Genomic DNA, 42,311 nt, shown 5'->3' with positions numbered 1-42,311 from the left:
TAAAGTCCTGCTGCTTAACGACGATTACACCCCGATGGAATTTGTCGTCCATGTGCTGAAAGCGTTTTTTCAGATGGACACCGATCAGGCGACCCGAGTGATGTTGCACGTCCACCAAAAGGGTGTCGGCGTTTGCGGCATTTTCACGTACGAGGTTGCCGAAACCAAGGTCACTCAGGTGATCGACTTCGCCCGCGAGAACCAGCATCCGCTGCAGGCGACGCTGGAAAAGGCCTAGTCTTAATTCCTCCCCGGAACGGGGAGGGGGACCAGCGTAGCTGGTGGAGGGGTTGCGCGGAGGCTTGAGCAGCCCCTCCGTCAGCCTGAGGCTGCCACCTCCCCGTGCCGGGGAGGAACACCGCTTCTTGTAACGCACCCGTCACGCGCTAAAGCGCGGCGATGGACAGCATCTGGATCCAGGGCGGCAAGCGCCTCGAGGGCAAGATCCCGATCTCGGGTGCCAAGAACGCCGCGCTGACTTTGCTGCCGTGCGCGCTGCTGACCGCCGACAAGCTCACTCTGTCCAACCTGCCGCGCCTGGCCGATGTCGACAGCTTCGGACACCTTCTCAACGGGCTCGGCGTCTCAACCAGCGTCGCGGGGGTCAAAAAGGGCGAATTCGGGCGCCGGATGACGCTCCAGGCGAGCGAAATCGCCTCGACCGTCGCGCCCTACGACATGGTCCGCAAGATGCGCGCCTCGATCCTCGTGCTCGGCCCGATGCTCGCGCGGGCGGGCGAATCGACGGTTTCGCTGCCCGGCGGCTGCGCCATCGGCGACCGACCGATCGATCTCCACCTGCGCGCGCTGGAAGCGATCGGCGCCGACATCGAGCTCGCCGCGGGCTATGTCAAAGCCACCGCGCCCAACGGCCGGCTGCCGGGCGGCGATTACACCTTTCCAGTGGTCTCGGTCGGCGCCACCGAGAACGCGCTGATGGCGGCGGTGCTGGCCACCGGCCGCAGCCAATTGTTCAACGCCGCGCGTGAGCCCGAGATCGCCGATCTGTGCAACCTGCTGGTGGCGATGGGCGGCAAGATCGACGGAATCGGCTCGTCGCACCTGATCATCGACGGCGTCGAGGGCCTCCACGGCGCCGATTATGCGGTGATGCCCGACCGCATCGAGGCTGGCAGCTATGCCTGCGCGGCGGGGATCACCGGCGGCTCGATCGAGCTGGTCGGCGCGCGCGCGGAAGACATGCTGGCGATCACCAACGCGCTCGCCCAGGCCGGTTTGATCGTCGAGTTCTGCGATGCCGGGATCAAGGTCAGCGCCGACGGCAAGTTGAGGCCGCTGGCGCTGTCGACCGCGCCGTTCCCGGGCTTCCCGACCGACATGCAGGCGCAATTCATGGCGATGCTGGCGATGGCCGACGGCGAGAGCTTTCTCGAGGAGACGATCTTCGAGAACCGCTACATGCACGTTCCCGAATTGCGCCGCATGGGCGCCAACATCGAGGTCCGCGGGCGCTCCGCGCTGGTCCACGGCGTCGAGGGAATGACCGGCGCGCAGGTCATGGCGACCGACCTGAGGGCGTCGATGAGCCTGGTCCTCGCCGGGCTGTGCGCGGAGGGCGAAACCGAAGTGCTCCGCGTCTACCACCTCGACCGCGGCTACGAGCGGCTGGAGGAGAAACTGTCCGCCGTCGGCGCAACCATCGAGCGACGCTCGACCGGCTAGATCGCGTCGAGTGCGTGAAGCACGACTCCTACCAGCCCGCCGACCAAAGTACCGTTGATGCGGATGTACTGGAGGTCGCGGCCAACCGCGCTTTCGAGCCGCGCGGTGATGGTGCGGGCGTCCCACCCGCGCACCGTCTCGCTGACCAATTTGACGATCGAGCCGCCGTAACTGGCCGCCATGCCGGCCACCGCTCGCCGCGCGAACTGGTTGATCGCGCCTCGGATGCGCGGGTCGCTCTCGAGCGTGGTGCCGGCCGAGCGCAGCACTTCGCCCAATTTGCCGGCCATCGCCGCGTCGGGGTTGCGGGCAGCGCGGATGATCGCCTCGCGCCCTTTCTGCCACAAGGTGTCGAGCCATAGCCCGACCGATCTGTTGGCTAGCAGCTCATCCTTCATCGCCTCGACCCGCGCCCGTGTCTCGGGCTTGGTCTGGAGGTCGTTGGCGAGTTGGGCGAGCGCCTGTTCCATCTTCTGGCGGACCGGATGGGCCGGATCGGTGCCCATCTCGACGGTCAGCTTGCGCAGGCCTTCGACGATCGCGTCGCTCAGTTTCGTGTCGAGGCCGGCCAGCTTGAGAACCCAGTTCGCGCGTTTTTTGACCATGTCGCGGATCAGGCTCTCGTTGGCGTCCAAGGCGCGCGCCATCCAGCGGATCGCCGCCTCGAGCATCGGCACGTGGCGCTCGTCGTTAATCGCCGAGGCCAGCGCGTGGCCGAGCAGAGGCGACACTTCCATCGACTTCAGGCGGCCGGAAATTGCGCCCTTGACGATCCCGCCGAGCCGTTCGTCGTCGAGCCCCTCGAAGATGTCGGCGATCAGCCGCGACGCGCCGTGGCGGATGCGCGTGCCTTCGCCCTCGGGCGCGCGGAGGAAGCGCCCGGCGGCAGCGGCGAGGTCGATGTGGCGCATGCGCCGCGCGACCACCGAGGCGATGAGGAAATTCTCCTTGAGGAATGAGGCCAGCGCCTCGCCGATGCGGTCCTTGTTGCGCGGGATGATCGCGGTGTGCGGGATCGGCAGGCCGAGCGGGTGGCGGAACAAGGCGGTCACCGCGAACCAGTCGGCCAGCCCGCCGACCATCGCCGCCTCCGCGAACGCCTTGACCCAGCCGAGCCACGGATAGGCCGGTTCGAACGCGCGGGTGGTTAGGAACAGCGCGGCCATCGCCACCAGCAGGCCGGTGGCGGCGGCCTTCATCCCCGCCGCGCCGGGCTGGACCGGATTGAAGCGGGACACGACGGGGGCGGCGCTCATCGCCTCACTCTAGCTAGCCGGCCTGCGATGTCACTCCGCCGGGAGCGGCTCGGTCATCGGCTGGTGCGGCTCGCCATTGTCGATCAATTTGCCGAACTTGCGCCCGACCCAGGTCTCGATGTCGACCGCGATGCTGAAGCTGGCGGGGACGATCAGCAGCGTCAGCACGGTGGAGAAGATCAGCCCGCCGATCACGGTCACCCCCATCGGCCCGCGGAACGAGCTGTCCCCGGTCAGCGACAGAGCGACCGGCAGCATGCCGGCGACCATCGCCACCGTGGTCATCACGATCGGCTGGGCGCGCTTGTGCCCGGCCTCGGTGATCGCGGTGTCCTTGTCGACCCCGCGGTCCATCTCCTCGATCGCGAAGTCGACCAGCAGGATGCTGTTCTTGGCGACGATCCCGAGCAGCATCAGCAGCCCGATGAACACCGGCAGCGAAATCGGGTTGCCGGTGACGAACAAGGCAAACGCCGCGCCGAGCGGGGCGAGCAACAGCGAGCCCAGGTTCACAAACGGGACCAGCACGCGCTTGTACAGCAGCACCAGCACCGCGAACACCATCAGCACTCCGGCGATCACCGCGATCACGAAGTTGATCATCAACTCGGTCTGCCACTTGGTGTCGCCGAGCTGGAGCTCGTTGACGCCCTGCGGCAGGTTCTTCATCGTCGGCAGCTCGCGGATCTTCTTCCATGCGTCGCCCGACACCAGCCCCGGCGCGAGGTCGGCGCCGACCGCGATGCGGCGCACCTGGTTGGTGCGCTGGACGGTGGTCGGCCCGGCCCCGAAGCTGATCTCGGCCACTGATTTGAGCGGCACCGAGCCGCCGGTCTGGGTCGGCACCGGCAGATTCTCGAGCGTTGCAAGGTCGCGCCGCGACGATTCGGCGATCGCCACGCGAATCGGCACCTGGCGGTCGGACAGCGAGAACTTCGCGCTGTTCTGGTCGATGTCGCCGAGCGTCGCGAGGCGGATCGTCTGCCCCAGCGCCATGGTCGTCACGCCGAGGTCGGCGGCGAGGTCGAGCCGCGGGCGGATGACGATCTCGGGCCGCACCAGATCGCCCTGCACGCGCGCCGCGCGCAACTCGGGCAGGCCCTGCATCTCGGTCGCGATCTTGTTGGCGGTGGCGAACAGCAATTTGGGATCGTCGCCGCCGAGATGGAGCGTGATGTCGCGCCCGCCGCCGCCGCCGCTCTCGGGCCCGCCGCCCGACTGCGACTGGAAATTGACCCGCGCGTCGGCGATCTGCGCCAGCTTGGGCGCCAGGCTGCGCTCGATCTCGACCGAGGTCCGCTCGCGCTTGTCGGTCCACGTGATGTTGAGGTTGGCGCTGCCGACATTGACCCGCTCGACCACCTGGACGACCTCGGGCGCGGTCTCGACGATCCGCCGCGCTTCGGTCGCGACCGCCTCGGCCTGGGCGCGGGTCGAGCCCGGCGGCAGGAACATCCGCACCTGGCTAAAGTCGCGGTTCTGCGGCGGGAAGAAGGTGAACGACAATTGGCTGAACAGCAGCACCGTCAGGACCAGCGAGGCGATGCCCCCCGCGACCGACGACCAGCGGTTGCGCAACGTCCATTGCAGCGCCTTCAGATACCAGCGCATCGCCGCGCTTTCGCCATGCGGCGCGGGGCCGTGGCCCTTCAGCAGATAGGCCGCCATCAACGGCGTGATCAGTCGCGCGACGAACAGGCTGATCAGCACCGCGACCACCACGGTGAACCCGAAATTCTTGAAGAACTGGCCGGAAATGCCCGGCATCAGCCCGACCGGCAGGAACACCGCGACGATCGCCATGGTCGTTGCCAGCACGGCGAGACCGATCTCGTCGGCGGCGTCGATCGACGCCTGATAGGCGGATTTGCCCATCCGCATGTGGCGGACGATATTCTCGATCTCGACGATCGCGTCATCGACCAGCACCCCCGCCACCAGGCTCAGCGCGAGCAGGCTGAGGAAGTTCAAGGTGAACCCCATCAGGTCGAGGAACCAGAAGGTGGGGATCGCCGACAATGGGATGGCGACCGCGGAGATCAGCGTCGCGCGCAGGTCGCGGAGGAACAGGAACACCACGATGACCGCGAGGATGGCGCCTTCCCACAGCATCTCGATCGACGATTCATACTGCAGGATGGTGGCGTCGACCTCGGTATAGATGCGGTTGAACTTGACCCGCCCGTTCATGTTCTTTTCGATCTCGCGGAGGGTCTTCTCGGCCTCCTCGTAGGTCGTCACGTCCGAAGCGCCCTTGGCGCGGTAGACGCCGAAGCTCAGGATCTGGCGTCCGTTCAATTTGCTGATCGAACGCTGCTCGCTGTTGCTGTCGATGACGTCGGCGATGTCGCTGAGCTTGGCCACGCGCCCGCCCGGCAAAGCGATCTGGGTCGCGCCGAGCTCGGCCGCGGTGCCGGCGTTGCCGAGCACGCGCACCGATTGCTCCGAGCCGGCGATCTCGGCCCGGCCGCCGGCCGAATCGAGGTTGATCTGGCGCAGCTGCTGGTTGACCTGGGCGGCGGTGATCCCCTGTGCCTGGATCGCCGCCGGGTCGAGCACCACGCGGATCTCGCGGTTGACCCCGCCGTAGCGCTCGACGCTGGCCATGCCGGGGATGGCGAGCAGCCGCTTCGACACATTATTGTCGACGTACCAGCTCAATTGCTCGAGCGTCATGTCGGTCGTCTCGACCGCGAAAATGGCCAGCTGGCTGCCGTTTTCGGCGCGCACCACCTGCGGCTCGAGAATGCCTTCGGGCAGGTCGCCGCGGATTTGCGAGATGGCGTCGCGGACGTCGTTGGTGGCGCGATCGACCGGGGTGCCGATGGCGAACTGGACGAAAGTGTTGCTGACGCCTTCGCGCACCGAGCTGTTGATCTCCTCCACCCCGTTGACGCCGCGGATGGCGGCCTCGACGCGCTGGGTGACCTGGGTCTCGAGCTCGGTCGGCGCCGCACCCGGCTGGGCGATGGTCACCTCGACGAACGGGAATTCGACGTCCGGCGAATCGTTGACGTCCATCCGCATGAACGACACCAGCCCGGCGACCAGTAGCGCGACGAACAGCACGATCGGCGGCACCGGGTTGCGGATCGCCCACGACGAGATGTTGCGGAAGTTCATTGGCTAACGCTTCCCATAAGGCTCATCGCGCGGCCTGGCGCTTGGGCGCGACCTTCTGGCCGGGGTTGAGGAACGGCCCGGCCGACAGCACCACGCGCTCCTGCCCGCTCAGCCCTTCGATCACCGACACGCCGGAATCGTCGACCGAGCCGATCCGCACGTCGCGCCGCTCGACCTGGTTGCGGCCGTTGATGATGTAGACGTAATTGCCGCGCTGGTCGCTGAGCACCGCGCTCTGCGGCAGCAGCGGCGCGTTGGTGCCGCCGGCGCCGATCCGCGCCTCGGCGAACCCGCCGGGGCGGATCGCGGCGTCATAGGGGATGGCGATGCGCACTTCGCCCTGGCGCGACTGCGGGTCGATCACCGGCGAGACCTGCCACACCGAGCCGGCGATGGTGCGCTCGGTGCCGACCGGGGTGACGCTGGCCGGCATGCCGGTGCGAATCCGGGTGAGGTCCTCCTGCGCCATCTGCGCGCGCATCTCCATCGCGCCGCCGGCGGCGAGCCGGAACAAAGCGCCGGAGCCGCCGCCGACAACCTGCCCAACCTCGACATTGCGGGCGAGGATCAGCCCGCCTTCCGGGGCGCGGATGTCGAGCCGGCCGACGCGGGCGCGGCTGGCGGCGTAATTGGCCTGGGCGACGCGGACCCGCGCCGAGGCGGCGTCGCGCGCTGCACGACGGCGGTCGACATCGGCCTTGGACACGAACCCGCGCGCGACCAATGCCTGGGCGCGGTCGAGCTCATTCTGGGCCAGCACGGCGTCGGCGCGCGCGACCTGGATCTGGGCCGACAATTGGGCCGATTCCTGGCTTTGCACCGAGCGGTCGATGCTCGCCAGCACCTGGCCGCGGCCAACCCATGCGCCGGCATCGACCAAGACGCGGGTGACCATCCCGCCTTCACCGGCGACCCCGACCGGCTGGTCGCGGCGCGCGGCGAGCGCGCCGCTGGCCGTCAGCGTTCGCGCCACTTCGCTGCGCCCGGGAACGACCACGGTGACAGTCGGGACCTGCCCGCCGCCCGGTCCGCCTCGCGCCGGTGCGGCCTCGTCGCCACCGCCGGTGAACATCATCACCGCAATGGCAATCGCGGCCAGCGCCACCACCGCCGCGGCGATGATTGCCCAGCGTTTGCGCCGGGAGCGGTCGACCACCACCAGGGTGTCGGACGAGTGGAGGGTCGTTTCCCGGTTCATGTGCAACTTCCTGTCGCCTTTCGACGCGAATCCATCGGCGGCATCGCCGCAACTGTATTAGCCAAATAACTCACCCGCCGCAACACAGGCTTGCGCATTTCTCATTTCCAGTCATTTTCGACCAACAGCGGCACTTGCGCCGCGAAACGGCGTTGGCGCCGACGTGAAGCGCCGGTCGCCGCGGCCGCGCCAGGGAAACATGGGGACGGGCTACATGGAAAACTATGGCATTCTCGGCTGGGTCGTAATCGGGTTGCTCGCCGGCGGGCTGGCAAAGTTGCTGATGCCCGGCAAAGACCCGGGCGGTTGCATCGTCACCATCCTGCTTGGCATCGCGGGGGCGCTGCTCGCCGGCTGGCTGGGCCATGCGATCGGCTGGTACGACACCGGCGAAGGGGCCGGCTTCATCGCTGCGGTGATCGGGGCCTTCATCATCCTGTTCATCTATCGCCTGGTGCTGCGCCGCCGCTAGCCCGCGCGGACTTGCCGTTCATCGAGCAGCCATTGGCGGCGGACGACAGTCGCCGCCAATGGTGATTTTCGGCAAGGGATGAACGTTATGAACAAGCTAATACTTGCACTGGCGCTGAGCACGGCATCGCTCGCGAGCGGTGCCGCGGCGCAGACCCCGGTCGCTTCGGTGCAGACGATTTCGGGCACGCGGCTCGATATCAGCGCGATCGGCGAGGTCAGCCGGGTACCCGACATCGCGATCATCTCGGCCGGGGTGGTGACCCGTTCGACCAGCGCGACCGGCGCGATCCAGCAGAACGCCGACCGCATGGAGCGGGTACGCGCGGCCTTGAAGCGCGCGGGCATCGAAGACCGCGACATCCAGACCAGCTCGATCAGCCTCAACCCCGAATACCGCTATGCCGAGAACCAGCCGCCGGCGCTGGTCGGCTATACCGCGTCGAATTCGGTCAACGTGCGCTTTCGCGACATCCGCAACTCGGGGCGCATCCTCGACGCTTTGGTCGCCGAGGGCGCGAACCAGATCAACGGGCCGACCCTGACCATCGACAAGCCCGAGGCCGCGCTCGACGAGGCGCGGACCAAGGCGCTGGCGGTCGGGCGCGCCCGCGCCGACCTCTATGCCCGTTCGCTCGGGATGCGCGTGGTGCGGTTGCTGTCGGTCAGCGAGAACGCCTCGTACGGCGGTCCCCAGCCGGTCATCATGATGGCCCAGGCGCGTGCCGAGCGCGGCTCCGCCGACAGCAAGATCGATCCCGGCGAGCAGCAGTTGCAGGTCACGCTGTCAATGAGCTTCGAGCTGCAATAAGCGGCCGCCGACCGGGCGCCTTAAAAACACAAAAAAAGCCCGCGCGGGGCGAACCCTCGCGCGGCCTTCCTTCTGCCAGTCGCGTCGCGTGGGTTCTAGCGAACCGACCCGCGGCGGACGAGATTGACGATAGCGAGCAGGATGATTGCGCCGAGCAGCGACCACAGAATGTTGGTCAGGTCGAGCGGATCCGAATTGTTGATGTTGCCGCCGCCGAGCACGAGGCCGGCGATGACCGCGCCGACGATGCCGACAACGATGTTCAAGATAATGCCCTGTTGCGCGTCGGTGCGCATGATGATGCTGGCAAGCCAGCCCACAATGCCGCCGACGATCAGCCAAACGATGAAGCCCATGAGCGTTCCCTCCTGTTCGTGGCCACCAGTAGCGACGCGGCGGCCTTCCGGCATCAAGACGCGTGATGCGCGCCTGTTGTTCCGGATTTGGAAGAATCTGTCTAGCCCGTGGGGCCGATCGGCGAGGACTTATCCCCGGAAATCAGCGGATCGGTTAATCAATGTAACGAATTCTAGTAGCGTTGCTGGCGCTCGTAGACGTCGCGGTAGTGCTTGATGCGCGTGACGCGCAGGCCGGGCATGCCGCTGCGGTCGACCGCGCGCTGCCAGCTGGTGAATTCCTCGACGCTGAGCGTGTAGCGGGCGCACGCCTCGTCCACCGTCAGCAACCCGCCGGCGACCGCCGCGACCACTTCCGCCTTGCGCCGCACGACCCAGCGCGTGGTGTCCGCGGGCGGCAGCGAGTCAAGCGTCAGCGGTTCCCCGAGCGGGCCGATGACTTGCGCAGGCCGAATTTTTTGATTCTCGAGCATTCCCGTCCAACTCACCTGTGTTCTTGTGCTGTGGCAGTCCGTTTACGCGCTGGGCGTTGAAGATATTCTGAAGCGCGCTGGTTAATTAGATGCTTATTCCCCGCTCTCTCCCCCCGCCTGCGGCCCGTGCGGCTCTTCCGCGAATGCGCCGCCGAGCGAGAGTTTCGCGTCGCGCCAGTCCGCGCTTCCGGAGAGGTAGCGGGCGATCGCCTGGGTGCGGTCGCGGCGGCCGGCGCGCGCCTGTGAACGAAGCGCGGCAAGCAACTCGGCAGCATCGATCGGGGCATCTTCGGCGGCACTGATTTTCCCATCGAAACGCGACAATCCTCGGCCCCCGCCCGTTAACCCTTCCGCCCAACTAGCCCTGAGGAGTGAAATTCGGGTAAAGACCCGCGATGTCCGTCGACTTCGCCCTCACCCCCGCGCCAGATGGTGCTCGCATTGTGGTTGCCATGTCCGGCGGCGTCGACAGCTCGGTGGTCGCCGCGCTCGCGCAGCGCAGCGGCGCCGAGGTGATCGGGGTTACGCTCCAGCTGTATGATCATGGCGCGGCGGTGAAGCGCACCGGCTCGTGCTGCGCGGGGCAGGACATCTACGACGCCAAGGCCGTCGCAGACCGCCTCGGCATCGCGCATTACGTGCTCGATTACGAAAGCCGCTTCCGCACCGGCGTAATCGACAAATTCGCCGACGAATATGCCGCGGGGCGGACCCCGGTGCCGTGCTCGCTGTGCAACCAGGGGGTCAAGTTCGTCGATCTGATCGCCTTCGCGCGCGAGCTTGGCGCCGACTGCCTGGCGACCGGGCACTACGTCCGCCGCGTGATCGGCGACGGCGGCCGCGCCGAGCTCCACAAGGGCGCCGACCCCGCCCGCGACCAGAGCTATTTCCTGTACGGCACCACGCGCGATCAGCTCGACTTCCTGCGCTTCCCGCTGGGCGACCTGCCGAAGAGCGATGTGCGCAAGCTGGCCGAGGCGGAGGGACTTGCGGTCGCCGCCAAGCCCGACAGTCAGGACATCTGCTTCGTTCCCGACGGCGACTATGCGTCGCTGGTCAAGAAATTGCGCCCGGAGACCGCGGCGCCGGGGGACATCGTCGACCTCGCTGGCCGCGTCATCGGGGCGCACCAGGGCGTGGTCCATTTCACCGTCGGCCAGCGCCGCGGGATCGAGATCGGCGGTAGCCCGGATCCGCTCTACGTGGTGCGCATCGAGCCCGAGGCGCGGCAGCTTGTGGTCGGCCCGCGCCGCGCACTGGCCGTCGATGCGGTCAGCGTCGCCGACTGGAACTGGATTGGCGAGACTCAGCGCGAGGTCAGCGTCAAGGTGCGCTCGCTCGCCGCCCCGGTACCGGCGGCGGTGGACAGCCACCGTATCCTTTTCGAGCGCGCCGAATATGGCGTCGCGCCGGGCCAGGCGGCGGTCGTCTATGACGGGACGCGGCTGCTCGGCGGCGGCTCGATCGCCGCGACCGAAGCGGCGGTGCTGGAGGAAGCGGCGGCCGCCTGAGCAACGCCGCCGGTTCCCATTTTCCGCCGCCGCGCTAAGCAGGCGCCATGAAAACAGTTTTCTTCACCGCGCTCGCCCTGCTGCTCGCCGCCTGCGCGACCGTCCCGCCGCCGCCGCCGGCTCCGCCCGAAACCGTCGCCGGACCCGACTTCCTCACCCGCAACGCCGCGGCCAAAGGGGTGGTGACGACCGCCAGCGGGCTGCAATATTTTGTGGTGAAATCGGGACCGCCGACCGGCGTGCCGCCCACCGCCAACGATGTTGTCAATTTCGATTACGAGGGCCGGCTGACCACCGGCGAGAAATTCGATTCGAGCTTCGACCGCGGCACCCCGCTTTCGGGGCCTGCCAACGGCTTCGTGCCCGGCTTCACCGAAGCGCTGACCTTAATGCGCCCGGGCGACGAGTGGGTGGTGTGGATCCCGCCCGCGCTCGGCTACGGCGCCGAAGCTAGTGGCCCGATCCCGGCCAACAGCGTGCTGCGCTTCCGCCTCGCGCTGCACAGCGTCACGCCGACGGCTGCGAGGACGCCTTAGGCCTGCGCACCGCCAGCGCGTACAGGACAACCCCCACGGCGGCGAGCACGCCGAGTGTCCGCCATGACACCCATTCGGCCTGCGCCGCCGCCCACACGCACACCCCAATGCCGGCCACGCCGAGCGCGTAATAGAGCGGCGACGGCCTCGGTCCCGGCACGCGCGACAAGGCGGCGATCGTCACGCCATAGACGAACAACCGCGCCAGTGCGCTGATCACCGCCAGCCACACATAGCTGCCGATCAGGGCAAGGCCAGCGGCGACGATGGCGAGGAAGGCGATCGAATTGGCCGGCGTTTCGAACCGCGGGTGGACCCGCGCGAACCATCCCGGCAGATCGCCGCGCGCGGCCAGCGCGAAGGTGATGCGCGAGGTCGATGTCATGATCGAGTGGAGATTGCCGCCGAGCGAGGCGATCGCCGCCAATGTCAGCACCACCGCTCCAGTCGATCCCGCGAGCCAGCGCCCGAGGTCGATCAGCGGCGCCTTGTCGTCGCTCCCGCCCCCCGGCAGCGCGGTGATGAAAGCAAGCTGGACGAGGAAATAGAGCACAGTGGTGATTGCCAAAGTGCCGAAAATGGCGCGCGGCAAAGCGATCTCTGGGCGCTTGGTCTCGCCCGCCGGGACCACCGCGCTCTCGAAGCCGACAAAGGCGTAGAACACCAAAAGCACGCCTGCCTCGACTTCGCTCAACGCCGGCAGCGGACCCGGCGCGGGCGGCGGAAAGGCGATGACCAACGCGGAGATGGCGGCGACAAGCAGCGGCAGCGCTTTCAACAGGGTCAGCCCGCCGAGCAAAGCCAGCGCGCGCTTGACCCCGGCGATGTTGGCCGCCGCCAGCGCCGCGCACACCGCGACTAGGATGATAGCGCGGGCGACGCCCTGGTCGGCCCCGGTCCACCACCGCGCGAGGTAGGCGGTCAGCACGTTGGCGTTGGCGGCGAACGCCACGACGCGGGCGACGTAATAGATCCAGCCCAACTCGAACCCGATAAAGCGGCCGAACACCGCGCCGTAGACCGCCGGCCCGCCGCTTTCGGTGAACGCCGCAGCGCTGCGCGTGAACGGGATCACGATCAGCATCGCGCCCAGCGCGACGAGCGGGAACAGCCATGGCGAAAAGCTGCCGAAATCGGCGGCGAGCGTGGCGGGCAGCGCGAAGATCGAACCGCCGAGGACGCCGTTGAACGCCAGCAGGGTCGACCCGCCGAGCCCGATCCGGCGTTCGAGGCGCGGGGCGGCGGGGGCGTCTGCGGGCGCGGTCAAAGCTGGAAGTGTCCCTCGATCACCGTCACACAATGGCCGCCGAGGACGACACGGTCGCCGTCCAGCCGGCAGTGCAGCAGCCCGGTGCGCGGACTGGCCTGCAGCGCGGTGAAGCGCTCGCGCCCAAGCTTTTTCGCCCACAGCGGCACCAGCGCCGCGTGCGCCGCGCCGGTCACCGGATCCTCGGGAATGCCGTAACTGGCGGCGAACACCCGGCTGGCGACATCGTGCTCGTCGCCCGGCGCGGTGACGCTGACGAGGTGGTCGATGGCGGCGAGCCGGGCAAAGTCGGGGCGCACGGCGCGCACCGCCGCCTCGTCGGGAAGCACAACGATGGCGCTGTCGTTGCCGTGCCCAACGTAGGTTTCGCCGCTGACCCCAAGCGCCTCGAGCAACCCCGGCACTTCGTCCGGCTCGGTGGCAAAGGCGGGGACGTCGAGCTCGAGCAAGTCGCCGGCGCGGGTCACGGTTAGGATGCCCGACAGGCAGGAGAAACGCACCGCATTGGCGCCGTGGATCAGGATGTGTCCCGAGGCGAGCGAGGCGTGGCCGCACAGGACAACCTCGACCGTCGGGGTGAACCAGCGCAGATCATAGTCCGCATCGGGCTTGTCCGACGGAACCGTGAACGCGGTCTCGCTGAGATTATTCTCCGCCGCGATCTTCTGCAGCGTGGCATCGTCGAGCCAGCGGTCGAGCGGCATCACCGCCGCCGGGTTGCCGGTGAACGGGCCGGTGGCAAACGCATCGACCTGGAAGAAGGGAATCGTTTTCATGTCGCGTTTTCCGTCAGTTCGGAGGGCAGCATGGTCTCGCGGTCGGTGTGGCCCTCGGGGTCGAGATGGATGAGAATTTCGGTACCAGGAAAGCGGTCTTGCAGCGCCTCCTCGACACGGTCCATCCGCTCATGCGCCTCCGCGACCGTCCACTTGCCCGGCACCCACACGTGGAACTGGGCGAAATGGTGGGTGCCGCTGGTGCGGGTACGAAGGTCGTGGAGGCCGGCCAGCTCGGGGTAATCGGCGGCGGCGGCGAGGAAACGCTGGCGCTCCTCCTCGGGCCATTCGCGGTCCATCAATTGGTCGATCGCGCGGCTCGAGGATTTCCATGCCCCCCATGCCAGCCACGCCGCGATGAGCAGGCCGAACGTGGCGTCGGCCCCGGTCAGGCCGATAAACTGCTCGAGCACCAGCGCCGCGATCACCGAGGCGTTGAGCAATAGGTCGGACGCATAATGTAGCCGGTCGGTGGCGATGGCGATCGAGTTAGTGCGCTTGACCACCGAGCGCTGGTAGAAAATCAGCAGCAAAGTGACGGCGATCGCGGCGAGCGACACGCCGATGCCGAGCTCGGCCTGCTCGGTCCGCGCGCCCTCCATCATCCGCTGCACCGAGCGAAATCCGATGCCGATTGCGGAGATGGTGATCAGCACGACCTGGACCAGAGCGACCAGTGCCTCCGCCTTGCCGTGGCCGAAGCGGTGGTCGCGGTCGGCCGGCTGCGCCGCGATGCGCACCCCGGCCAGCGTGAACAGGCTGGCGACGAGGTCGAGCGCGGTGTCGGCAAGGCTGCCGAGCATCGCCATCGAATGGGTTTGCGCCGACGCCCACAGCTTGAGCCCGAGCAGGAACAGCGCGACGGCGACGCTGGCCAGCGCAGCACGGGTCGACAGCGACGATCGCTCGGCGTGGCTGTGGCCGTGATGGGTGTGCAGCCCGCTCACGGGTAGAGCAAACCTTCGCGCCAGCCGTCGCCACCCCTCGTGAACAGCCGCCGCTCGTGCAGGCGGTGCGGGCGGTCGCTCCAGAACTCCATCGTGCGCGGGATCACGCGGTAACCGGTCCACCGCGGCGGGCGCGGCACAATCCCGGCGGCGAAGCGCTCCGCCACTTCGGCCAGCCGCGCCTCGAACATCGCCCGGCTGTCGAGCGGCCGCGACTGGTCGGACGCCCATGCCCCCAATTGCGACTCCCGCCCGCGGCCGGCGAAGTAGGAGTCGGCCTCGGCATCGGGCACGGTGTCGACCGGCCCCTCGATGCGGACTTGGCGGCGCAGGGATTTCCAGTGAAACAGCAACGCCGCCTGGCGGTTGGCCGCCAACTCGACGCCCTTGCGGCTGTCGAGGTTGGTGAAAAAGGTGAAGCCGCCCGGGCCGTGGCCTTTGAGCAGCACCATGCGCAGCGACGGCTGGCCGGTTTCGTTGGCGGTCGCCAGCGCCATAGCCTCGGGATCGTTGGGCTCGCTCGCCTGCGCCTGCGCAAACCACTCGTCGAACAGCGCGAAAGGATCGTCGGCCATGCCAGTGCTTTGCCGCGCAGTGGCGCGCCTGTCGAGACTCAGCGCGCTATGGCGGTGAAGTAGAACATGTAGAACGCCACCCACAGAACGCCGAGCACGACGAGCCGCTGGCGCACGCTGAGCCAGCGCGACAGGCCGCGCGAGATTGCGCCCGCGAACACGGCGACGAGCAGGAAGCGCGGCAGGCGCAGTAGCGGTGCGAGCAGGAAGAAGGTCGCCGAGCCGTCCTTGGCCGCTTCGAGCGCGAACAGTTTGAACGGTATCCCGGCGAACGCCCCGGCGAGCACGGCGTGGAGGCCGTGGCGATAGCGGTCGGCCGCCTCGCCGATCAGCGCCTGGTCGATCCCCGGCAGCATGGCCATCGTCGCCGCGGCGCCGGCCGGATCGCGCGACGCCCACACCCACACCGCCAGCGCCCCGGCCAGCGACGCAACCGCCGCAACGAACGCCGCCAGGATCGCCGCGCGGGTTCCGCTGCGTACCGCGATCCAGCTGATCGGAATGTCGGCGACTAGGAAGAACAATGCCGCCTCGGCCGCCGACCAGCCGGCGACGATCGACAGCGGCAGCGTCAGTCCCAGCGCGCGGATGAAAAAGAGCAGTGCCGCGATGCTCATCGCGCGAAGTAATAATTGACCAGGTGAAAGAACAAAGGCGCGGCAAACGTCACCGAATCCATCCGGTCGAGCGCGCCGCCGTGGCCCTCGATCATCGTCCCCCAATCCTTGGCGCCGAGCGAGCGCTTGACCGCCGACAGCACCAACCCGCCGAGGAAGCCGGCGACGACGATCGCCCCCGCCATGCCGGCCGCCTCGAGCGGGTTGAACGGGGTGATCCAGTACAATCCGGCGCCTACCGCGGTCGCGGCGAGCCCGCCGCCGACCAGCCCTTCGACCGTCTTCGACGGGCTGACGTGCGGCGCGAGCTTGGTGCGGCCGAACAATTTGCCCGCGACATATTGGAGGACGTCGGAGAGCTGGACGATGGTGATGAGGAAGAACAGCAACTGGATCGGCGGAGTGCCGCCCACGTCGAGCATCAGCAGCGCCGGTGCGTGGCTGATGCAGAACACTGCGAGCATCATACCCCACTGGATTTTCGCGACCCGCGAGAGATAGTCGCCGGTCACGCCCTTGGTCACCGACAGCACCGGCAAAAGGAGGAACGCGTAGACCGGGATCAGGATAGTCAGCATGCTGAGCCAATCGATCCAGATCAGCCAATATTGCAGCGGCAGGAAGATGTAGAAGGCGGCGGCGATGGCGCGGTGGTCGCTCGGATGGGTCGGGGTCAGCGAGAGGAATTCGCGCAACGCATAGAAACTGACGAAGGCGAACAGCAGCAGGGTCACCGGCTTGCCGAACACGAAGGCGATGGCGAACACCGCGACCATCACCCACCACGCCTTTATGCGCGCATTCAAATTGCGCACGGTGTCGCGGCCGCCCTCGCTGGTGACGCGCCGCGACAGCACGAAGCCGATGATCGAGGCGACCAGCAGCAGCGCGACCACCCCGCCGATCAGCCAGCCCATGGTCGAGATCGCGATCATGCCAGCGCCACCACGGCATCGCGGGCGCGGGCGAGGAACGCCGGCTTGGTTTCGCTGGCCGCGAGGTGGATCGGCGCGCCGAACCGCGCGACGCAGCTCAGCGGCACCGGCAACAGGCTGCCCTTGGGCAAAGCGCGGCGGAGATTATCGAGGAACACGGGCACCAGTTCGACCTCCGGGAATGCCTTGGCGAGATGGTAGAGGCCGGGCTTGAACGCGCCCGGCAGCGGCTCTGCCGCGCGTGTGCCTTCGGGGAAGAAGATCAGCGAATCACCGCCCGCGAGCGCGGTCTTCAATGGTTCGAGCGGGTCGGTGCCGCGCGCCTGGCGCTCGATCAGCACCGCGTTGAGCACACCCAGCGCGATATGGCGCTGGAGCCGCCCCTTGCCCCAATAATCGGCGGCGGCGACCGGACGCGTGCGGCGGCGCAGATGCGGCGGCATCGCGGCCCACAGGATGACAGTGTCGAGGTGCGAGCTGTGATTGGCGAAATAGATCCGCTGGCGCTCGCTGGGAGCGGTGCCGACCCACACCCCTTGCCCGCCGACGAGGAAGCGCGTGGCGCCGATCAGCAACGGGCCGATCATCCGCGCAAGCCCCGCGACAGGCGAATGAGGCGTAATGCGATGGTCAGCGCGGTGCCGGCGGCGATCACAGCGAGCGCCGCGGGCAGGGCGGGGATCCAGACGATCGCGGCCAGCGCGCCCAGTGTCAGCGCCGCCATGCGGTGCGGCTTGGCCATCGGGCCGCCGAAGTCCTGCGCCCGGCCGAGCGTCCCGCCGAGCAACCGGACATACGCGCACACCGCCGCGAGCAAGGCCGCGAGCCAACCGAGCCACGGGTACGGCGTGGCGTAACCGGCGGCGACCAGCAGCACGCTGTCCTCGACCCGGTCGGGGAATTCGTTCCAGATCGCCCCGGTCGGCGAGCCGCGCGCGCCCTCGACCGCGACCAGCCCGTCGAGCATGTTGGCGAGCAGGCGCAGCTGAACCCCAGCGGCGGCGGCGAGCAACCACCATGGGTTGCGGTCGGCGAGGAGGAACGCGCCCGCACCGCCGAGAGCGACCAATATGCCGACGAACGACACGCCATTGGCCGAAATGCCGGTCGCCAGCACCGCGCGCGACGCCACTTTGGCCCAACCCGTCGTGCGCGATTTCAATGGCCGGCGATCGGCCTTGGTCTCCGTCATGATCCCCCGTGCGCCCCGCTGCCCCAACTTGCGCACCTTGGAATGGCGGCGCGCTTGCGGCAAGAGGCTCGCCCATGGACCTTTACCAACGGCTCGGGATCAAGCGCGGCGCGAGCGAGGCGGAGATCAAGAAGGCCTATCGCAGCCTCGCCAAGCAACTCCACCCCGACCGCAACAAGGAGAATCCCAAGGCCAACGAACGCTTCACCGCGATCACCAATGCCTATGATCTGCTGTCCGACAAGGACAAGCGCGCGCGTTACGACCGCGGTGAGATCGACGAGGACGGCAATCCCAAGATGCCGTTCGGCGGCGGTTTCGGCGGCGGCGGCTCCGGCGCCGGTCCCCGCCCGGGCGCGCAGGGCCACGGCATGCCCCCCGGCTTCGATCCCGGCGGCGCGGCCGACCTCAGCGACCTGTTCGAGGGGCTGTTCGGCGCTGCCGCGCAGGGGCGCCAGCAACCGGGCCGCGGCGGCTTCGGCGGCTTCCGCCAGCGCCGCGCCCCGCAAAAGGGTGCCGATGTCGCCTATCGCCTGAAGGTCCCGTTCGTCGACGCCGCGACGCTGGCCGACCAGCGCGTCACGTTGGCGGACGGCAAGGCGATCACGCTCAAACTGCCCAAGGGGGTCGAGGACGGCGCGCGCATCCGCCTCGCCGGCAAGGGCCAGCCGGGGCCGGGCGGGGCAGGGGATGCGATCGTCACCATCGCCGTCGCCCCGCACCCCTTTTACACCCGCGACGGAAGCACCATCCGCCTTACGCTGCCGGTCACGCTCAAGGAGGCGGTGCTCGGCGCCAAGGTCAAGGTGCCGACGCCCGACGGCCCGGTGATGCTGACCATTCCCAAGGGGACCAGCTCGGGCAAGGTGCTGCGCCTCGCCGGGCGTGGTTTCACCGACAAGGCGGGCAAGCGCGGCGACCAGCTGGTCACCGTCGCGGTCGATCTGCCGTCGGGCGACGCCGAACTGGAGCAGTTCGCCGCCAAATGGAGCGGCGGCGGCAACCCCCGTTCAGGTCTCGGGGTTTAGACCCGCTCAAGCATGAAAGACGCGTCCCCCCATTCCCCCGAAGCCCGCCGCAAGCGGCTCGCCAGCACCCACGCCAAGTTCGGCAAGGACGCCGCCGACCGGCTGCACACGGCTTCGGGGCCGTTCGAGGTGGTCAAGCGGGTCGCTGTCGGCGTCTATAACGACGGCTTCATCCACGCCGGCAACCTCGCCTACCTGGCGATGGTCGCGCTGTTCCCGTTCATCATCCTCGCCGCAGCCACCGCGCATCTGGTCGGGCGCAGCGAAGACGGCCGGATGACCGTCGCGACCATCCTGTCCCGCCTGCCGCCCGATGTCAGCAGCGTGCTGGCGGGGCCGATCGCCGAAGTCCTCCAGGCCCGCGCCGGAACGTTGCTATGGTTCGGCGCGATCATCGGGCTGTGGACCGCGGCGAGCTTCGTCGAGACCATCCGCGACATCCTGCGCCGGGCCTACGGGGTCAAATATTGCGCGCCGTTCTGGGAATACCGCCTGGGCTCGCTGGCGTTCATCGTCGCCGCGGTGGTGCTGCTGATGGCGGCGTTCGGGGCCACCGTATTGCTGACCTCGGTCCACCATGCCGTGGTTGCCTGGCTGCCCTTCTCGGATGGCCTGGCGTCGCGCCTTGGCCTCTATCGCATCGTCCCCGCGCTGACCCTGTTCGCCACCATCTACGCTTTGTTCTTCGTGCTCACCCCGTCGCGCTACCGCAAGCGCGAGTGCCGCAAATGGCCGGGCGCGCTGCTGATTACCGCGTGGTGGCTGATCACCGTCGAGCTGCTGCCCGACGCCATCGGCATGTTCGGCGGCTACGACAAAACCTACGGCAGCCTGGCCGGGGTGATGGTCGCCTTATTGTTCTTCTTCGTCATCGGGCTCGGCGTGGTGATGGGCGCCGAACTGAACGCCGCGCTGGCGGATTCGGGCGACAAGGCGCTAAGGGGTGAAATCTATTCGGGGCCGTTCAAGGACGAGCTCGAGGTCGAGGAGCCGCAGCCCGGCGAGGATGTGGTGCCTGAACTGGTCGAGGCGGAAGGGGCACAGCTGTGACCAAATTGATGGCGGGCAAACGAGGCCTGATCATGGGCCTTGCCAACGACCGCAGCCTGGCGTGGGGCATCGCCAGGGCGCTTGGCGACCACGGTGCCGAGCTGGCATTCTCCTACCAGGGCGACGCGCTCGAGAAACGCGTGCGGCCGCTCGCCGAGCAAGTCGGCTCGGACTTCCTGATCGATTGCGACGTCAGCGACATGGCCGCGCTTGACCGCACCTTTGCCGAACTGCAGGAGCGCTGGGGCGCGCTCGATTTCCTCGTCCATGCGATCGGCTTCTCGGACAAGAACGAGCTGCGCGGAAAATTCGTCGACACCAGCCTCGAAAACTTCCTCACCACCATGAACATCTCGGTCTACAGCTTCGTCGCCTGCGCCCAGCGCGCGGCGAGGATGATGCAGCCGGGCGGCTCGATCCTCACGCTCAGTTACTACGGCGCGCAAAAGGTCATCCCGCACTACAATGTGATGGGGGTGGCCAAGGCCGCGCTCGAGACTTCGGTCAAATATCTCGCGATGGACCTCGGTCCCGACGGGGTGCGCGTCAACGCCATCTCGGCCGGTCCGATCAAGACGTTGGCGGCAAGCGGCATCGGCGACTTCCGCTACATCATGAAGTGGAACGAATATAATTCGCCGCTGCGCCGCAACGTGACGATCGAGGATGTCGGCGGCGCCGGGCTCTATCTTTGCAGCGACCTCGCGTCGGGCGTCACCGGCGAAATCCACTACGTCGACGCCGGCTACAACGTGGTCGGCATGAAGGCCGAAGACGCCCCCGACATCGCGACGGTGTAGCGGGACCTGTTAACCTGACGCAGAGGTCGTTGCCGTAGGCGGGCACGTCAGGAGTCCAGCCGATGAAGTTCGTTCTGCTCAAGTCGCATGGCGGCAATTACCTCGTCGTCGCCCAAAACGTCGCCTGGCTGCGCGCCCACGAAAACGACCAGACCAAGGTCGGCATGATCGGCAGCGACGCGATCCTCGTCGCGGGAAGCATCGAGCAAACCGCCGCGACCATCCTCGCGGGCTGATTCAACAAGGGAGCGGAACGACGGCTGCGGTGCGGCTTGGCCGCGCTACGCGAGCGAGCCGGTGACCTTGCGGACCAGCCGCCACAGCATAATCCGCGGCATTCGCGGGACGACACGCAAGCTGGCGGACAGCACGTAACGCCAGTCGGCGTCGTAATCGGAAAAGCCCAACGCCCGTCGCCGGTGCAGGGCCTGCCGGCCAATTTCGTCCTGTCCGCTAGCGAACGCGAGGTGGGCGATGGTCAGGCAATAGCGCGCGCAGACCCGCACCCGGGTGTCGTCCGGCACCACGGCGGAGCGCAGCGCGAGGAACTTGTCCACGATCTGGAGCAGCGACCCGAAATTGTCGTTGCGTGTCGTGATCCTCGGCAGCGTCCGGTCATTGGTCCACACGCCGGCACCTTGATCCGACGTTACGAAGTTCGCGCCCTTCAGGATCGCCCGCAGCGCAATCTCGCCGTCCTGGTTGCGCGAGATGTCGCAATCCCACCCGCCGATGGCACGGACGAAGCGCGTCGACCACAGCACGCTGGCGCAGTTCACGTTGTTCCTTTTTCCGAGCCATTGCGAAAAGGCGTCGGCGTGGTCGCGATAGCGCGCGAGGCGGCGCGCCCCGTACCCCCGTTGCGGGTTCCAGGTGACGCTTGGCCCGAAACCGATGTCCGCATCGGCGACGTCCATTGCCCTGATGAGAGGGGCGAGGAAGTCTCCGTCGAAACGGTCGTCGGCGTCGAGGAACGAGACGAAGGGCGTGGTGACCAGGTCGAGCCCGCGATTGCGCGATGCGGGCGCGCCCAGGTTGCGTTGGTTGGTGAGAACCGTGATCCGCCGATCGCCAAGTTCGGCCCGGCTCGGCCTGGCCTCGCCACCGTCGTCGACGACGATGACGGAGACATTTCCGCCGTCCTGCTGGAGTGCGCTTGCGATGGCCCGGCCGATCGTGCCGGCATCGTTGTAGCACGGGGTGACCACGGTGACCCGCGGTCGACCGCCGGGCGCGATGCTAGATTGCACGCCCCGGCCCTCGCCCGGAGGAAGGATCAGTGAAGGCCTCGGCGTCGACAAAGCGCATCGCTAGTTCCCCCGGCCCCGTCGCGGGCGCTTATAGGGCTTGCCTGGCGAAGACAATTCGCCGGCGAAACTATCCCCCGAACGGGTCGCGCACCAGGATCGTGTCGTCGCGCTCCGGGCTGGTCGAGACCAGGGCCACCGGGCAGCGGATCAACTCCTCCACGCGGCGGATGTATTTGATCGCGCGGGCCGGGAGTTGCTTCCAGCTGCGCGCGCCGGCGGTCGACCCGGGCCAGCCCTCGATATCCTCGTAGATCGGCTCGACCCGCGCCTGGTCGCGGGCGTGCGGGGGGAGGTAGTCGAATGCCTCGCCATCGATCGTGTAGCCGGTGCAGATGCGCACCGTGTCGAAGCCGTCGAGCACGTCCAATTTGGTCAGCGCGACCCCGGTCACGCCCGACACCGCGACCGCCTGGCGGACCAGCACCGCGTCGAACCAGCCGCAGCGCCGCTTGCGCCCGGTGACGGTGCCAAACTCGCGCCCGCGCTCGCCCAGCCGCTGGCCGATCTCATCGTCGAGCTCGGTTGGGAACGGCCCCGACCCGACCCGCGTGGTGTAGGCCTTGACGATGCCGAGCACGAAGCCGGCTGCGTTGGGCCCCATCCCGCTGCCGGGGCCGGTGGTCCCGGCGACGGTGTTGGACGACGTGACGAACGGGTAGGTGCCGTGGTCGACGTCGAGCAGCACGCCCTGCGCGCCCTCGAACAGGATGCGCTTGCCGCCGCGCAGCGCGGCGTCGAGGTCGCGCCACACCGGCTTGGCGAACGGCAGCACGAAATCGGCGATTTCCGAAAGGTCGGCGCGCAGCCGCTCGCGGTCGACCGGGGGCTCGCCGAACCCGGCGCGGAGCGCATCGTGGTGAGCGCACAGGCGGTCGAGGATCGGCTCCAAGTCGCCGAGGTGGGCGAGGTCGCAGACGCGGATCGCGCGGCGCCCGACCTTGTCTTCGTAGGCGGGGCCGATGCCGCGGCGGGTGGTGCCGATCTTGCCCGCGCCCGAGGCGTCTTCGCGCAAGGCGTCGAGGTCGCGGTGGATCGGCAGGATCAGCGGGCATGTCTCGGCCACCCGCAGCACATCGGGGGTGATGGCGATGCCCTGCGCCGCAATCCGCTCGACCTCGGCCTTCAAGGCCCACGGGTCGAGCACCACGCCGTTGCCGATCACCGAGGGAGTGCCGCGCACGATGCCCGACGGGAGCAGCGACAATTTGAAAGTCTCGCCGTCGACCACAAGCGTGTGGCCGGCGTTGTGGCCACCCTGGAAGCGCACCACCATGTCGGCGCGGCTGGCCAGCCAGTCGACGATTTTCCCTTTGCCCTCGTCGCCCCACTGCGCGCCGATGACGGTCACGTTGCCCACGAATTTCCCCTTGCTTGCGCGGGCGCTCTAAAGGCGCGGCCGCGCAGCGTCTACCTCGGCGGCGCGGGGCAGGGGCGGCCGGCCGTTCGTTGCGCCGCCGACGCAATCCGGCGCTTTGTCATCGAAAACAGGCCTTTCGTGGAATAACGCTGCCCGCGATGAGCCGCGTGACGGTAGCCATACCGAATGCCGCCGGGCCTGGCCAGATCCGAGACGCGCTCCGTCGCCGACGGCGTCCACCAAGATCGCTCCGAACCGTGTTCCTGGGAATCGATTGTCGGCCATATCCGGGCGTTTGCCGACGACAGGCCGCCGAACGAAGCCGCCGACCTGCGCGCTTGGGCCGACCTGCTCGAAGCGCTCGATTTGCTCCGCGCCGATTAAGGCTGGCGGCCTAGAAACTCAGCCGCGCGGCGAGCACGGCCCTGCCGCGGTAGGCCTTGTCCAAATGGCTCCGCGCAGTGTCGTAATAACGTGCTTCCAGCGTCAGCCGCTTGGCGACGACCGTGCTCAGGCCGGCGTTGAACGAGGTGTAGTCGAAGCCGCCGATACGGTCGCGATGGCCGACGTTGGCGAAAATCCTGGTGGTCTTGCTGAGGTCGAGCGTCGGCCCGCCTTCGAAATAGACCGAGCGCCGAGCGCTGCCGAGGTCGTTGGGGCTGTAGATCACGCTGACCTTGGTGCCGAGCTTGCCGAACTTGCGGCCGACCGACCCGGAAAATTCGAACGAATCGCTGTCGGTCGGCCCGCGCACGGCGGTCTGGAATTTATAGGCGGCGCCAAGGCTCAGCTGGAACCCGCCCACCGTCCGGCTGGCGTTGGCGAACACCGCCGCTTCGCCGGCGGCGGTAGTGGAGGTGACGTTCTTCCATTGCCCGCCGATTTGCACGGCGCCGATCTGGAGAAAGCCCTTGGGGACGAATTGCACGCCCTCGGTCTGGGCGAGTCCCTTCGACATGCCGCGGCTGGCGACGACGATCTCGAAGTGCGGCTCGGGCGGCGGGAGGTCAAACATGGGACGAACTCCTGAACAGGAACGTGAGCCGGGTCAGGCGAGCGCGCGGTACACGCCGTACGCGCTGGTCAGGGTCAGCAGCACACCGACCAGGACGAGCAGGATCTTGGGCGCGGCGCGCTTGGCGATCCACGCGCCGAGCGGCGCCGCGGCGACCCCGCCGATCAGCAGGCCGAGCGTGGCAACGGTGAAGGCGGCCCAGCCGAGCGCGGCGATAAAGGTCACGGAAATGCTCACCGTGAGCACGAATTCCGCCGTGTTGACGGTGCCGATGGTGCGCCGCGGCTCGGCGCCCTGGACCAGCAGATTGCCGGTCACCACCGGGCCCCAGCCGCCACCGCCAGCGGCGTCGAGGAAACCGCCGGCGAGACCGAGCGGCTCGACCACGCGCGGCGCCTTGTGGGTCGGTGGGAAGTGGAACCCGCGCCAGATCAAATAGAGCCCGATCGCGCCAAGGTAAGCGAGGACGAACGGCTTGACCGTCGCGGCGTCGATCTGGGTTAGCACGTAGGCGCCGAGCACGCCGCCGATGACGCCGGGGATCGCCAGCCGCGCGAACAGGCGCCAGTCGACATTCTTGTGGAGGATATGGCTGGCCCCCGACACGCCGGTGGTGAAGGTCTCGACCGTGTGCACGCCGGCCGAGGCGGCCGCCGGCGGCACGCCGAGGCTGAGCAGCATGGTGGTCGAGATGACCCCGAAGGCCATGCCGAGCGCGCCGTCGATGAGCTGCGCGGCGAAGCCGACGACGATGAACGGCAGCAAGTCGAACAGGCTGAGGTTGGCAAGATCGAACATAGGGCCTCCCGCTGCGGACGAGACCGACTCGACCGACCGAGGCAGCATAACCCTAGTTCTCTACTAGACAATAGGGAAATTATCGAAGCGCGTTTATGCGGGTTGTTTGCCGGCCCCCGTCCGCTCCTCCCACTCCGCGCCTCGCGCGAGCGAAATCGAATCGAGCACCGCCGTGCTTTGGTCGCGCAGGATGAGGAAGGCGCGACGGATGGCGCAGGTCGCCTCGTCGTGGCAATCGCCGCACGGCGCGTAAAAATTGGCGCTCGCGCACGGCACCAGCGCGATCGGCCCTTCCAACGCGCGCACCACCTGCCCGAACGAAATGAGGTCTGCCGTCCGCGCCAGCGCATAACCGCCCCGCGGGCCGCGGCTGCTGCGCACGAAGCCCGCCTTCTTCAACTCCAGCATGATCAGCTCGAGATATTTCGGCGGCACGTTCTGGCTCGACGCGATGCGTGCCAATTGCACCGGCGCGCCGCCTGCTTCCTCGACCAGGAACAGCAAGGCGCGAAGCGCATAGCGGGTTTTTTGCGAGATCATCGCCGCACGATAGCTGGAATGAACCCGAGTCGATAGGTCGACTAAGGTCTCTCAAGCTTAGAAGCGCAGCGGCACGACCTTGCGCACGCCGTCGAGCGCACACAGCGTCTCGACCACCGCCGCGCTGACTTCGCCGTCGACCGCGACCAGCGCCGCGGCGTCACCGCGCGCCTTGCGCCGGCCCAAGTTGAAGGTGGCGATGTTGATCCCGGCTTCGCCCAGCGCGGTGCCAAGCTTGCCGATGAAGCCCGGTACGTCGGTGTTGACGATGTACAGCATCGAGCCCTCGAGCTCGGCCTCAACCTCGATCCCGAACATCTCGACCAGCCGCGGCGCGCGGTTGCCGAACAAGGTGCCGGCGACGCGGCGCGGGCCCTTGCCGGTCTCGACCTCGACCGCGACCAGCGTGTGGTAATCGCCTTCGCGGTCGCGGCGCACTTCCCTGACGTCGAGCCCGCGTTCCTTGGCCAGGAACGGCGCGTTGACCATGTTCACCGTGTCCGAATAGGTGCCCATCAGCCCGGCCAGCACGGCGCCGGTGATCGGCTTCTGGTTGAGCGCCGCGGCGGCGCCCTCGACCTCGACCGAGACCGAGCGGACATCCTCGCCGACGATTTGGCCGACCAGCTTCCCGAGCTTTTCGGCGAGCGCCATGTAGGGCCGCAGGCGCGGCGCTTCCTCGGCCGACAGCGACGGCATGTTGATGGCGTTAGTGACCCCGCCGAGCAGCAGGAAGTCGCTCATCTGCTCGGCGACCTGGATCGCGACATTGACCTGCGCTTCGCTGGTCGAGGCGCCGAGGTGCGGGGTGGAGATGAAATTGGGGGTGCCGAACAGCGGCGAATCCTTGGCGGGCTCATTCTCGAACACGTCGAGCGCAGCGCCGCCAATGTGGCCGGAATCCAGCCCCTCCTTCAGCGCCGCCTCGTCGATCAGCCCGCCGCGGGCGCAATTGACGATGCGCACGCCGGGCTTGGTTTTTGCCAGTGCATCGCGGCTGAGGATACCCCGGGTCTGGTCGGTCAGCGGGGTGTGCAAGGTGATGAAGTCGGCGCGCCTGAGCAGCTCGTCGAGCTCGACCTTCTCGATCCCCAGCTCGATCGCGCGCTCGGGGGTCAGGAACGGGTCGTAAGCGGCGACCTTCATCTTGAGGCCGAGCGCGCGCGCGGCGACGATCGAGCCGATGTTGCCGGCGCCGATCAGGCCGAGCGTCTTGCCGGTCACCTCGACCCCCATGAAGCGGTTCTTTTCCCACTTGCCGGCCTGGGTCGAGGCGTCGGCCTCGGGCAGTTGGCGGGCGAGCGCGAAGATCAGCGCGATGGCGTGCTCGGCGGTGGTGATCGAATTGCCGAACGGGGTGTTCATCACCACCACGCCGCGCGCGGTGGCGGCGGGAATATCGACATTGTCGACCCCGATCCCGGCGCGGCCGACCACCTTCAGTCGTGGAGCCGCGTCTAGGAGCTTGGCGGTGACCTTGGTCGAGGAGCGAATGGCGAGGCCGTCGTAGTTGCCGATGATCGCCGCCAATTCGTCGGGCGACTGGCCGGTGATCTCGTCGACATGGATGCCGCGCTCGCGGAAGATCGCCGCCGCCTTGGGGTCCATCTGGTCGGAGATGAGGACTTTTACCTGCTCGCTCACTTGGTCTGCTCCCATGCCCAGTCGAGCCATGGGCCCAAGGCGGTGATGTCGGCGGTATCGACCGTGGCGCCGCACCAAATGCGCAGGCCCGGCGGGGCGTCCCGGTAGGCGCCGATGTCGAACGCCGCGCCTTCGGCTTCGAGCAGCTTGACGATCGCTTTCTGGCGCGCCTGGTTGGCGGCCTCGTCGCTGCGGTCGGCGAATTGCAGGCACACCGACGTGTTGGAGCGCGTCGCCGGGTCACGCGCGAGATGCTCGATCCAGGCGGTGCGCTGGACCCAGCGGTCAAGCGCCGCGGCGTTGGCGTCGGCGCGGACAATCAACGCGTCGAGCCCGCCGGCCTGCTCTGCCCAGCCCAGCGCGTAGAGCCAATCCTCGACCGCCAGCATCGAGGGCGTATTGATCGTCTCGCCCTTGAAGATGCCGTCGATCAATTTGCCGCCTTTGGTCAGGCGGAAAATCTTGGGCAAGGGGCGCGGCACCGGGCCGGCTTCGAGCCGCTCGACCGCGCGCGGCGACAGCACCAGCATGCCGTGCCCGCCCTCGCCGCCGAGCGCTTTCTGCCAGGAGAAGGTGCCGACATCGATTTTCTGCCAGTCGATGCCTTGCGCGAACGCGGCCGAGGTGGCGTCGCAGATCGACAGGCCGGTGCGGTCGGCAGCGACCCAGTTCGCGTCAGGCACGCGAACGCCGCTGGTGGTGCCGTTCCAGGTGAACACGATGTCGTTGTCGGGGGCGATGCCCGAGAGATCGGCGATCTCGCCGTAATCGGCGGTGCGAACGTCGGCGTCGAGCTTGAGCTGCTTGACCACGTCGGTGACCCAGCCGGCGCCGAAGCTCTCCCATGCCAGCATCGTCACGGCACGCGGGCCGAGCAGCGACCACAAGGCCATTTCCATCGCCCCGGTGTCGGAGGCGGGGACGATGCCAAGGCGGTAGCCGTCGGGCAGGCGCAGCAGCGCCGCCGTGCGCTCGATCGCCTCGGCAAGCCGCGCCTTGCCGATCGCGGCGCGGTGCGAGCGGCCGAGCGATCGCGTGTCGAGCTGGTCGGGGCTCCAGCCGGGCGGCTTGGCGCACGGGCCGGACGAGAAATGCGGGCGCGCTGGCGGCGCGGCCGGTTTGTTTACCATCTTAACTCTCCTCACAGAGAGCGCGCGCCGCGTTGGGACGGCGTGGCCCGCCGCAGGCCGTAGCGGGCTTTCCCGCGATGGCAAGCAAGTTGCCGCCGCGCGGTGAAAGAATCGCATAAGCAGCCGTTTAAGCGATTAAATTCCCGGTAACCGCTTGATCTTCCGCAACCGGTCCAATCGACTCACCGCATGGAGCGGACGGTTCGTCCCGCAGGACGGAACTAGCGGTTGAATTTGTTAACCAGCCCGGGTCAGTCTCCCCTCAGCCGGCTCGCGATGGGCAAAATCGTGTCGCTGGCGGGGGCTGGGGAGCTCCTCACTAGAGAGATTTTTCAAGCGTGCGCTTTGCTGCGTGCCGCTGCGACTGGGAGCTTTGACTTCATGGCTAAAGCGTTGACCGCTTCATTCGCTTTGTTCCGCGATCGGGAGCTGTTCATCCATGACGGCTCGAAGCTGCGCCGGTTCCGCCTTTCCGCGCCGGTCCAGGCCGTGTTCTTCTTCGCGCTTCTGGCCCTGGTCGGCTGGTCCGGTTTTGCCGCCGCGCAGATGCTCACTGGCGGGGCGGCGATGCCGCGCGATGTCGCCGTCGTGGCGGCGGCCGCCGAACTCCGGGTGCGTCAGGTCGAGCAACGCCAGGAAATGCTCACCGCGATCCTGGCCGGTGAAGTGGTCGATCCCGCCGCGTTCGCCGACGCCGCGGATTCGGCGAATTTGCCCGACAGCGTTGCGGCACCCTTGGCCCGCGTCGAAGGCGCGCAGCTGGCCCAGGCCGCTCTCGCTGCCCGCGCGCTCGATGCCCGCTACCGTTCCGCCGCCGCTGAATTGAAGCGGCTTGGCCTGACCCCGGCGCGCCTCGAGCGCGGCATGGGCGGCCCGTTCGAAGCGGCCGGCAAGTCCGACCCGACCTTCAAGCAATTGTTCATGAGCTGGAAGAAGCTCGACAACCTCCAGAACGGCGCCATCGCCGTCCCCTCCGACAAGCCGGTCAAGACCGCCGCGTTCACCAGCGGCTACGGCGTCCGCTCCGACCCGTTCGCCGGGCGCGCCGCGATGCACGCCGGGATCGATTTGTCGGGCCCGGTCGGAACCCCGATCTACGCCACCGCCGACGGCACTGTCAGCGACGCCGGCTACAACAGCGGCGGCTACGGAAACCTGGTCAAGATCGACCATGGCCGCGGCATCGAAACCCGCTACGGCCACTTGTCCTCGATCGGCGTCAGCGCCGGCCAGCGCATCCGCCGCGGCGAACTGATCGGCCGCATGGGCTCGACCGGCCGCTCGACCGGCAGCCACCTCCACTACGAAGTCCGCATCGACGGCCGCGCGGTCAACCCGATCCCGTTCATGAAGTCGACCGACTATCTGGTCGCCATGCAGCGCAACGCCGGCAGCCATGCGATGGACCAGGTCGCGCTGGGCGGCCCGACCGGCGCCCGCAAGCGCTGATTGCCCAACTGACGATCGCCTTGCCGCTGAGGCGGCTCATCCCTATCTCGCTCGGGTGAGCGAACCCATTTCCCTGACGGCCAGCGCCGCCAAGCGCGTTGCCGCAATTGCCGCCAAGCAGTCCGTGCCGGCGATCCTGCGGCTGTCGGTCGACGGCGGCGGGTGCTCCGGCTTTACTTATCGCTTCGAGCTCGCCGAGGCCGCAGAGGCCGGCGACGCGACTGCCGAGACCGACGGCGTGAAACTCGTGGTCGACCCGGTCAGTCTCGACCTGGTCAAGGGCTCTGCCGTCGATTTCGTCGAGGACTTGGGCGGGTCCGCGTTCAAGGTCACCAATCCCAACGCCGCCTCGGGCTGCGGCTGCGGGTCCAGCTTCTCCGTCTAGTGAAAATCGCGACGTTCAATGTGAACGGCATTCGCGCGCGGCTGCCGCGCCTGCTCGAATGGCTGGCGCGCGAGCAACCCGACGCGGTGTGCCTGCAGGAACTGAAATGCGCCGACGATGCGCTGCCCGTCGCTGACATCGAGGCGGCCGGCTATGGCGCGGTGTGGCACGGGCAGAAGGGCTTCAACGGGGTTGCCATCCTCGCCCGCGGGGATGCGCCGGCGCTGCGCCGCGTCGGCCTGCCGGGCGATCCCGACGACAGCCACAGCCGTTATATCGAGGCCGAGGTCGCGGGGGTCATCGTCGGCTCGCTATACCTGCCCAACGGCAACCCGGTGGGCACCGAGAAATTCGAGTACAAGCTCAAGTGGATGGAGCGCATGCGCGCCCACGCCGCCGAGCTGCTCGCCGCCGAGCGTCCGGTGGTGTTGGCGGGCGACTGGAATGTCGTGCCGGAAGATCGCGACGTGTTCTCGGTCCGCGCCACCCAGCATGACGCCTTGCTCCAGCCCGAGACGCGCGCCGAGTGGCGCCGCATCGTCAATCAGGGCTGGACCGATGCATTGCGCGCGCTGCACCCCGCCGAGCCCAAGCTGTATACGTTCTGGGACTACACCGCGGGCTGTTGGCAGCGCGACGCGGGGTTCCGCATCGACCATTTGCTGTGCTCCCCCGAGGCCAACGACCGCCTGCGCGGCGCCGGGGTCGACCGCTGGGCGCGCGGCGAGGAGAAAGCCAGCGACCACGCGCCGACCTGGGTCGAGCTGGCGTGAGCTAGGCGAGCGCCTTTTCGTAGATGCGGTAGACGTGGTTGACCTGAGCGGCGGGCAGCTCGGCGATCGATACCATTCCCTTATTGTCCTCGAGGATCCAGCCGAACTCCCCGTGGGTGGCGCCGTAGTTGGTGACCGCGGCGCGGCGGATGGTCTCGATCAGCATGAACGCAAGTTGGGTCGCGAGCCGCGTGTTGTGGAGACGCTTGGCGACCCCCATCAGGGGCACGCGGACGCGGCGCACGCGTGGGCGCCGCAAGCGCCATAGCAATTTGGCCCAGCCGAACGGGAGCAGGCGGCCGTCGAGGTCGCGGATCAGCTCGTTGATGTCGGGTAGGGTGAGCATGAACGCAGCGGGCTCGCCATCGACCTCGGCGATCAGCACTAGGTCCTCGTAAATCACCGGCTTCAATTTTTTGCCGGCGTAGGCGATCTCGGCCGGGGTCAGCGGCACGAACCCCCAATTGTCCGACCAGGCGTCGTTGAGCAGGCCGAGGATCAGCGCGGCCTCGGCGTCGAACTTGCTCTTGTCGACGCTGCGCAGGCGGATGCGCGGGTTGCGCTGGCCGGCGGCGACGATGCGGTCGGCGAGCGGGTCGGACCAATTGGCGATGTCGACCGCGTAGGTCAGCAAATCCTTGGCCTTGGCGTAGCCGGCGGCTTCGATCCACGCCGCATATTCAGGGCGGTGGTGGCCCATCATCGCGGTCGGGGCTTCCGCGAAACCGGATATTTCGAGGCCGGGCTCATCCCAGATCGACAGGCTGACCGGGCCCAGCGCGCGGGTCATTCCCTCGCCGCGCAACCAATGCTCGGCGGTGGCGATCAGCGCCGCGGCGGCCTCGCCGTCGAGCGCCTCGAACATGCCCCACTGGCCGGTTCCGGCGCCCATCTGTTCGAGCACCAGCTGATCGACCTGGGCGCTGATGCGGCCGACCACTTTGCCGTGGCGCTCGGCGAGCCACAGCATCGCGCGGGCATGGCCGAACCACGGGTTCTTGTTGGGGTCGATGAGGGCGTGGACCTCGCTCTTGAGCGGTGGGACCCACGCCGGGTCGTCGCGGTAGACCGCCCATACCAGATCTACGAAGGCGCGGCGGTCGGCCTTGGATTGAACGGGCCGGATCGTCAGCAGGTCAGCAGCCTTCCGGGGCGCGGTCGATCAAGCCGCGTCGCGGCGGCGCGGGTGGCCGGTGGCGACGCCGCCCGACAGCTCGGCGACCTTGGGATAGATCCGCGCGACCTCGGGCGTGTAGCCCAAGTTGAACACCGTCGGGCTTTTCGCGGGGCGCTCGGGGCGGGCGTAGAAGGTGCCGAGCACGCGGTCCCAGAAGTAATTGGTGATCCCGAAATTGCCCGTTTCATCGTGGAAATGGTGCGCCATGTGGCGCTTCTTCATCTCGGTGATCAGCTTCAATTTGGGCTTGTAGGCGAGGTGCTGGATGCAGTGCACGAATTCATAGACGCAGGTCGTCACCAGCCCCGCCGCGAACGCCGCCGCGGCGCCGCCGGTGCCGCCGATGGCATAGCCCAGCGGCAGCGTGATCAAGGCGATGGTCGGCAGCGTGGTGTGCAGCGCGCCGAACAAGACCTCGAGATGGTTGGGGTCCTGGTGGTGGTCGTAGTGGATGCGCTTCCACGTCGCCGCCAGTGCCGGCACCTTGAACATCCAGCGCGAGTGAAGCACCCAGCGGTGGAGTGCGTACCATACCAATGGATAGGCCATCACGGTCAGGCCGGCGGCGAGGAAGGTCTGCAGCGCGGTCGCGGGAAATGCGAACCATACGCCGACCGCGGCGATGCTGAGCGCGATGTAGGCGATGATCGCGGGATATTGGAAATAGGCCACCCACAGCTCGCCGAGCGTCATCCGGTCGAGGTAATGCGACCGTTTCCAGATCTGCTTGGGCATGGCGTCGGAAGTCACGAATCGTCCTTGAAAAGCGGCAAAACCGGCGGCCCCGCACCGCCAACCGACCCCAAGTGGGGGCGCAATGCGGCACTTTTTAGACAGTTCGGGTGAATTTTGTAAGCGGCGGGGTCTCCTTGCCCGCCGATTTGCGCTCTGAATACGCGCGCATGGCGCGCTTAAAGCCCGCTAATGTCCCGTTCGCGGCGGTTGTCCGGGTCACCGGCACTGCGCGCATCGGCGAACCTTGCCTTGGCGGCCGCCGCGAAGGTTCGGCCGACGGGGACTTCGGTTTGGTTGGTCAGGCAGAGGGACAGCTTGTGCCCGTCGCTCCGCATGGCCGCGACGGCGGCCTCGGCGACCCACCAGCGACGGTGGACCTGCGCGCCGAGGCGGGGGTCGAGCAAAGCGACCGCGTCGGCCATCCGCATCAGGATAAGGGCGCTGCCTGCGGCGGCGTGGACGCGCAGATAATGATCCTCGGTTTCGAGCGCGAGGATGTCGCTGCCGATCGCCGGCGGTAGCCTTTTTAGCAATGTGGATGGGAAGGCGGCGGGGGACGTCTGTGCAACTCGCTCCGGGGGCAGCGGCGCGCGGCCCTGGTCCTCGGCGCCATCGGCTGTGCGCGCGGTGGCGGTTGCCGCGAAGGCGACCAGCAGCTGCACCGCCGCGACGCCCCAGAACAGGCCGAACAGTTGCGCGGGCGTGTAGAAGCGGCCGGGCTGGATCAGCGACATGGTCCACGCCACGACGAAGGTCATCGGCAGCGCGGAGAGCAGGGCGACAGCGGCGATGCGGAGCGCGCCGGGGCGCAGCCTTGATCGCGGCAGCACCGCGTCGGCGGCGAGCGCGGCGACCACGCCGGCCGCGGTCAGACCGAGCCAAAAGGCGTAGCGGGTCGCGGTGGGGAACGCCGGGTAGGAACCGAACGGGCCGGCGAAGCCGAGCAGCAGGCCGACCGCGATCGCGGCCAGCAACGGCCTCCATCTCGACTGCGAAAGCCGTTGGCGCTGCGTGAACTGCATACTTCCCGCATTGGCGAAAAAGCGCAGGCTATTGGCGAAAATCCGGCTTGTCGATGCGGCGCGCTCGGTGGATTTCGCCATTCCCGGCGCCACCCGCGCCCCACCGCCCTTTCAACCTGGAGACATCCCGATGAATCGCTTGCTGGCGCTTGCCCTGGCCACCGCTTTCGCTGCTACCACCTTCGCCGCCACCGCCTGCGTCGCCCCGGCGGCGGCGGCGGCACCGTCCGCCCAGTCGATCGCGCTCAACTGCAACACCGGCGCCGCGGCGGCGGGCGGCGAGGCGCCGAACCTGCACGGCCATTGGGATTTCCTGATGGTGCCGCGCGGGACGCCGAGCTTCGGGCTGATGTCGATCGGCTTCGTCGGCGCCGATTATGGCGGCTCGCTGGCGCCGGTCAGGACCGCGCCGGTGGTGGTGCGCCGCATCGCGGTGACCGGCAACCGCGTCGCCATGGTGGTCGCCTCACGCGAGGGCGATGTGCGGTTCGACGGGACGCTGTCGGCCAAGGGCGACGTGATGTGCGGTACGGTGACCTACCACGGCGGCGAAACCTTCCCGATGATCGCGCACAAGCGGCCTTCGGCTTACCAGTCGCCGTCGCAGGCCGAGCGGGCGCGGTGAGGGGGACTTTTCTGCGATCCGCGGTGGCCCCACCCCCGCTCGCCTGGCGGCGAGTCGCCCCTCCCCTCGAGGGGAGGGGATGGCTACTCCTCGCTCTGAATTAGCACCGTTTCGCCGATCAGCAGGAACAACAGGAAGGGGGCCCAGGCGGCGATGATCGGGGGGTAGGCGCCGACATTGCCCATCGCCAGGCTGAAATTGTCGGCGACGAAGTAGGCGAAGCCCAAGGCCATCCCGATGGTGGCGCGGAGCAGGACGTGGCCTGAACGCGCGAGGCCGAACGCGGCGACCGCGGCGAGTAGCGGCATCAGCAAGGTCGACAGCGGGCTCGAGATCTTGTGCCACAGCCCGGGCTCGGCCTCGGCGGTGGGGCGGCCGGCGCGCTCCATCTGGGCGATGCGCTCCCGCAAAGTGAAGAAGTCGACGAGGTCAGGGTCGGTGCGGGCGAGGGTGAACTGCTCGGGCTCGACCCCGGCCAAAGCGCGGATCTGCGGCTGGCGGCGGACGAGGTTCATCTCGGCGTCGTAGATGCGCACGTTGGAGAGCGTCCAGCCGGCGCCCTCGGGGACCGCGCGCTCGGCCTCGACGATGCGCGCGAGGATGCCGCCCTCGCGCTCGTAGATGGTCAGTTTCTCGGCGTGGAAGCGGGCTCCGGTGCCGCCGATGTAGCGGGCGCGGACGAGGTCGCCGCCGTGGCGCACCCAGACGTTGCTGCTGATCGCGCTGTCGGCCGGGACCGGGCCATAGTCGTTGTCGCTCCACGCGGTCACCGCGCGCGCCGAATTGACCACCACGGTCTCGTTGAAGACGAAGGTCAGGCCGGCGATGGCGAGGCTGGCGACGATCAGCGGGGCGAGGATCTGGTGGGCCGAGATGCCCGCCGCCTTCATCGCGATCACCTCGCTGTGCTGGTTTAATCCGGCGAACGCGATGAGCGTCCCGAGCAGCACCGAGAAGGGCAGGAAGCGCGCCGCGAGCAAAGGCAAACGGAGCATCACGTAGCGCCACAGCTCGGCGTCGCCATTGCCCTCGACCTTGAGGATTTTTCCGGATTCTCCGAGCAGGTCGAGGGTCATCAGGATCAGCACGAGGGCGACCAGCACCGCCAGGCTGCGGGTGACGAACAGCTTGACGGTGTAGAAGGCGATTTCCCGCGAGGGGAAGAATTGCAGGTTGATCATGCGCGGCTGGCCGCCGGCAGCAGGCGGCGCAGCGAACGGCCGACCTGGGCAAAGGCGCGCTCGAGCGCGGCGATCGGCTGGCCGCCGGGGCGGTGCGCGATGACGTGGTACATCCAGAAGATCAGCGCGACGAAGATCGCGAACGGCACCCACATCGCCACCACCGGGTCGAGGTCGCCGCGCCCGGCGGCCTGCTGACCCCATTGGTTGATCTTGTGATAGGCGACCACCATCACGATCCCGACGAAGATGCCGAGCGACGACGAGCTGCGCTTGGGCGGGACGGCGAGCGCGATGGCGAGCAAAGGCAGCATCAGCATCATCACCACCTCGACCAGGCGGAAGTGGAGGTTGGCCTGGGCCTGGCGGCGCTGGCGCGGCTCGCCGCCGTCGCCGTAGCCGACCTGGACCAGTTCGTGGAGGGTGAGCTCCTCATGCTCCTTGCCGCGGCCGCGGAAGGTGTCGACCGAGGGCAGGTCGAACGGCAGGTCGTAGCTGTCGAAGGCGAGCGTGCGCGGGGTCGCGAATTTCGGCGAATCCTGGACCAGGCGGCCTTTTTCAAGGCGGAACAGGATGGTGTCGGGGTCGTCGGTCGAGAGGAAGCGGCCGTGCTCGGCGGTGGCGGTGACCGAGGTGCCGCTTTTGTCGTCCAACGCGACGAAGATGCCGTGGAGCTGGGTGCCGTCATTCTCGCTGCGGTCGACGCGCAGGGTGATGCGCTTGCCTAGCCGGTTGAACTCGCCGACCTTGACCGAGGCGCCGAGCGCGCCCGAGCGGAGGTCGAAGCGCAGCCCTTCATAGCGGTAGCGCGAGTAGGGCTCGATGTAGCCGACGATGGCGATGTTGAGCAGCATCAGGACCACCGCGAAGATGTACGGCACGCGGAGCAGGCGGGTGTAGCCGAGCCCGACCCCGCGCATCGAGTCGAGCTCGGACGACAAGGCGAGCTTGCGGAACGCGAGGAGGATGCCGAGCAGCAGGCCGATGGGGATGCCGAGCGCGAGATATTCGGGGAGCAGATTGGCGAGCATCCGCCACACCACGCTGACCGGGCCGCCCGCCATCACCACGAAATCGAACAGCCGCAGCATCTTGTCGAGGACCAGCAGCATGGCGGCGAGAATCAGCGTGCCGAGCAAGGGGACCGCGATGGAGCGCGCCAGATAGCGGTCGATGAGCGACAGGCGGCGCAATTTTGGTCGTTCCAACACCATGATTTGGCCGCAAATTCGGCCGACAACAGCATATGGGCGGGCAAATGCTCTTGTCGAAAGGGCGCCCGCCCGTCTGCGTCTATAACGAACCGGTTGGTATAATCATGTCGAAATCGCACCTCCTGATCGGAGCCGCCCTGCTTGCCGCGGGCGCGACCGCGGCGCGGCCGGCGATCGTCGGCAAGGATGCCGCGGCGTGCACCTCGGGCAAGCCGGCGATGCTGGTCAGGGTCAGCGGGTTCAAGCGGCCGACCGGGATCCTCAAGGTCGGGGTCTACGAGGCCGACCGCTACCTCGTGCGCAAGGGAACGGTGCGCAAGGTCAAGCTGCCGATCCACTCGACCGGGCCGGTCGACGTGTGCCTCGCGGTGCCCGGGCCGGGGCGCTATGCGGTGGCGGTCCACCACGACCTCAACGCCAATGGCGAAAAGGATCGCCAGGACGGCGGCGGCTATTCGGGCAACCCGCGGCTGTCGATCACCAATTTGAAGCCGTCGTTCAGCCGCACCTCGGTCAGCGTCGGCGGCGCGCCGCGGCGCGTCGGGGTCGAGCTGCAATATTTCAAGGGCCTCGCGATCCGGCCGATCAACAGCTGATGGGGCGGCCGCGGATCGCCTTGCTGTCGAACCCCAAGTCGACGGGCAACATCGCGCAACTGTCGCGCATCCGCGCCTTGTGCGACCAGCATCCGGACATTTTCCACTACGAGGTCGAGCGCGCCGAGCAGATCGGCGATGCCTTGAAGACGATTGCCCGCGTACGGCCCAAGATGCTGGTCATCAACGGCGGCGACGGGACGGTCCAGGCCGCGCTGACCGAAATCCACAACGGCGGCCATTTCGGGGACGAGCCGCCGCCGGTGGCGGTGCTGCCCAACGGCAAGACCAATCTGATCGCGATGGACCTGGGCGCGCAGGGCGACCCGATCGTCGCCCTCGAGCGGTTGCTCGGCCTGGCCCAGGCCGACCTCGCGCCGCATATCGTCGCGCGCGAGCTGATCGCGCTGCGCTGCGACCCGCACGGGCACCCGGTGATCGGCATGTTCCTCGGCGGCGCCGGGCTCGCCGACACCATGCTCTATTGCCGCCACAAGATTTACCCGCTGGGCCTGCCCAACGGGCTCAGCCACGCGCTGACCGCGGTCGCCTTGCTGTTCCGCATGCTGTTCCGCCTGAAGGCCGATTTCCTCCCGCCCAACCCGTCGCATCTGCAGGTGTCGGTGGCGCGCGGGGGGCGGCTGTCGGGGCGCTTTTCGCTGCTCGCGGTGACCACGCTCGAGCGCATGCTGCTGTCGAGCGAACTGGGCGGGGTCGGGCACGGGCGGATGAAGCTGGTGGCGATCGAGGAGCGGCCGGGCTCGTTGCTGAAAGCGCTGTTCGCGGGGCTGCTGGGCAAGCTCGGCAAGGACAAAGTGACCGGGGTCCATTTCGAAGAGGCCGACGAGATCAGCATCGAGGGCGACCGCTCCAATTTGATCCTCGACGGCGAGATGTTCCAGGCGACCCTCGGCCAGCCGGTGGTGCTGCGCCGGGCGCGGCCGTTGTCGTTCGTGCGCCTCGCCGCGGTGTGACATGAGCGCGCTGCGCGAGCTGGTCGCGGCCGAGCTCGGCGCCGCGGTCGATCCCCAGGTTTCCAAGCTGGCCGAAGCGATCGCGCGGCGTCACGGCGACGCGTCCCGCGCGGTGCTGTTCTACGGCTCGTGCCTGCGCGAGAAGCAGCTCGATGGGCTGATGCTCGATTTCTATTTGATCGTGTCCGACTACCGCGCCGCCTACGACCGGCGCTGGCTGGCGCTGGCGAACAAACTGGTGCCGCCCAATGTGTTCTATCTTGAGAAGGATGGTTTGCGCGCGAAATATGCCGTGCTGAGCGAAGGCGATTTTCGCCGGGAAGTCGGTCGTTACGCGCGCAGCACCTCCGTTTGGGCCCGGTTCGCCCAACCTTCGCGGTTGGTGTGGACGGCGAACGCGGCCGCTGCAGAGCGCGTGCTCGAAGTGGTCCAAGACGCCGCGCCGACGCTCTTTCAATACACCATGCCGATGATGGCTCAGGATCGCGATCACAGCATTACAGACATCTGGAATTGCGGCTTCGAGTTGACCTACCGGGCGGAATTGCGGGCGGAGCGCGCCGGGAAGGCCGCGTCCATCGTAGACTCTGACCGGGGCCGCTTTGAGAGCTTCGGCCAGGCGTCGCTTTCTACCATAGCAAGATTGACCGGCGTGGGGCCGAATGGTGAGGTCGCGAACCTGATGGCTCCGGACCAAATGGCGCGATGGTGGCGCCGTACGCAGCTGAAAGGAAAAGCGTTGTCGGTGGTGCGGCTGGCCAAGGCCAGCGCGACGTTCGCCGGCGGGGTCGATTACATCGCGTGGAAGATCAACCGCCACGCCGGCACCGATATCCGCATCAAGCCGTGGCAGCGGCGCTGGCCTTTGCTCGCCGCGATCAGCCTTTTGCCGCGCTTGCTGAGGTCCGGAGCCGTGCGCTAGGCGGCCGCGACAGCGCCGCGGCGACCGCGCCGGCGAGCGCGCTGACGGTGAACGGCTTGCGCAGCAGCTCGTGGCCGACGAGGTCGTGGGTTTCGCCCTCGCCGACATAGCCGGTGACGAACAGCACCGCGAAATCGTCATGCGTCGCCTTCAGATTGCGGATCAGCTCGGGGCCGGTCATCTCGGGCATGATGACGTCGCTGATGACGAGGTCGAACTGCTGGCCGGCGAACAAGTCGATCGCCTCGGCGCCGCTCGAGCAGGCGACCGGCTCGTAGTCGAGGTCCTCGAGCGCCTCGACGGTCGACGAGCGCACGCGCGGGTCGTCCTCGACGAGCAGGATGCGCGCGCCGGGGACGGTGGTGTCGAGGTCGCTGCGCTGGGCCGCGGGGTGAAGCGGGACCGCGGTCGCCGCGGCGTCGGTGCGCGGCAAATAGATCGACACCGTGGTGCCGTGCCCGACCTTGCTCTCGATCCCGACCTCGCCGCCCGACTGGTGGGCGAAGCCGAAGATCTGGCTGAGCCCGAGCCCGGTGCCCTTGCCGACCGGCTTGGTGGTGAAGAACGGCTCGAACGCGCGCTCGCGCACCTCGTCGGTCATCCCGCAGCCGCTGTCGCTGACCGAGATGCGGACATAATCGCCGCCTTGGATGTCGCCGACCTGGTTGGCGGCGAGGGTGACGTTGGCGGTCGACACGCGCATCATGCCGGTGCCGTCCATCGCGTCGCGCGCGTTGACCGCGAGGTTGACGATGGCGTTCTCGAGCTGGTGGGAATCGACGTAGATCGGCCACGCGTCGGCGGCGATGTCGATCTCGACCTGGATCCGCTCGCCCAAGGTGCGGTCGAGCAGGTCGGACATGCCGGCGACCAGCTCCGAGCTGTCGACGCGCTCGGGCAACAGCGGCTCGGAGCGGGCGAACGACAGCAAGCGGCGGGTCAAGGCGGCGGCGCGGGTGGCGCCTTCCATCGCGTTGTGGAGGTGGTTGAGCACTTCGCGGCGGGGGCCGTTGAGACGGCGCCGGGCGAGGTCGATGCCGCCGACCACCACCGCCAGCATGTTGTTGAAGTCGTGCGCGATGCCGCCAGTCAGCTGGCCCACCGCTTCCATCTTCTGGACTTGCCTGAGCTGGGCCTCGGCCGCCTGGCGCTCGACCGCTTCGGCCTTGAGCGCCTCGTTGGCGGTGAGCAGTTCGCGGGTACGCTCGGCGACCGCCTGCTCGAGCCCCTCGGCACGCTCGAGCTGGCTCTCGGCGAGGCGGCGGGCGGCGGCGTTGAGGCGCAGCGCCTGCACCGCGACCACGCTGAGGAAGATCGCGGCGGCGCCGACGATCAGCCCGAGCCAGCTGAGGTAATCGGTCAGGCGGTCGGCTTCGGCCGAGAAGATCTGGGTTTGCGCCATCCGCTCGCGCAGCAAGGCCCGCTCGTTGTCGGCGATTTCGGACAGCTTGGCGCGAAGCGCCGGGCCGGTCGGTGACAGCGCGGCCGAGTAATAGAGGTTGATCGCCCCCGAGCCCTGCCTGCCGGCAGCCGCGCGCGCCGCCGTCGCCAATTCCACGCCCCGTTGCTGGTACAGCTGGCGCAGGTCGCCGACGCGCGTGCGCTGTTCGGCATCGCGCGCCACCAGCCGGTCGAGCTGGCGGATTTGGTAACCGGCGAGGCGCCACTGATTGTAATAGATGTTGCCGCTGGTCTCGACCTTCTCGTCGAGCACGAAGCGGCCGAGCGCCGCTTCCGACTGCGAAATCGAAGCGTCGACGGTGCGCACCAGCAGGGTCACGTCATAGGCATGGCGCTCGCCTTCCAGCGCGTCGTCGCGGGCGCGGTTGGAGAAAGCGACCAGGACGACCATCGCGAGCAGGATCAGCGTGGCGATCAGCGCGCCGGCCGCGGCCCCGCCCCGGCGCCAGTCGAAGCTGATCTCTTCCTGCGGCGTCATGAAGTCAGTCTAGTCGCTCATGGCGAGCGGTGGAAGGCCGCGCGCCGGTCAGGCGATGACGCCGGTGGCGCGCCCGGCGGCGGCGAACATCGCGAGGATGTCGCCGACCTGCTCCGTGCTATGCTCGGCGCACAACGAGCAGCGCAGCAGGGTCATCCCCCCGGGCGTCGCCGGCGGCCGCGCCAGATTGACGTACAACCCCTCGTCGAGCAGCGCCTGCCAGATCGCGATGCCCTGCTCGAGGTCGGGCAGGATGACCGCGATGATCGCCGATTGCGGGGTGTCGGTGCCGAGCGTGAAGCCGAGCTGCTTGAGGCCGGCGTGGAGGCGCTGCGAATTCTCCCACAAATGCGCGCGCTTGGCGGCGCTGTCCTTGAGCTTGCGGATCGAGGTCGCGGCGGTGGCCACCACCGACGGCGGCAGCGAGGCGGTGAACACGTAGGGGCGGCACACCAGCCGCAGGATCTCGAACTTCGGGTGGTTGGAAACGCAGAAGCCGCCGACCGTGCCGACCGACTTGGAGAAGGTGCCGATGATGAAGTCGCAATCGTCGATCACGCCCTGCGCCTCGGCGACGCCGCGGCCATGCTCGCCGATGAAGCCCATCGAGTGCGCCTCATCGACCAGCACCATCGCGCCATGGGCCTTGGCGATGGCGACCATCTCCTTCAATGGCGCGATGTCGCCGAGCATCGAATAGACGCCCTCGAGGATGACCAGCTTGCCGGCGCCTTCGGGGATGCGCTTCAAGCGCTTCTCCATCGCCTCGATGTCGTTGTGGCGGAACGGCACGATCTGCGCGTTGCCCAGCGCGCAGCCGTCATAGATGGAGGCATGGCTGTCGATGTCGAGGACGATATAATCGCCCTTGCCGGCGATGGTGGAGATGATGCCGAGGTTGGCCTGGTAGCCGGTCGAGA

Annotated in this window: 46 protein-coding genes; 18 read left to right on the top strand and 28 right to left on the bottom strand. The window is 68.0% G+C overall.

The genetic code is table 11. From position 1 onward, the window contains the following. The coding region (gene clpS / locus RMP08_RS10500; RefSeq protein WP_310468946.1) for an ATP-dependent Clp protease adapter ClpS at nucleotides 1-238 on the top strand (238 nt) is incomplete at its 5' end. A 161-nt stretch (nucleotides 239-399) separates the two neighbouring features. After that, the gene (murA, locus tag RMP08_RS10495; protein WP_310468945.1) at nucleotides 400-1,683 is read left to right on the top strand and encodes a UDP-N-acetylglucosamine 1-carboxyvinyltransferase; all 1,284 of its coding nucleotides are present in this window, start codon (nucleotides 400-402) and stop codon (nucleotides 1,681-1,683) included. Here murA and RMP08_RS10490 read toward each other — a convergent pair. From RMP08_RS10490 to RMP08_RS10480, 3 genes are read right to left on the bottom strand one after another with little or no spacing between them, the layout of a single operon-like run. Then, nucleotides 1,680-2,939: a DUF445 domain-containing protein gene (locus tag RMP08_RS10490; protein WP_310468944.1), complete on the bottom strand. Its 1,260-nt coding sequence runs from the start codon at nucleotides 2,937-2,939 to the stop codon at nucleotides 1,680-1,682. The genes murA and RMP08_RS10490 overlap by 4 nt on opposite strands. A gap of 30 nt (nucleotides 2,940-2,969) precedes the next feature. Beyond that, nucleotides 2,970-6,062 (bottom strand): efflux RND transporter permease subunit, encoded by a 3,093-nt coding sequence (locus RMP08_RS10485; protein ID WP_310468943.1) that lies wholly within the window; start codon nucleotides 6,060-6,062, stop codon nucleotides 2,970-2,972. Between the two features lie 22 nt (nucleotides 6,063-6,084). Next, the gene (locus RMP08_RS10480; protein ID WP_310468942.1) at nucleotides 6,085-7,260 is read right to left on the bottom strand and encodes an efflux RND transporter periplasmic adaptor subunit; all 1,176 of its coding nucleotides are present in this window, start codon (nucleotides 7,258-7,260) and stop codon (nucleotides 6,085-6,087) included. 214 nt (nucleotides 7,261-7,474) lie between these two features. Here RMP08_RS10480 and RMP08_RS10475 point away from each other — a divergent pair, with 214 nt between their 5' ends. Both RMP08_RS10475 and RMP08_RS10470 read left to right on the top strand, forming a co-directional pair. Then, entirely contained in the window at nucleotides 7,475-7,732 is a 258-nt protein-coding gene (locus tag RMP08_RS10475) for a GlsB/YeaQ/YmgE family stress response membrane protein (protein ID WP_310468950.1), read from the top strand. Nucleotides 7,733-7,819: 87 nt separating this feature from the next. Further along, the gene (locus RMP08_RS10470; protein WP_310468941.1) at nucleotides 7,820-8,542 is read left to right on the top strand and encodes an SIMPL domain-containing protein; all 723 of its coding nucleotides are present in this window, start codon (nucleotides 7,820-7,822) and stop codon (nucleotides 8,540-8,542) included. A 95-nt stretch (nucleotides 8,543-8,637) separates the two neighbouring features. On the opposite strand, the gene RMP08_RS10465 is transcribed toward RMP08_RS10470, so the two are convergent. The 3 genes from RMP08_RS10465 to RMP08_RS10455 form a co-directional block, all read right to left on the bottom strand. Beyond that, complete coding sequence (locus RMP08_RS10465) at nucleotides 8,638-8,898, bottom strand: GlsB/YeaQ/YmgE family stress response membrane protein (protein ID WP_310468949.1); 261 nt, start codon at nucleotides 8,896-8,898, stop codon at nucleotides 8,638-8,640. 173 nt (nucleotides 8,899-9,071) lie between these two features. Next, complete coding sequence (locus RMP08_RS10460) at nucleotides 9,072-9,371, bottom strand: DUF1153 domain-containing protein (protein ID WP_310468940.1); 300 nt, start codon at nucleotides 9,369-9,371, stop codon at nucleotides 9,072-9,074. A 93-nt stretch (nucleotides 9,372-9,464) separates the two neighbouring features. Continuing rightward, nucleotides 9,465-9,695: a hypothetical protein gene (locus tag RMP08_RS10455; protein WP_310468939.1), complete on the bottom strand. Its 231-nt coding sequence runs from the start codon at nucleotides 9,693-9,695 to the stop codon at nucleotides 9,465-9,467. A 71-nt stretch (nucleotides 9,696-9,766) separates the two neighbouring features. Between RMP08_RS10455 and mnmA the strand changes: the two genes are divergently transcribed. Both mnmA and RMP08_RS10445 read left to right on the top strand, forming a co-directional pair. Continuing rightward, nucleotides 9,767-10,882, top strand: a complete 1,116-nt coding sequence (gene mnmA, locus RMP08_RS10450; RefSeq protein ID WP_310468938.1) for a tRNA 2-thiouridine(34) synthase MnmA — start codon at nucleotides 9,767-9,769, stop codon at nucleotides 10,880-10,882. A gap of 47 nt (nucleotides 10,883-10,929) precedes the next feature. Then, nucleotides 10,930-11,418, top strand: a complete 489-nt coding sequence (locus RMP08_RS10445; protein ID WP_310468937.1) for an FKBP-type peptidyl-prolyl cis-trans isomerase — start codon at nucleotides 10,930-10,932, stop codon at nucleotides 11,416-11,418. Here the strand turns inward: RMP08_RS10445 and RMP08_RS10440 are convergent. Genes RMP08_RS10440 through RMP08_RS10405 form a run of 8 tightly spaced genes read right to left on the bottom strand, consistent with a single transcriptional unit; the run spans nucleotide 11,390 to nucleotide 17,727 of the window. Continuing rightward, on the bottom strand, nucleotides 11,390-12,685 hold the full coding sequence (locus RMP08_RS10440; RefSeq protein WP_310468936.1) for an APC family permease: 1,296 nt from the start codon (nucleotides 12,683-12,685) through the stop codon (nucleotides 11,390-11,392). The genes RMP08_RS10445 and RMP08_RS10440 overlap by 29 nt on opposite strands. Continuing rightward, nucleotides 12,682-13,461 (bottom strand): PhzF family phenazine biosynthesis protein, encoded by a 780-nt coding sequence (locus RMP08_RS10435; RefSeq protein ID WP_310468935.1) that lies wholly within the window; start codon nucleotides 13,459-13,461, stop codon nucleotides 12,682-12,684. Before RMP08_RS10435 ends, RMP08_RS10440 begins: the two co-directional genes overlap by 4 nt. Then, nucleotides 13,458-14,408, bottom strand: a complete 951-nt coding sequence (locus RMP08_RS10430; RefSeq protein ID WP_310468933.1) for a cation diffusion facilitator family transporter — start codon at nucleotides 14,406-14,408, stop codon at nucleotides 13,458-13,460. The genes RMP08_RS10435 and RMP08_RS10430 overlap by 4 nt, the downstream gene beginning before the upstream one ends. Beyond that, complete coding sequence (pdxH, locus tag RMP08_RS10425; protein WP_310468932.1) at nucleotides 14,405-14,983, bottom strand: pyridoxamine 5'-phosphate oxidase; 579 nt, start codon at nucleotides 14,981-14,983, stop codon at nucleotides 14,405-14,407. The genes RMP08_RS10430 and pdxH overlap by 4 nt, the downstream gene beginning before the upstream one ends. A 38-nt stretch (nucleotides 14,984-15,021) precedes the next feature. Further along, the gene (locus RMP08_RS10420) at nucleotides 15,022-15,600 is read right to left on the bottom strand and encodes a hypothetical protein (RefSeq protein ID WP_310468931.1); all 579 of its coding nucleotides are present in this window, start codon (nucleotides 15,598-15,600) and stop codon (nucleotides 15,022-15,024) included. Further along, the gene (locus tag RMP08_RS10415; protein ID WP_310468930.1) at nucleotides 15,597-16,535 is read right to left on the bottom strand and encodes a phosphatidate cytidylyltransferase; all 939 of its coding nucleotides are present in this window, start codon (nucleotides 16,533-16,535) and stop codon (nucleotides 15,597-15,599) included. Before RMP08_RS10415 ends, RMP08_RS10420 begins: the two co-directional genes overlap by 4 nt. After that, nucleotides 16,532-17,122: a lysophospholipid acyltransferase family protein gene (locus RMP08_RS10410; RefSeq protein ID WP_310468929.1), complete on the bottom strand. Its 591-nt coding sequence runs from the start codon at nucleotides 17,120-17,122 to the stop codon at nucleotides 16,532-16,534. Before RMP08_RS10410 ends, RMP08_RS10415 begins: the two co-directional genes overlap by 4 nt. Beyond that, nucleotides 17,119-17,727 (bottom strand): CDP-alcohol phosphatidyltransferase family protein, encoded by a 609-nt coding sequence (locus RMP08_RS10405; RefSeq protein WP_310468928.1) that lies wholly within the window; start codon nucleotides 17,725-17,727, stop codon nucleotides 17,119-17,121. Before RMP08_RS10405 ends, RMP08_RS10410 begins: the two co-directional genes overlap by 4 nt. Nucleotides 17,728-17,801: 74 nt before the next feature. Here RMP08_RS10405 and RMP08_RS10400 point away from each other — a divergent pair, with 74 nt between their 5' ends. The 4 genes from RMP08_RS10400 to RMP08_RS10385 all read left to right on the top strand — a co-directional run bounded on the left by RMP08_RS10400 (nucleotide 17,802) and on the right by RMP08_RS10385 (nucleotide 20,841). After that, the gene (locus RMP08_RS10400) at nucleotides 17,802-18,755 is read left to right on the top strand and encodes a DnaJ C-terminal domain-containing protein (RefSeq protein WP_310468927.1); all 954 of its coding nucleotides are present in this window, start codon (nucleotides 17,802-17,804) and stop codon (nucleotides 18,753-18,755) included. 12 nt (nucleotides 18,756-18,767) lie between these two features. Then, on the top strand, nucleotides 18,768-19,805 hold the full coding sequence (locus RMP08_RS10395; RefSeq protein WP_310468926.1) for a YihY/virulence factor BrkB family protein: 1,038 nt from the start codon (nucleotides 18,768-18,770) through the stop codon (nucleotides 19,803-19,805). Further along, entirely contained in the window at nucleotides 19,802-20,605 is an 804-nt protein-coding gene (gene fabI / locus RMP08_RS10390) for an enoyl-ACP reductase FabI (RefSeq protein WP_310468925.1), read from the top strand. The genes RMP08_RS10395 and fabI overlap by 4 nt, the downstream gene beginning before the upstream one ends. 62 nt (nucleotides 20,606-20,667) lie before the next feature. Beyond that, nucleotides 20,668-20,841: a hypothetical protein gene (locus RMP08_RS10385; protein ID WP_310468924.1), complete on the top strand. Its 174-nt coding sequence runs from the start codon at nucleotides 20,668-20,670 to the stop codon at nucleotides 20,839-20,841. Between the two features lie 45 nt (nucleotides 20,842-20,886). On the opposite strand, the gene RMP08_RS10380 is transcribed toward RMP08_RS10385, so the two are convergent. After that, nucleotides 20,887-21,855 carry a glycosyltransferase family 2 protein gene (locus RMP08_RS10380; protein WP_310468923.1) on the bottom strand — a complete coding sequence of 323 codons (969 nt, stop codon included), beginning with the start codon at nucleotides 21,853-21,855 and terminating at the stop codon, nucleotides 20,887-20,889. A gap of 127 nt (nucleotides 21,856-21,982) precedes the next feature. Further along, nucleotides 21,983-23,272, bottom strand: a complete 1,290-nt coding sequence (locus RMP08_RS10375; RefSeq protein WP_310468922.1) for an adenylosuccinate synthase — start codon at nucleotides 23,270-23,272, stop codon at nucleotides 21,983-21,985. Nucleotides 23,273-23,458: 186 nt separating this feature from the next. Here RMP08_RS10375 and RMP08_RS10370 point away from each other — a divergent pair, with 186 nt between their 5' ends. Then, a complete protein-coding gene (locus tag RMP08_RS10370; RefSeq protein WP_310468921.1) occupies nucleotides 23,459-23,656 on the top strand; it encodes a hypothetical protein in 198 nt (65 codons plus the stop codon). A gap of 10 nt (nucleotides 23,657-23,666) precedes the next feature. Here RMP08_RS10370 and RMP08_RS10365 read toward each other — a convergent pair whose 3' ends face one another. From RMP08_RS10365 to RMP08_RS10345, 5 genes are all read right to left on the bottom strand, one after another. Then, the gene (locus RMP08_RS10365; protein ID WP_310468920.1) at nucleotides 23,667-24,287 is read right to left on the bottom strand and encodes a TorF family putative porin; all 621 of its coding nucleotides are present in this window, start codon (nucleotides 24,285-24,287) and stop codon (nucleotides 23,667-23,669) included. Nucleotides 24,288-24,320: 33 nt separating this feature from the next. Next, nucleotides 24,321-25,085, bottom strand: coding sequence for a sulfite exporter TauE/SafE family protein (locus tag RMP08_RS10360; RefSeq protein WP_310468919.1), 765 nt, complete (start codon nucleotides 25,083-25,085; stop codon nucleotides 24,321-24,323). Between the two features lie 93 nt (nucleotides 25,086-25,178). Next, nucleotides 25,179-25,625 (bottom strand): Rrf2 family transcriptional regulator, encoded by a 447-nt coding sequence (locus tag RMP08_RS10355; RefSeq protein WP_310468918.1) that lies wholly within the window; start codon nucleotides 25,623-25,625, stop codon nucleotides 25,179-25,181. A 57-nt stretch (nucleotides 25,626-25,682) separates the two neighbouring features. Further along, entirely contained in the window at nucleotides 25,683-27,233 is a 1,551-nt protein-coding gene (gene serA, locus RMP08_RS10350) for a phosphoglycerate dehydrogenase (protein ID WP_409049789.1), read from the bottom strand. Between the two features lie 32 nt (nucleotides 27,234-27,265). Continuing rightward, entirely contained in the window at nucleotides 27,266-28,399 is a 1,134-nt protein-coding gene (locus tag RMP08_RS10345) for a phosphoserine transaminase (RefSeq protein WP_310468916.1), read from the bottom strand. 381 nt (nucleotides 28,400-28,780) lie between these two features. Here RMP08_RS10345 and RMP08_RS10340 point away from each other — a divergent pair, with 381 nt between their 5' ends. From RMP08_RS10340 to RMP08_RS10330, 3 genes are read left to right on the top strand one after another with little or no spacing between them, the layout of a single operon-like run. After that, nucleotides 28,781-29,848 (top strand): M23 family metallopeptidase, encoded by a 1,068-nt coding sequence (locus RMP08_RS10340; RefSeq protein WP_310468915.1) that lies wholly within the window; start codon nucleotides 28,781-28,783, stop codon nucleotides 29,846-29,848. A gap of 55 nt (nucleotides 29,849-29,903) precedes the next feature. Then, nucleotides 29,904-30,233: an iron-sulfur cluster insertion protein ErpA gene (gene erpA, locus RMP08_RS10335; protein WP_310468914.1), complete on the top strand. Its 330-nt coding sequence runs from the start codon at nucleotides 29,904-29,906 to the stop codon at nucleotides 30,231-30,233. Further along, a complete protein-coding gene (locus tag RMP08_RS10330; RefSeq protein ID WP_310468913.1) occupies nucleotides 30,233-31,006 on the top strand; it encodes an exodeoxyribonuclease III in 774 nt (257 codons plus the stop codon). Before erpA ends, RMP08_RS10330 begins: the two co-directional genes overlap by 1 nt. Nucleotide 31,007: 1 nt before the next feature. On the opposite strand, the gene RMP08_RS10325 is transcribed toward RMP08_RS10330, so the two are convergent. The 3 genes from RMP08_RS10325 to RMP08_RS10315 all read right to left on the bottom strand — a co-directional run bounded on the left by RMP08_RS10325 (nucleotide 31,008) and on the right by RMP08_RS10315 (nucleotide 33,892). Then, nucleotides 31,008-31,976 carry an N-acetyltransferase gene (locus RMP08_RS10325; protein ID WP_310468912.1) on the bottom strand — a complete coding sequence of 323 codons (969 nt, stop codon included), beginning with the start codon at nucleotides 31,974-31,976 and terminating at the stop codon, nucleotides 31,008-31,010. 192 nt (nucleotides 31,977-32,168) lie between these two features. After that, nucleotides 32,169-32,918 carry a sterol desaturase family protein gene (locus RMP08_RS10320; protein ID WP_310468948.1) on the bottom strand — a complete coding sequence of 250 codons (750 nt, stop codon included), beginning with the start codon at nucleotides 32,916-32,918 and terminating at the stop codon, nucleotides 32,169-32,171. A 176-nt stretch (nucleotides 32,919-33,094) separates the two neighbouring features. Further along, the gene (locus RMP08_RS10315; RefSeq protein WP_310468911.1) at nucleotides 33,095-33,892 is read right to left on the bottom strand and encodes a LytTR family DNA-binding domain-containing protein; all 798 of its coding nucleotides are present in this window, start codon (nucleotides 33,890-33,892) and stop codon (nucleotides 33,095-33,097) included. A 178-nt stretch (nucleotides 33,893-34,070) separates the two neighbouring features. Between RMP08_RS10315 and RMP08_RS10310 the strand changes: the two genes are divergently transcribed. Then, nucleotides 34,071-34,565, top strand: coding sequence for a hypothetical protein (locus RMP08_RS10310; protein WP_310468910.1), 495 nt, complete (start codon nucleotides 34,071-34,073; stop codon nucleotides 34,563-34,565). Between the two features lie 83 nt (nucleotides 34,566-34,648). Here RMP08_RS10310 and lptG read toward each other — a convergent pair whose 3' ends face one another. Together lptG and lptF are read right to left on the bottom strand one after the other, a co-directional pair. Beyond that, a complete protein-coding gene (gene lptG, locus RMP08_RS10305; protein ID WP_409049788.1) occupies nucleotides 34,649-35,746 on the bottom strand; it encodes an LPS export ABC transporter permease LptG in 1,098 nt (365 codons plus the stop codon). After that, complete coding sequence (lptF, locus tag RMP08_RS10300) at nucleotides 35,743-36,939, bottom strand: LPS export ABC transporter permease LptF (protein WP_310468909.1); 1,197 nt, start codon at nucleotides 36,937-36,939, stop codon at nucleotides 35,743-35,745. The genes lptG and lptF overlap by 4 nt, the downstream gene beginning before the upstream one ends. Before the next feature lie 125 nt (nucleotides 36,940-37,064). Between lptF and RMP08_RS10295 the strand changes: the two genes are divergently transcribed. The 3 genes from RMP08_RS10295 to RMP08_RS10285 are packed head-to-tail and all read left to right on the top strand — an operon-like array spanning nucleotide 37,065 to nucleotide 39,452. Beyond that, entirely contained in the window at nucleotides 37,065-37,556 is a 492-nt protein-coding gene (locus RMP08_RS10295; protein ID WP_310468908.1) for a DUF2141 domain-containing protein, read from the top strand. Then, the gene (locus tag RMP08_RS10290; RefSeq protein ID WP_310468907.1) at nucleotides 37,556-38,530 is read left to right on the top strand and encodes an acylglycerol kinase family protein; all 975 of its coding nucleotides are present in this window, start codon (nucleotides 37,556-37,558) and stop codon (nucleotides 38,528-38,530) included. Before RMP08_RS10295 ends, RMP08_RS10290 begins: the two co-directional genes overlap by 1 nt. A 1-nt stretch (nucleotide 38,531) precedes the next feature. Next, on the top strand, nucleotides 38,532-39,452 hold the full coding sequence (locus RMP08_RS10285) for a hypothetical protein (protein ID WP_310468906.1): 921 nt from the start codon (nucleotides 38,532-38,534) through the stop codon (nucleotides 39,450-39,452). Here the strand turns inward: RMP08_RS10285 and RMP08_RS10280 are convergent. Both RMP08_RS10280 and RMP08_RS10275 read right to left on the bottom strand, forming a co-directional pair. Next, nucleotides 39,409-41,391, bottom strand: coding sequence for an ATP-binding protein (locus RMP08_RS10280; protein ID WP_310468905.1), 1,983 nt, complete (start codon nucleotides 41,389-41,391; stop codon nucleotides 39,409-39,411). The two genes, RMP08_RS10285 and RMP08_RS10280, sit on opposite strands and share 44 nt — an antisense overlap. Before the next feature lie 48 nt (nucleotides 41,392-41,439). Then, nucleotides 41,440-42,311 (bottom strand): aminotransferase class I/II-fold pyridoxal phosphate-dependent enzyme (locus RMP08_RS10275; protein WP_310468904.1); only part of this gene is annotated, 872 nt, incomplete at its 5' end.

The organism is Sphingomonas sp. (genome assembly GCF_031426035.1).
Taxonomy (GTDB): Bacteria; Pseudomonadota; Alphaproteobacteria; order Sphingomonadales; family Sphingomonadaceae; genus Sphingomicrobium.
This window is presented reverse-complemented; position numbering and strand designations above follow the sequence as displayed.

Bases quoted from the DNA above. Each gene is read 5' to 3' on its own strand.
- pdxH (WP_310468932.1), bottom strand. From the start codon at position 14,983: ATGGCCGACGATCCTTTCGCGCTGTTCGACGAGTGGTTTGCGCAGGCG.
- RMP08_RS10485 (WP_310468943.1), bottom strand. From the start codon at position 6,062: ATGAACTTCCGCAACATCTCGTCGTGGGCGATCCGCAACCCGGTGCCG.
- lptG (WP_409049788.1), bottom strand. From the start codon at position 35,746: ATGATCAACCTGCAATTCTTCCCCTCGCGGGAAATCGCCTTCTACACC.
- serA (WP_409049789.1), bottom strand. From the start codon at position 27,233: ATGGACCCCAAGGCGGCGGCGATCTTCCGCGAGCGCGGCATCCATGTC.
- RMP08_RS10465 (WP_310468949.1), bottom strand. From the start codon at position 8,898: ATGGGCTTCATCGTTTGGCTGATCGTCGGCGGCATTGTGGGCTGGCTT.
- RMP08_RS10320 (WP_310468948.1), bottom strand. From the start codon at position 32,918: ATGCCCAAGCAGATCTGGAAACGGTCGCATTACCTCGACCGGATGACG.
- RMP08_RS10410 (WP_310468929.1), bottom strand. From the start codon at position 17,122: ATGATCGGCCCGTTGCTGATCGGCGCCACGCGCTTCCTCGTCGGCGGG.
- RMP08_RS10345 (WP_310468916.1), bottom strand. From the start codon at position 28,399: ATGGTAAACAAACCGGCCGCGCCGCCAGCGCGCCCGCATTTCTCGTCC.
- murA (WP_310468945.1), top strand. From the start codon at position 400: ATGGACAGCATCTGGATCCAGGGCGGCAAGCGCCTCGAGGGCAAGATC.
- RMP08_RS10355 (WP_310468918.1), bottom strand. From the start codon at position 25,625: ATGATCTCGCAAAAAACCCGCTATGCGCTTCGCGCCTTGCTGTTCCTG.
- RMP08_RS10420 (WP_310468931.1), bottom strand. From the start codon at position 15,600: ATGAGCATCGCGGCACTGCTCTTTTTCATCCGCGCGCTGGGACTGACG.
- RMP08_RS10415 (WP_310468930.1), bottom strand. From the start codon at position 16,535: ATGATCGCGATCTCGACCATGGGCTGGCTGATCGGCGGGGTGGTCGCG.
- RMP08_RS10325 (WP_310468912.1), bottom strand. From the start codon at position 31,976: ATGCTGTGGCTCGCCGAGCGCCACGGCAAAGTGGTCGGCCGCATCAGC.
- mnmA (WP_310468938.1), top strand. From the start codon at position 9,767: ATGTCCGTCGACTTCGCCCTCACCCCCGCGCCAGATGGTGCTCGCATT.
- RMP08_RS10280 (WP_310468905.1), bottom strand. From the start codon at position 41,391: ATGACGCCGCAGGAAGAGATCAGCTTCGACTGGCGCCGGGGCGGGGCC.
- RMP08_RS10360 (WP_310468919.1), bottom strand. From the start codon at position 25,085: ATGTTCGATCTTGCCAACCTCAGCCTGTTCGACTTGCTGCCGTTCATC.
- RMP08_RS10480 (WP_310468942.1), bottom strand. From the start codon at position 7,260: ATGAACCGGGAAACGACCCTCCACTCGTCCGACACCCTGGTGGTGGTC.
- RMP08_RS10435 (WP_310468935.1), bottom strand. From the start codon at position 13,461: ATGAAAACGATTCCCTTCTTCCAGGTCGATGCGTTTGCCACCGGCCCG.
- RMP08_RS10490 (WP_310468944.1), bottom strand. From the start codon at position 2,939: ATGAGCGCCGCCCCCGTCGTGTCCCGCTTCAATCCGGTCCAGCCCGGC.
- RMP08_RS10295 (WP_310468908.1), top strand. From the start codon at position 37,065: ATGTCGAAATCGCACCTCCTGATCGGAGCCGCCCTGCTTGCCGCGGGC.
- RMP08_RS10475 (WP_310468950.1), top strand. From the start codon at position 7,475: ATGGAAAACTATGGCATTCTCGGCTGGGTCGTAATCGGGTTGCTCGCC.
- RMP08_RS10285 (WP_310468906.1), top strand. From the start codon at position 38,532: ATGAGCGCGCTGCGCGAGCTGGTCGCGGCCGAGCTCGGCGCCGCGGTC.
- RMP08_RS10405 (WP_310468928.1), bottom strand. From the start codon at position 17,727: ATGACGGAGACCAAGGCCGATCGCCGGCCATTGAAATCGCGCACGACG.
- RMP08_RS10395 (WP_310468926.1), top strand. From the start codon at position 18,768: ATGAAAGACGCGTCCCCCCATTCCCCCGAAGCCCGCCGCAAGCGGCTC.
- RMP08_RS10340 (WP_310468915.1), top strand. From the start codon at position 28,781: ATGGCTAAAGCGTTGACCGCTTCATTCGCTTTGTTCCGCGATCGGGAG.
- RMP08_RS10460 (WP_310468940.1), bottom strand. From the start codon at position 9,371: ATGCTCGAGAATCAAAAAATTCGGCCTGCGCAAGTCATCGGCCCGCTC.
- RMP08_RS10290 (WP_310468907.1), top strand. From the start codon at position 37,556: ATGGGGCGGCCGCGGATCGCCTTGCTGTCGAACCCCAAGTCGACGGGC.
- RMP08_RS10445 (WP_310468937.1), top strand. From the start codon at position 10,930: ATGAAAACAGTTTTCTTCACCGCGCTCGCCCTGCTGCTCGCCGCCTGC.
- RMP08_RS10310 (WP_310468910.1), top strand. From the start codon at position 34,071: ATGAATCGCTTGCTGGCGCTTGCCCTGGCCACCGCTTTCGCTGCTACC.
- RMP08_RS10365 (WP_310468920.1), bottom strand. From the start codon at position 24,287: ATGTTTGACCTCCCGCCGCCCGAGCCGCACTTCGAGATCGTCGTCGCC.
- RMP08_RS10370 (WP_310468921.1), top strand. From the start codon at position 23,459: ATGCCGCCGGGCCTGGCCAGATCCGAGACGCGCTCCGTCGCCGACGGC.
- RMP08_RS10385 (WP_310468924.1), top strand. From the start codon at position 20,668: ATGAAGTTCGTTCTGCTCAAGTCGCATGGCGGCAATTACCTCGTCGTC.
- RMP08_RS10470 (WP_310468941.1), top strand. From the start codon at position 7,820: ATGAACAAGCTAATACTTGCACTGGCGCTGAGCACGGCATCGCTCGCG.
- RMP08_RS10400 (WP_310468927.1), top strand. From the start codon at position 17,802: ATGGACCTTTACCAACGGCTCGGGATCAAGCGCGGCGCGAGCGAGGCG.